General features: G+C 52.1%; 41 protein-coding genes and 1 tRNA gene. 16 read left to right on the top strand and 26 right to left on the bottom strand.

Annotation, left to right across the window (positions count from 1 at the left end; translation table 11 throughout):
* The first annotated feature begins 727 nt into the window (after positions 1 to 727).
* From BS639_RS18395 to BS639_RS18385, 3 genes are all read left to right on the top strand, one after another.
* Positions 728 to 2,644 (top strand): PTS mannitol transporter subunit IICBA, encoded by a 1,917-nt coding sequence (locus tag BS639_RS18395; RefSeq protein WP_055775598.1) that lies wholly within the window; start codon positions 728 to 730, stop codon positions 2,642 to 2,644.
* Between the two features lie 155 nt (positions 2,645 to 2,799).
* Positions 2,800 to 3,948 (top strand): mannitol-1-phosphate 5-dehydrogenase, encoded by a 1,149-nt coding sequence (gene mtlD / locus BS639_RS18390; RefSeq protein WP_055775602.1) that lies wholly within the window; start codon positions 2,800 to 2,802, stop codon positions 3,946 to 3,948.
* 197 nt (positions 3,949 to 4,145) lie between these two features.
* On the top strand, positions 4,146 to 4,694 hold the full coding sequence (locus BS639_RS18385) for an MltR family transcriptional regulator (RefSeq protein WP_055775605.1): 549 nt from the start codon (positions 4,146 to 4,148) through the stop codon (positions 4,692 to 4,694).
* Here the strand turns inward: BS639_RS18385 and BS639_RS18380 are convergent.
* The 3 genes from BS639_RS18380 to BS639_RS18365 all read right to left on the bottom strand — a co-directional run bounded on the left by BS639_RS18380 (position 4,684) and on the right by BS639_RS18365 (position 6,779).
* Positions 4,684 to 5,022 carry a DUF805 domain-containing protein gene (locus BS639_RS18380; RefSeq protein WP_084983967.1) on the bottom strand — a complete coding sequence of 113 codons (339 nt, stop codon included), beginning with the start codon at positions 5,020 to 5,022 and terminating at the stop codon, positions 4,684 to 4,686. The genes BS639_RS18385 and BS639_RS18380 overlap by 11 nt on opposite strands.
* Before the next feature lie 415 nt (positions 5,023 to 5,437).
* A complete protein-coding gene (locus tag BS639_RS18370) occupies positions 5,438 to 6,019 on the bottom strand; it encodes a hypothetical protein (RefSeq protein ID WP_084983965.1) in 582 nt (193 codons plus the stop codon).
* A 145-nt stretch (positions 6,020 to 6,164) separates the two neighbouring features.
* Positions 6,165 to 6,779, bottom strand: a complete 615-nt coding sequence (locus BS639_RS18365) for a LysE family translocator (RefSeq protein WP_084983963.1) — start codon at positions 6,777 to 6,779, stop codon at positions 6,165 to 6,167.
* 161 nt (positions 6,780 to 6,940) lie between these two features.
* Here BS639_RS18365 and BS639_RS18360 point away from each other — a divergent pair, with 161 nt between their 5' ends.
* Positions 6,941 to 8,452 (top strand): aminotransferase-like domain-containing protein, encoded by a 1,512-nt coding sequence (locus BS639_RS18360; protein ID WP_072156433.1) that lies wholly within the window; start codon positions 6,941 to 6,943, stop codon positions 8,450 to 8,452.
* A 90-nt stretch (positions 8,453 to 8,542) separates the two neighbouring features.
* Complete coding sequence (locus BS639_RS18355) at positions 8,543 to 8,902, top strand: YibL family ribosome-associated protein (protein WP_055775626.1); 360 nt, start codon at positions 8,543 to 8,545, stop codon at positions 8,900 to 8,902.
* Between the two features lie 99 nt (positions 8,903 to 9,001).
* On the opposite strand, the gene sodA is transcribed toward BS639_RS18355, so the two are convergent.
* The gene (gene sodA / locus BS639_RS18350) at positions 9,002 to 9,622 is read right to left on the bottom strand and encodes a superoxide dismutase [Mn] (RefSeq protein ID WP_055775629.1); all 621 of its coding nucleotides are present in this window, start codon (positions 9,620 to 9,622) and stop codon (positions 9,002 to 9,004) included.
* A 272-nt stretch (positions 9,623 to 9,894) separates the two neighbouring features.
* Positions 9,895 to 10,680 (bottom strand): formate dehydrogenase accessory sulfurtransferase FdhD, encoded by a 786-nt coding sequence (gene fdhD / locus BS639_RS18345; protein ID WP_233427707.1) that lies wholly within the window; start codon positions 10,678 to 10,680, stop codon positions 9,895 to 9,897.
* A gap of 220 nt (positions 10,681 to 10,900) precedes the next feature.
* Here fdhD and BS639_RS18340 point away from each other — a divergent pair, with 220 nt between their 5' ends.
* The gene (locus tag BS639_RS18340; protein ID WP_084983960.1) at positions 10,901 to 11,509 is read left to right on the top strand and encodes a glutathione S-transferase; all 609 of its coding nucleotides are present in this window, start codon (positions 10,901 to 10,903) and stop codon (positions 11,507 to 11,509) included.
* A 61-nt stretch (positions 11,510 to 11,570) separates the two neighbouring features.
* Here the strand turns inward: BS639_RS18340 and BS639_RS18335 are convergent, their stop codons facing one another.
* Positions 11,571 to 12,806, bottom strand: coding sequence for an MFS transporter (locus BS639_RS18335; RefSeq protein WP_055775638.1), 1,236 nt, complete (start codon positions 12,804 to 12,806; stop codon positions 11,571 to 11,573).
* 245 nt (positions 12,807 to 13,051) lie between these two features.
* Between BS639_RS18335 and BS639_RS18330 the strand changes: the two genes are divergently transcribed.
* Positions 13,052 to 14,047 (top strand): acyltransferase, encoded by a 996-nt coding sequence (locus BS639_RS18330; protein WP_084983958.1) that lies wholly within the window; start codon positions 13,052 to 13,054, stop codon positions 14,045 to 14,047.
* A gap of 2 nt (positions 14,048 to 14,049) precedes the next feature.
* Here BS639_RS18330 and BS639_RS18325 read toward each other — a convergent pair whose 3' ends face one another.
* The 4 genes from BS639_RS18325 to BS639_RS18310 all read right to left on the bottom strand — a co-directional run bounded on the left by BS639_RS18325 (position 14,050) and on the right by BS639_RS18310 (position 18,555).
* Positions 14,050 to 14,970, bottom strand: coding sequence for a GlxA family transcriptional regulator (locus tag BS639_RS18325; RefSeq protein ID WP_084983956.1), 921 nt, complete (start codon positions 14,968 to 14,970; stop codon positions 14,050 to 14,052).
* Position 14,971: 1 nt separating this feature from the next.
* On the bottom strand, positions 14,972 to 16,000 hold the full coding sequence (locus BS639_RS18320) for an isochorismatase family protein (protein WP_055775646.1): 1,029 nt from the start codon (positions 15,998 to 16,000) through the stop codon (positions 14,972 to 14,974).
* 166 nt (positions 16,001 to 16,166) lie between these two features.
* The gene (gene idnD / locus BS639_RS18315; protein ID WP_055775649.1) at positions 16,167 to 17,198 is read right to left on the bottom strand and encodes an L-idonate 5-dehydrogenase; all 1,032 of its coding nucleotides are present in this window, start codon (positions 17,196 to 17,198) and stop codon (positions 16,167 to 16,169) included.
* A gap of 163 nt (positions 17,199 to 17,361) precedes the next feature.
* Positions 17,362 to 18,555 (bottom strand): benzoate/H(+) symporter BenE family transporter, encoded by a 1,194-nt coding sequence (locus BS639_RS18310; protein WP_084983955.1) that lies wholly within the window; start codon positions 18,553 to 18,555, stop codon positions 17,362 to 17,364.
* A 157-nt stretch (positions 18,556 to 18,712) separates the two neighbouring features.
* Between BS639_RS18310 and BS639_RS18305 the strand changes: the two genes are divergently transcribed.
* Together BS639_RS18305 and BS639_RS18300 are read left to right on the top strand one after the other, a co-directional pair.
* Positions 18,713 to 19,306: a helix-turn-helix domain-containing protein gene (locus BS639_RS18305; RefSeq protein WP_055775655.1), complete on the top strand. Its 594-nt coding sequence runs from the start codon at positions 18,713 to 18,715 to the stop codon at positions 19,304 to 19,306.
* Positions 19,307 to 19,376: 70 nt separating this feature from the next.
* Complete coding sequence (locus BS639_RS18300) at positions 19,377 to 19,829, top strand: GNAT family N-acetyltransferase (RefSeq protein ID WP_084983953.1); 453 nt, start codon at positions 19,377 to 19,379, stop codon at positions 19,827 to 19,829.
* Here BS639_RS18300 and BS639_RS18295 read toward each other — a convergent pair.
* A complete protein-coding gene (locus BS639_RS18295) occupies positions 19,826 to 20,368 on the bottom strand; it encodes a hypothetical protein (protein WP_055775661.1) in 543 nt (180 codons plus the stop codon). The genes BS639_RS18300 and BS639_RS18295 overlap by 4 nt on opposite strands.
* A gap of 111 nt (positions 20,369 to 20,479) precedes the next feature.
* On the opposite strand from BS639_RS18295, the gene yfcF reads away from it, so the two are divergent.
* Complete coding sequence (gene yfcF / locus BS639_RS18290) at positions 20,480 to 21,109, top strand: glutathione transferase (protein ID WP_084983952.1); 630 nt, start codon at positions 20,480 to 20,482, stop codon at positions 21,107 to 21,109.
* A gap of 40 nt (positions 21,110 to 21,149) precedes the next feature.
* Here yfcF and BS639_RS18285 read toward each other — a convergent pair whose 3' ends face one another.
* From BS639_RS18285 to bhsA, 3 genes are all read right to left on the bottom strand, one after another.
* Complete coding sequence (locus BS639_RS18285) at positions 21,150 to 21,596, bottom strand: GNAT family N-acetyltransferase (protein WP_084983950.1); 447 nt, start codon at positions 21,594 to 21,596, stop codon at positions 21,150 to 21,152.
* A 48-nt stretch (positions 21,597 to 21,644) separates the two neighbouring features.
* On the bottom strand, positions 21,645 to 22,277 hold the full coding sequence (locus tag BS639_RS18280) for a LysE family translocator (RefSeq protein ID WP_084983948.1): 633 nt from the start codon (positions 22,275 to 22,277) through the stop codon (positions 21,645 to 21,647).
* A 180-nt stretch (positions 22,278 to 22,457) separates the two neighbouring features.
* Complete coding sequence (gene bhsA, locus BS639_RS18275) at positions 22,458 to 22,715, bottom strand: multiple stress resistance protein BhsA (RefSeq protein ID WP_084983947.1); 258 nt, start codon at positions 22,713 to 22,715, stop codon at positions 22,458 to 22,460.
* Between the two features lie 403 nt (positions 22,716 to 23,118).
* Between bhsA and BS639_RS18270 the strand changes: the two genes are divergently transcribed.
* Complete coding sequence (locus tag BS639_RS18270) at positions 23,119 to 23,367, top strand: GlsB/YeaQ/YmgE family stress response membrane protein (RefSeq protein ID WP_055775675.1); 249 nt, start codon at positions 23,119 to 23,121, stop codon at positions 23,365 to 23,367.
* 59 nt (positions 23,368 to 23,426) lie between these two features.
* Here BS639_RS18270 and urtE read toward each other — a convergent pair whose 3' ends face one another.
* From urtE to BS639_RS18225, 9 genes are all read right to left on the bottom strand, one after another.
* Positions 23,427 to 24,125, bottom strand: coding sequence for an urea ABC transporter ATP-binding subunit UrtE (gene urtE, locus BS639_RS18265; protein ID WP_084983945.1), 699 nt, complete (start codon positions 24,123 to 24,125; stop codon positions 23,427 to 23,429).
* Between the two features lie 22 nt (positions 24,126 to 24,147).
* The gene (gene urtD, locus BS639_RS18260) at positions 24,148 to 24,954 is read right to left on the bottom strand and encodes an urea ABC transporter ATP-binding protein UrtD (RefSeq protein ID WP_139804139.1); all 807 of its coding nucleotides are present in this window, start codon (positions 24,952 to 24,954) and stop codon (positions 24,148 to 24,150) included.
* Positions 24,951 to 26,027: an urea ABC transporter permease subunit UrtC gene (gene urtC, locus BS639_RS18255; RefSeq protein WP_084983943.1), complete on the bottom strand. Its 1,077-nt coding sequence runs from the start codon at positions 26,025 to 26,027 to the stop codon at positions 24,951 to 24,953. The genes urtD and urtC overlap by 4 nt, the downstream gene beginning before the upstream one ends.
* Positions 26,027 to 27,631: an urea ABC transporter permease subunit UrtB gene (gene urtB, locus BS639_RS18250; RefSeq protein ID WP_084983969.1), complete on the bottom strand. Its 1,605-nt coding sequence runs from the start codon at positions 27,629 to 27,631 to the stop codon at positions 26,027 to 26,029. Before urtB ends, urtC begins: the two co-directional genes overlap by 1 nt.
* Before the next feature lie 81 nt (positions 27,632 to 27,712).
* A complete protein-coding gene (gene urtA, locus BS639_RS18245) occupies positions 27,713 to 28,981 on the bottom strand; it encodes an urea ABC transporter substrate-binding protein (RefSeq protein WP_055775684.1) in 1,269 nt (422 codons plus the stop codon).
* A gap of 46 nt (positions 28,982 to 29,027) precedes the next feature.
* Positions 29,028 to 29,747: a GntR family transcriptional regulator gene (locus BS639_RS18240; protein ID WP_055775687.1), complete on the bottom strand. Its 720-nt coding sequence runs from the start codon at positions 29,745 to 29,747 to the stop codon at positions 29,028 to 29,030.
* A 20-nt stretch (positions 29,748 to 29,767) separates the two neighbouring features.
* On the bottom strand, positions 29,768 to 33,397 hold the full coding sequence (gene uca / locus BS639_RS18235) for an urea carboxylase (RefSeq protein ID WP_084983941.1): 3,630 nt from the start codon (positions 33,395 to 33,397) through the stop codon (positions 29,768 to 29,770).
* Positions 33,398 to 33,409: 12 nt separating this feature from the next.
* Positions 33,410 to 35,254, bottom strand: a complete 1,845-nt coding sequence (atzF, locus tag BS639_RS18230; RefSeq protein WP_084983939.1) for an allophanate hydrolase — start codon at positions 35,252 to 35,254, stop codon at positions 33,410 to 33,412.
* A gap of 157 nt (positions 35,255 to 35,411) precedes the next feature.
* A complete protein-coding gene (locus tag BS639_RS18225; RefSeq protein WP_084983937.1) occupies positions 35,412 to 36,002 on the bottom strand; it encodes an HD domain-containing protein in 591 nt (196 codons plus the stop codon).
* A gap of 129 nt (positions 36,003 to 36,131) precedes the next feature.
* On the opposite strand from BS639_RS18225, the gene BS639_RS18220 reads away from it, so the two are divergent.
* From BS639_RS18220 to BS639_RS18205, 4 genes are all read left to right on the top strand, one after another.
* Positions 36,132 to 36,596, top strand: coding sequence for a MarR family winged helix-turn-helix transcriptional regulator (locus BS639_RS18220; RefSeq protein WP_084983936.1), 465 nt, complete (start codon positions 36,132 to 36,134; stop codon positions 36,594 to 36,596).
* A 150-nt stretch (positions 36,597 to 36,746) separates the two neighbouring features.
* Entirely contained in the window at positions 36,747 to 37,172 is a 426-nt protein-coding gene (locus BS639_RS18215) for an organic hydroperoxide resistance protein (protein WP_055775700.1), read from the top strand.
* Positions 37,173 to 37,348: 176 nt separating this feature from the next.
* Complete coding sequence (eptB, locus tag BS639_RS18210) at positions 37,349 to 39,034, top strand: kdo(2)-lipid A phosphoethanolamine 7''-transferase (RefSeq protein WP_084983934.1); 1,686 nt, start codon at positions 37,349 to 37,351, stop codon at positions 39,032 to 39,034.
* A gap of 112 nt (positions 39,035 to 39,146) precedes the next feature.
* Positions 39,147 to 39,223 (top strand) — tRNA-Pro (locus BS639_RS18205).
* 105 nt (positions 39,224 to 39,328) lie between these two features.
* Here the strand turns inward: BS639_RS18205 and BS639_RS18200 are convergent.
* Positions 39,329 to 39,754, bottom strand: a complete 426-nt coding sequence (locus tag BS639_RS18200) for a VOC family protein (protein ID WP_055775705.1) — start codon at positions 39,752 to 39,754, stop codon at positions 39,329 to 39,331.
* A 118-nt stretch (positions 39,755 to 39,872) separates the two neighbouring features.
* On the opposite strand from BS639_RS18200, the gene BS639_RS18195 reads away from it, so the two are divergent.
* Entirely contained in the window at positions 39,873 to 40,769 is an 897-nt protein-coding gene (locus tag BS639_RS18195; protein ID WP_084983933.1) for a LysR family transcriptional regulator, read from the top strand.
* Positions 40,770 to 40,872: 103 nt separating this feature from the next.
* Here the strand turns inward: BS639_RS18195 and BS639_RS18190 are convergent, their stop codons facing one another.
* Positions 40,873 to 42,408 (bottom strand): FAD-dependent oxidoreductase, encoded by a 1,536-nt coding sequence (locus BS639_RS18190; protein ID WP_084983931.1) that lies wholly within the window; start codon positions 42,406 to 42,408, stop codon positions 40,873 to 40,875.
* Between the two features lie 196 nt (positions 42,409 to 42,604).
* Positions 42,605 to 43,426 (bottom strand): alpha/beta fold hydrolase, encoded by an 822-nt coding sequence (locus BS639_RS18185; protein WP_055775717.1) that lies wholly within the window; start codon positions 43,424 to 43,426, stop codon positions 42,605 to 42,607.
* Positions 43,427 to 43,682: the final 256 nt, after the last annotated feature.

Below are 43,682 nucleotides of genomic sequence, written 5' to 3'. Positions count from 1 at the left end.
ATTATCTCATTGATGGCCATATTGTTATAAACTGAGTTTGATAAAATACTCACGATGATTTCCATTGAAAACAGAAAAATGTAAGGCATTCTAATAGAGTTATTTTTATGATAACACCTATATTAGCTTTTTCAGATTAATTGATCTCTTGACTGTTATTCCATTGAGCGAATTACACTAAATGGCTCCGCCTATTCTCTCGAATCTTTTTCCCGCTTTTTATCCTTGGCCTCTTTTCTTACATTCACGAGGCCAATTTTTCCAGGAACGCCATCACTGACCCGTAATTTTATTTCACGTTCACCCCATCAATGCCTTCTCAAACTCCATCGTTACCCTAGCTGTTGTCTTTTTAAGCAAAATTTCAGTCACACGGCAAAAATAAATTGTGATCATCATCACGCTTTTGCGATAAACCTTAACCATTAAATAGTGATATTGATCACAAATATTTTACCTGAGTGATGATTTTTCGCTCTTTGTGCTTAAGTTACAAGGCTTTTATGTGATCTGGATCACCATAATGCGGGGTGGTTAGGGGGGTAGGCCGTGATCGCTATCACGGGCCGGGGCAGCTCTACGCGTGGTCATAATGGCGTGCTAGAGTTCGTCTTGCAGACAGCAATTCGACGGACTCCCATCATTTTAATGGGTAAATATACCGTCCCAATAATTACCACGTATAACGCGCTCTTATTGTTAGCGCGTATCAATAGGGGTGTGTTTTATGCTTTCACCAGACGTCAAGGTCGGAGTTCAAAACTTCGGCCGTTTCCTGAGTAACATGGTAATGCCTAATATTGGGGCATTTATCGCTTGGGGTATTATCACCGCGCTGTTTATTCCTACCGGTTGGATCCCTAACGCGACCCTGGCCAAGCTGGTCGGGCCGATGATTACCTATCTATTGCCGCTGCTTATCGGTTTTACCGGTGGGCGTCTGGTTGGCGGCGATCGCGGTGGCGTGGTTGGTGCAATCACCACCATGGGCGTCATCGTTGGTGCGGATATGCCGATGTTCCTCGGCGCAATGATTGCCGGTCCTTTAGGCGGCTGGTGTATTAAACGCTTCGACCGCTGGGTTGATGGCAAGATTAAAAGCGGCTTCGAGATGCTGGTTAACAACTTCTCGGCCGGTATTATCGGCATGCTGCTGGCCGTGCTCTCCTTCCTGGCGATTGGACCGTTAGTTGAAGCTCTGTCCAAGCTGCTGGCTGCTGGCGTGCATATTATGGTTATCCATAACCTGTTGCCGCTGGCCTCTATCTTTGTTGAACCGGCAAAAATCCTGTTCCTGAATAATGCGATTAACCACGGCATCTTCTCGCCGCTTGGGATCCAACAGGCAACCGAAGCCGGTAAATCTATCTTCTTCCTGATTGAAGCTAACCCAGGCCCAGGTATGGGCGTACTGATTGCTTACATGGTCTTCGGCCGCGGCAGCGCCAAACAGTCTGCGGGCGGTGCGGCAATCATCCACTTCTTGGGCGGTATTCACGAAATTTACTTCCCATACGTGTTGATGAATCCACGCCTGCTGTTGGCCGTTATTCTTGGCGGCATGACCGGCGTGTTTACGCTCACCGTGCTGAACGGCGGTCTGGTATCACCGGCTTCACCGGGTTCAATTATTGCCGTTCTGGCGATGACGCCCAAAGGTGCCTACTTCGCTAACATCTCAGCGATTGTTGCAGCGTTCCTGGTCTCCTTCGTGGTCTCGGCTATCTTGCTGAAAAGCTCGAAAGTGAAAGACGAAGATGAGCTGGAAGAAGCAACACGTCGCGTGCAAGACATGAAAGCGCAGTCTAAAGGCGGCAAACCAGGCGCTGCGACCGGCGTTGCGGGCGACCTGTCAACCGTGCGTAAAATCATCGTAGCCTGTGATGCGGGTATGGGCTCAAGCGCCATGGGTGCAGGTGTGCTGCGTAAAAAAGTGCAGGATGCTGGGCTGACCAATATTTCGGTCACCAATACGGCGATTAATAATCTGCCGGACGATGTGGACCTGGTGATCACTCACCGCGACCTCACCGAACGTGCGTTACGCCAAGTTCCACACGCGCAGCACATTTCGTTGACCAACTTCCTCGACAGCGGCCTTTATACCGACCTGGTTGCTCGTTTGGTTGAAGTTAATAAAACCAGCGAATACAAAGAGAAAGTAAACACTACGCTGAACGACAGCTTGGTCAGCGATGCGGACAACGCTAATCTGTTCCGCATGAGTCCAGAAAACATCTTCCTCGGCCTAACTGCCGCCAATAAAGAGCAGGCAATTCGCTTTGCCGGTGAGCAACTGGTGAAAGGCGGCTACGTCCAACCTGAATATGTAGAAGCAATGCTGGCGCGTGAACAGCTGACTTCTACTTATCTCGGCGAGTCGATTGCAGTGCCGCATGGCACTATTGAAGCTAAAGATCGCGTGCTGAAAACCGGTATCGTATTCTGCCAGTATCCGGCAGGTATTCGCTGGGGCGAAGATGAAGATGATTCTGCCCGTCTGGTTATCGGTATCGCCGCTCGCAATAATGAGCACATCAACGTGATCACTAAACTGACCACCGCGCTCGATGAAGATGGCGTTATTGACCGTCTGGCAAATACAAATAGTGTTGAAGAAGTGCTCCAGATCATTCGCGGATAAAATCGATTGATTGATAATCTTCGGGTTATCGATAGCCAAACATATTGAGAACGTCACTAACCGGGTCTGTCATATCCAACGTTTGGGTAGCAGACCCGGTTGTTGATTCGAAGCCCAGAGCTTCCTGGTTCTTATCACCGTTTTAGGGAGTTATCATGAAAGCTTTACACTTTGGGGCCGGCAATATTGGCCGTGGATTTATTGGCAAACTGCTTGCCGATGCAAAAATTGAATTAACCTTTGCCGATGTTAGCCCTGTTCTGCTGGATGCGCTTAACAGCCGTAAAGGCTATGACGTGCACGTGGTTGGAGAGCAGGCGACCGTTGAGCCTGTCAGCAATGTCAGTGCGGTAAACAGTGCCGGTCAGGACGCGATAAATCTTATCGCTCAGGTAGATCTGGTGACCACCGCCGTAGGCCCAACCGTGCTTGAAAAAATTGCGCCGAACGTGGCCAAAGGCCTCGTGCTGCGTCATCAGCAGGGCAATGAAAGCCCGCTGAATATCATCGCCTGTGAAAATATGGTGCGCGGTACCAGCCAGTTTAAACAACACGTGTTCAACGCGCTGCCGGAAGACGAAAAAGCCTGGGTTGAGGCTCACGTCGGTTTCGTTGACTCCGCAGTCGATCGCATTGTGCCACCCGCAGCGGCAGGCACCCGTGATCCTCTTGAAGTCACCGTTGAAACATTCAGCGAATGGATTGTTGATAAAACCCAATTCAAAGGTCCGCTGCCTGAAATTAAAGGCATGGAACTGACTGACAATCTTATGGCCTTCGTTGAGCGTAAACTCTTTACCCTCAATACTGGCCACGCCATCACCGCTTATCTGGGCCAGCAGGCGGGCCACGCGACGATCCGCGACGCGATTCTTGACCCGACAGTGCGCGACGTGGTGAAGGGTGCGATGGAAGAGAGCGGCGCGGTGCTCATTAAGCGCTACGGTTTTGACCCAGAAAAGCATGCCGCCTACATCAATAAAATTCTTTCTCGTTTTGAAAATCCTTACCTGCACGACGACGTGGAGCGCGTAGGCCGCCAGCCGCTGCGCAAGCTAAGCGCCGGTGACCGATTGATTAAACCGCTGCTGGGCACCGAAGAATACGCATTGCCTAATGCCAATCTGGTGATCGGTATTGCCGCCGCAATGCGTTATCGCAGCGAGCAGGACCCTCAGGCCCAAGAACTGGTAGAGCTGCTGAACACGCTTGGACCGAAAGCCGCGTTGGCACAGATTTCCGGCTTGCCTGCCGACGGTGAAGTGGTTGCTCAGGCGGTTAGCGCCTATGAGAAAATGCACTAACGGGCGCATCAACGTCGAACCCAAAGGCACTGAAGTGGCAAAGAACGGATAACGTAAATGCCGCTTATGGGCGTCGGGTTAACCCAACACCAGGTGAAGAAAGGAGAGTCGGACGCAATTTTTAGCGTCCGGCAAACCTCTATCAAGGATGACGCCGTGGGCGTTGAAAGACTCACTTAACATCGTGAATAGCGACCATGGAAAAAGCACAGGCGTTTGAGAACCGGGTTTTGGAAAAATTGAATGCGGGAAAAACCGTACGAAGTTTTCTCATGACCGCGGTGGAGCTGTTGGCGGAAGCGCTGGATATTTTGGTGGTTCAGGTTTTTCGTAAAGATGATTATGCGGTGAAATACGCCGTAGAACCGCTGTTAACCGGCAACGGACCGTTGGGCGACTTGTCCGTGCGACTAAAGCTGATTTATGCGCTTGGGGTGATTAGCCGCAATGAGTATGAAGACGCTGAACTGTTGATGGCTCTGAGAGAAGAGCTTAATTACGACGGTAACGAATACCGTTTTACCGATGATGAAATACTCGGGCCCTTTGGCGAGCTGCACTGTGTGGCTGTGCTGCCGCCTGCGCCGACCTTCCTCAAACCCGGCGAAGCCGATGAGTCATTAATCGCCATGCAGCGTCAGCGCTATCAGCAAATTGTGCGTTCGACGATGGTACTTTCCATCACCGGCCTGATTGCGCACATCAGCAATCAGCAGCCGTCACGACTTTCCCCCGTTAAGCGCTAGTTTGGTTTTTTTCTTTTATAGAAGACGGAAAAGCCATAAAAATCAGCATAATATAAGGTGCTACGCAAAGTAGTACTATGATTGCCTTAGAGTAGCCTGCGTCATTGATCCTTCTAACGGCGCAAGACAATGTCGGAAGAATGAGCAGTATCAGTGGAATAAAGCCTATTTCGGAGGTTTTTGAGGCATAGAAAAGCAAATAAAGAAAAAACCACAAAGCTTGAAAGACAACAAACACGATGTAGTTAGCCCTTCCTTCCTTATCCTGATAATTAAAGGTTTTCATAAATCCTTTTTTAACACTTTCCCAAGGGTTTATCGGGGCCATACTTTACGAACTCCCAATAAAATTATCAGTGAACTTATCATGGATGAAAGATAAATTTTCGTGGCTGGGAAATCATCAACACGTAATGCCACATCAGAGCCTATCGAATCTCTTATGCTGTGGCTAAATAGATTTACAAACAAAAATAAGAATAAGGCGTTAGCTATCAAAGACAATATATGAAAGTAAGTGTCTTTTTTAAATGACAGATTTTTGACTCTATCAAAAAGGTAATAAGACACCATAAAGTAGATGACATATTCCACCGCGAGTGTAATGGGCAAAATTATAAATGCCCTTAAATCGAAAATCGCACCTTTATGATCGCCAAGATATTGAGAGACTAAAATATCTAGCGAGAAGTATCCGAACAAAGCAAATACAAAGGCGAAGCCAACTAGAAAGTAAGCCTTAATCATTTGTGGCCTCGAGGTTTATTCAATTTATTCATTAGAGTAGACAGTTCATGTCCGGGTTTTACCATAATTAATTGCCCCGTTTTTTTATCGTATTTTGCGGCAGCTTCAGGTGTGCCTTTCCCACCATCATTCATCATAAAGTTCGCATCCGGCCTGCCATAGATATTAACATTAGGCAAAGGATCATGTCCAAATGCCAGGATTTCTGATGTTGGAAGGGAATATTCTTTTGTTAAAACAGAAGGGATTTTTTTAGAGTCAATTCCTGAGACTGGCGTTGCCATGAATCTTGATCCACTGTATTCCATAAAAAATTCAAGTTCCGCGCCTGCGCTATCACGTTGTAAAAGTTCTGCACCAGCCAAGATTCTAATATTTTGCCAAAGAGTGACATTCGCAGACGTGACCTTGGCCCCATCGAGATAGCTATCTTGCTTACGACTAAGCTGAAAGACCATTTTATGGATTTGTAGCATAGTGGCCCCTAAACCATGCCAGTTAGGGGCATCGCGACTGTAAATCCTTTCTGTGATGATGAATATGCCAGTCCCTTTAAACACGGGGATGTTATCGGCCATATCCTGATCCTCCATTATGAGCGATTAACAAAAGTACTAAAAAATCGTAGTGCCTTCAATGAATAGCATTTTTTTGCTCAAAAATGGTGGGTCAGGATCTTAATAAACCATTAATTTATAATATTATTTTAGACGCATAATCCAGTTAACTGATTATTAAGACATTCTTTAGCTCATCCACAATTAGCCACAGCGCGGTCAGTGCCATCAATCCTGCCATCACGGTATTAAAGGCCTTGAGCTTCCATTCTACCTGCAGCGCCTTGCGAAGGCGGTCGCCCATCATCGCCCAAATCAATACGCACGGAAAATTCAGCACGGCAAAACCGATACAGTTCGCCAGCGTGTGATGGAGCATATTGCCCGCTGGCGGCGTGAACAGAATGGCCACGTTAGTTGCCATCAGCCAGGCTTTTGGATTTATCACTTGGAACAGGGCGCCATTAATCAGTCGCATAGGGCGCTGTTCGGCCTTGTTCTGCGGCATTGAAGAACGGAATATCTTCCAGGATAGCCAAAACAGATAGCTACAGCCTAAAACCGCCATCGGCAGGCGAATAACGGTCATCCAGCTCAGTAAAACGGCTAATAAAGACGTAGTTAACGCGCATTGAATCGAACAGCCTAGGGTGATCCCCATTGTCATCGGCAGTGTTTTTCGCAGGCCAAAATTAACACCCGATGAGGCCAGCAGCAGGTTATTAGGACCCGGTGTAATTGACATCACGGTAACGTAACTCACAAATGCAGTATCTAACATCGGGTGTTCCTTATGAAAATGCGCTCTGCGCCGGCAGGGCTAGTGAGTGATTAGCATAAGGTGATAAACAGTTAGGTTACAGAGCCAGATATAAGCTATTGTTAGGGTTACAGTAGGTTAAAATATAAACTGTACCCATACCACTGGCGGGAACTGACACCATGACCGATTTACTCTCCGAAACTGTTGATCCTATCGTCCCGAGCGATGCCGATGCACCGGCTGAAACCCGCTATAACCAACTTGCAGATCAAATGGCCGAAGCCATTCGCCGTGGGACGCTGCTGCCCGGAAGTCGTCTCCCGTCCGTGAGGCGTAGCGCTGAGATGCATCAGGTCAGCATCAATACCGTGGTGGCAGCTTATCGCCGTCTGGAAGACCGAGGGCTGATTGACGCGCGGCCACAGTCTGGTTTTTACGTCAGCAGCGCGCTGCCTGTTCTGGTGAGCAGGGCCGAGGAACATTCGCCCGCCGCCGAGCCTGCCGATGAAGTGCTGGCGCTCATCGACAAGGTTTTTGCCGCACAGACCAATCCCGCCTACACCAATATTTCTCTGGCCTGCCCGCAGACCAACGATTTCTACCCTGGCGGCAAACTAGGGCGAATTATGTCTTCTCTGCTCCGTCGCCAGCCGCAGCTTATCGGGCAATACGCGTTGCCGCCGGGCAATTTGCACCTGCGTCAACAAATTGCCCGCCGTGCCATGGCGCTTGGCATGATCCTTGAACCGACGGATATCACCCTGACGCATGGCTGCATGGAGGCGCTGCAGCTTGCTCTGCGTGTGACCACAAAACCCGGCGACAGCGTGGGGTTGGAGACACCAACCTATTTTTATCTTCTGCCACTGCTTGCGAGTCTGGGATTAAAAGCGGTAGAAATTCCTACCGATCCTCAGGACGGCTTGTCACTCGATGCGCTTGAATTGATGCTGAGTGAAAAACGTCTCAACGCGGTCATTGCTATGCCAACGGCGCAGAATCCGATGGGGTTCACCATGCCGCTGGCGGCTAAAAAACGCCTCGCCCGCCTGATGAACGATCACCAGGTGCCGCTGATTGAAGACGGGCTGTACTCGGAGATTCAGTTCGGGCCAACGCTGTCTCCGGCGGTAAAATCTTTTGATAAAAAGGGCTGGGTGCTTTTTTGCACCAGCTTTACCAAGACGCTGGCGCCTGATTTTCGCATTGGCTGGATTGCCGGAGGGCGATTCGCTGAAAAACTGCGTCATCTGAAAGCCGTATCTTCAATGGCGGAGTCGGCGCTGTTGTCAGAGACACTGGCGGTGTTTTTAGAGTCTGGCGGATTTGATCATCATCTTCGTACGCTGAGAAGACGCTATGCTGCACAGGTTGATGAAGCAAAATCACTGATCGTCCGCTATTTTCCGCAGGGAACCCGCGCGACGCAGCCAAAAGGGGGCTTCGTTTTCTGGGTCGATTTCCCGGCTGAAGTCGATACGGTAAAATTGTTTGACCTGCTGCTTGAAGAAAAGATCTGCATGACGCCAGGCACGCTATACTCGCCTAGTGGCCGTTATCGCAATGCGTTGCGGCTTTCCTGCTGTTACCCGTTTAATGCGCGCTACACCGAAGCATTGGCGAGAGTGGGGCGAAGAGCCTGCGAGATGAGTGGATTACCGCCCGGTATCGTTACACAGGCTGCCGAATAGTCTACTTCCTGTTACACTACGGGCTGAATTTAATTTTTCGCCGTCCTGCCCCGCAATATCGCGGCGCCTGATGGCATATGGGTTAGCGAAATGATCGAAAAAGAAAAAGCAGAGATTAAGCGCCTGAGCGATATGCTCGACGCCCTGAATCACAAAGATGCTACCGTTATTCAGCAAGGCGTTACCGAACTGATTGACCAGCATATGAAAGAAAAAGAGAAATTAGCCGCTGAAATCGAGCGCCTGCGCGGCGTGCGTGAAGTGAAGCTGAGCGCAGAAGCGCAAAAGCTTTCGAAAATGTTCAGCCGTGAAATTACCAAGAAAGAGCAGGCCGATATGGGCACGCTGAAGAAAGTGGTTCGCGGTATTGTGGTGGTACACCCGATGACTGCGCTTGGCCGCGAAATGGGTCTTAAAGCGGTAACGGGTTTCTCGAAAAAAGAGTTCTGATCCAACCCTTAGACATTAAAAAACCGACGAAGTCAGCTTCGTCGGTTTTTTATTGGATCTTTTGCGGATTTTATCAGAGACAAAATCCGCAAACGGCCATTACTTCGCAGCTGCGAAGTTTGCTGCCGCCACGTCCCAGTCGATTACATCCCAGAATGCTTTGATGTAGTCAGGGCGTTTGTTCTGATATTTCAGGTAGTAAGCGTGTTCCCAAACGTCCAGGCCCGCGATTGGGGTGCCCGAAACGCCAGAAACAGCTTCGCCCATCAGTGGGCTGTCCTGGTTAGCAGTAGAAACTACTGCCAGTTTGCCGTCTTTTTTGACCAGCCACGCCCAGCCAGAACCAAAACGAGTGGTTGCCGCTTTTTCAAAGGCTTCTTTGAAAGCTTCAACGCTGCCGAAATCACTTTCGATAGCGGCTTTCAGTTCGCCCTGCAGGGTGGTGCCTTTTTTCAGGCCTTTCCAGAAGAAGCTGTGGTTAGCGTGGCCGCCGGCGTTGTTACGCAGGGCAACTTTCTTGTCAGCAGGCACTTTATCGAGGTTGGCAATCAGCTCTTCAACAGACAGTTTTGCCAGCTCTGGCAGGCTTTCCAGCGCCGCGTTGGCGTTGTTTACATAGGCCTGGTGGTGTTTGCTGTGATGGATTTCCATCGTTTCTTTGTCGAAGTGCGGCTCAAGTGCATCGTACGCGTAAGGCAGGGATGGTAGTGAATAACTCATGTTCATCAGCTCCATTATTGTTGGGCAGTGCAGAGTAATATGAGCACCGCGTAATCAGTCGGATCATTATAGTTAATAAATTGATATTGAAAATGATTATCTATGCTCCGCACTTTGTGTGGGTATTACACGGCCCGCGTCATCCGTGGCTTAGAGCAAGTTAAACTATTCAAAAGGGAAATTCGTCTAAGGGGCAATTGCCCCGTTGGTGATGAATCAGCCCTAAATTAACCATAAAGTTATTGCCATTGTGTGGCAGGGAAAGCTTTAATTTACTCAACTAATCGCTGAGGATGACTATAAACCGTGGCTCGTCCCATTTTACTGAAGCCCACCAGTGTTAAATTGCAGCGTTCGGCGACGTCAACGGCCAGTGAGGTCGCCGCCGAAACGGCGAACAGGATTTCGATGCCGCACATGGCGGTTTTTTGCACCATTTCATAGCTGGCACGACTGGAGACCAGCGCCGCACCGGCCTGCCAATGAGGTTGCCGTGCCTTGATGCCGAGCATTTTATCCAACGCCACGTGACGTCCTACGTCTTCACAGCCACCGAGTAACTCACCTTGCGTACTGATCCAGGCGGCGGCGTGAGTACAGCCAGTCAGTTGGCCAATAGGTTGCACCGAGTTCAACTGCGTCAGCGCACGGTCGAGATGATTGAGCGAAAAAGTCTGCGTAAAGGGCAGCGGAGCCAGCGGGCGGAACAAATCACCAAGCTGTTCTATGCCGCAAACGCCGCAGCCGGTTCTACCGGCCATCGCCCTGCGTCGTTCTTTTAAACCGGCAAAACGTCGGCTCGACAGCTCAATATTGACCTCAATACCGTTGCAGTTGGGCGCCGCGTCGAGGCCATAGATGTCGCTTACTGACTCGATAATACCCTCTGAGAGTGAAAAGCCCACCGCAAACGCCTCCAGGTCTTTCGGCGATGCCATCATAACAACGTGAGAAATTCCGTTATAAACCAAGGCTATTGGAACTTCTTCCGCCACCCAATCCGGCTGACTTTCGCCCAGGCGGCGGCGCTGAATCACTTGGCGCTGCTCGAGGCCAATCTGTTTTTCCTGCTCGGATAAAGGGGAATTAAGGGGGCTATTCAAGGCATTTTTCCGTTTACGTAATATTCAATTCTGACTGTTTACTAGCGTAGACCTAACCCTATTGAAATTGAATCTCAATCTGTGCCAATGGCTGGTAAAAGTTGTCCCGAGTGCTAATTTTAATGAGGGCGGACGGCTTTTTTCAGCTTTCCCGGACTTTAATAAGGAGGGTTTAATGAAGTTGATCGGCAGCTATACCAGTCCTTATGTGCGTAAAATTTCGGTGATGCTGATTGAGAAAGGTATTTCGTTTGAGTTCATCAACGACCCGCCGACCTCAGAGGGCAGTAAAGTCACGAGTTTTAATCCATTGGGAAAAGTGCCTGCGCTGGTTACCGACGAAGGCGAGGTGTTTTATGATTCACCAATTATCGTGCAATACGTTGAGTTAATGGGGGTTTCTCCGACGTTACTGCCGTGGGAGCCGCTGGATGCGCTGCGGGTGAAACAGGTAGAAGCGCTGGCCGACGGCGTGACAGATGCTGCCGTGGCACTGGTGTTGGAAAACCGGCGAGACGCGGTGCATAGAAACGAAGAGTGGATTATTCGCCAGCGAGGTAAGGTGCTGCGCGGTCTCGATCAATTAGAAATGTATGCCCGTGAGCGCAAATGGCTCAACGGTGAAAGCCTGAACGTCGCCGACATCAGCGTAGCCTGCACGTTGGGTTATCTTAACTTTAGGCGTATTGCGCCGGGGTGGTGCGTAGAGCGCCCGACACTAATAAAACTGGTAGAGCGACTTTTTCAGCGCGAAAGCTTCGCCCGAACTGCACCACCTCAATAGCTTTAGCCCCTTTCCCCACTTTTTAGTGGTGAAAGGGTGGGAGGGTGGAGCCATCGGCTCATTACGCCGCTGCACCTTCAACCGCAGGCTTACGATGGCGAATAAACACCGTGACCAGCGACAGCCAAAGCAGGCCGCTTATCAGATTAAACAGGTTAAACATCCCGCTTCCACCGCTGAGATAAGCCACCTTTGCCAGCTCGATGCCAAGGGTAAATACCAGCATGCTGATCATTCCCATCGCGGCCGAAACCGTGCCTTTACTCATGTCGCTTGAGAACAGCGTCAGGCGATATAAGCCGGCGTTGGCGATACCGATGCCAAAGGCATACAGGCTGAGACCTGCGGCCATCCACAGGTAGGCGTGTCCGGACAGGAAAGTCGCGACGGCGGCTACCAGCAGCCCTAACACCATCGGTGCTGCGCCAAGCTTAATCAGGCTTTCTACGCTGCGTTTACCGGTTAATTTTGCCAGCATCAGGTTACCGAGGATGAGTGCGCCAAATACCGGCACCTGCAACAGTCCGTAATCAAACGCTGAAAGGCCTTCACCGCTAATGAGTATCACCGGAGATTGTGCAATCCACGCCAGCAGTGGCAGGCTGGCAAAACCTATCGCCAGTGAACCACAGATAAACGGCCGGTTTTTCAGCACAATTTTGTAATCGTGAAGCAGGCTTTTTACTGAAAACTTCTCGCCAATGCGTGACGCCGTTTCCGGCATAGCTTTATTCAGGCCCCAAAAGGCAATGCTTGCCAGCAGCGCGAAAATCACAAACATCACCTGCCAAGGTGCAAATTGAATCATCGCCGCACCGGCCAAAGGGCCGAGCAGCGGGGCTGCCAGCGCCACGTTGGCCATCAGTGCGGTGATACGAATGCACACGGACTCTTCGAAAGACTCCTGTATGGTCGCGTAACCGACGGCGCCGATAAAGCACAGGCTGATCCCCTGAAAGAAGCGGATTGCCATAAATTGTTCTATTGTTTGGGCGAATAGAATAGCCAAACAGCTGACAACGAAAAATGCCACGCCGGCTAGCATCACTGGACGACGCCCACGGCGGTCTGACAGCGGGCCAAGCAGCCATTGCAGGAACATACCGCCAGCCAGATAGGCGGTCATTGAGGTTGGCACCCACTCTTCGCTGGCGTTAAAGTTGGCAACTACCGCCAACATGCCGGGTTGAATCATATCGTTAGCGATATAAGTTGCGAATTCAAACAGCACCAGACACAGAGGAAACAGAAGCGCCTGCCGACCCAAAAGGGACGCAGTATTCGGAGAATTATGCATAATCATTTCACATAAAAAGTGCTAATTTACTGATTATTAGCAAGAAAAAGAAACTATCCGGGCGGGTAACGCAAGCGGAGTCAGTAATAGCGCACATTCTGCCGATTTTATGAGCAAATGGCAACGATCTTTCTGTGGTTAAGCACATTATGAGAGTGATTGTTTAGCGGCATAGAAATTAAATAGTCGATTAAGCTGCCATAAGCAGCCATTAAATTAAAAAAAATTTGAGGAAAAAGGGCGAGATGAGCCAAAAAATAGGCTGGGTAGATAATCTGCGCGCCATCGCCTGTGTCATGGTGGTGATTATTCACGCCACCAGTTTTCAGGTGGTGAGTTTCAGCGCGATTGAAACCCCATCGTGGTGGATAGCCAATCTGCTCGATTCAGCCGCACGGCCATCTGTACCGCTATTTTTCATGATCTCCGGTTTTCTGTTCTGGGGAGAGAAAAGTGCACAAACCCGGCATTTTTTACGTATTGGTCTGTGCCTGGCGTTTTACAGCGTGGCGTCGTTACTTTACATCCTGATTATGACAAAAATAGGTTTTTGGCCGTCATTGCGCCATATTCTGCAAAAACCGGTGTTTTACCATCTTTGGTTTTTCTACGCCATTGGTTTGATTTATCTGCTTTCGCCGTTTATTCAGATTAAAAAATCTCCGCCGCAAAGCCTGCTGGTAGTGGCATTGGTTTTGGGAGTGTTAGCGAATCCGCAACTTCCTGCGCTGAACTGGCAAGGTTTTCATCTGCTGCCGGTTAATTTGTATATTAGCGGCGATGCTTTTTATTACCTGCTGTATGCGCTGTTTGGCCGCGCATTGGGGTCGTTGGAGATGGGCACGCGCTGGCACGGCTGGGCGGCCGCAGCGATATTTTTGGCCAGCAGCGTCATGATTGCAATGGGCACTCAGCACCAGTCTCTGATAAATCAAAACTTCGCAGAAACCTTTTACACCTACTGCGGGCCGCTGGTGTTTATCTCGGCTCTCTCACTGTTTTTATGGAGCAAGCAGGCGCTGGCGAGTTTCTCATCGCGCTTTTTAGCCCTGATTTCTCGACATTCTTTGGCAATTTATGGTTTTCATGCGCTGATCATCATTGCCCTGCGCGGCCGACATCTCGACTTCCCGCAATACCCGTTGCTGAACATCGCCTATCTGTTCACCTGCGGTCTGGGAGGTGGACTGTTGTTGGCGCTTGCGCTTAGCGGCGTTGACCGCCGACGCTGGGTGAGTTGAGTCTATTCCGGCTGCCAGCGCAGTAACGCTCTGCGCAACTGTCGGCCGGAAGAGAATCCGGCGGCGAGGGCGGCTTTCTCCTGACCTAATCCTTGCTGGATACGCTGTTTTGCTACCGCGAGGCGCAACTGCTCGTGATAGTCGCGCACACTGATGCCAAGGTGTTGGCGGAAGAGGCGTGTCAGGTGCCTGCCGCTGATGTGTGCTTTAGCGGCCACGTCGTCAACCTGCCAGTCTGATTCAGGGTCGGCAGAAATCACGTTTTGCGCGCGATGGACGGCAGGATGCAGATGATTACGATGCTGTAGCCACGGTGAAAGCTGAGGGTCTTCACCACCGCGCCGAAAATAGACCACCATTTCTCGCGCGACGTCCAGCGCCGCCTGCGGCCCAAGGTGTTGAGCAATTAAATACAGCGCCAAATCGATCCCCGCCGTAATGCCTGCGCTGGTTAAAATATGTCTGTCTTCCACAAAAATACGGTTGTCCTTCACCAGCGCGGCCGGCACTCGCGTACGCAGACGGGCGATAACGTCGTGGTGAGAGGTGCACTGATAGCCGTCGAGTAGCCCGGCCATTCCCGCCAGCAAACTGCCCGAGCAGATGCACACCAGTTGCAGGCGGCCCAGTTCAATAGACTCTTTTTGCGCGCTAAGCCATTCGCGGACCTCCTGCGCCGGTGGCGTATCAAACTGGGTTTGCGAATTGTTTACCCCAGGCACCACGACAATGCTGCCGTCGGGCAGTTGCCTGGGTAAAGGGGCAAGGCGGCTGACCACCAGTCCGGTCGTCAGCTCAACTTCAACCAGCGGGCTAATGTAATGCAGTCTGAACTGACCGCTCAGGCGCAGCGCCTCGGCCGGACCGGTAAGGTCCAGCGCAAGTGCGCCGGGCAGTGTCACAAAGAAAACATCGCGCTGCATATCACTCCAGATTGATAGTAAGGTGCTGTTTCATATAGGCTTCGATATCCGGTTTGGGCTGTAATAGGGTGGCGACAAACGCGTCGCGCTCGAAGGCCATCACCTGCATGTCCCAGACGCAGAAGGATTCAGTTAACGCCTCGCGCCACTCACCCTGATCGGTGACCCAGATTTTCATTCGCAGCTCGTTTTCATTGTCCCACCAACCGACGACCAGGTAGTCCATGGTTTTGCCGCGGTGCTCCAGCATCCAGCCTACGCCCGGTCGGTCGGCGGTGGTGGCCCGCGGTGGTAACCAACTGGCGACGCGAGAATAGGCGCGTTCGAAAATATCGGCCGGTGAAGTTGTCCCTGTAAACTCGATGCCGTAGCGCTTAAGCTGCCAGCCACTGAATTTCCAGGCGCTGAGTGGCTCAATTTTGCGTGCCAGATACGGTTTTGGCAGCCATGCTTTCGACGGGGCCGGTTCCTGCGGTTGTGCCGCAAGACTGTCCAATTTAGCCAGTGCGCCGTCAACGTCGGTAACAGTGGCGAAGCGTTCTGCCAACACGAGCTCAGTGCGAAGTTTTATCTCCTCGGCGCTGAGCGTTTGTCCTGAGGAATGGGTCATCGGAAACGTTAGCGTAGCCTCGGTGACGAAGGTGACGTCAAAGCCAAGGTCCGAGGCTACGCGGGTGGTGGTTTCACAGCACTGTTCGGTACGCATCCCGCTGATAATCAGATGGTTAATGTTACGCTCGCGCAGCCAAAGGTCGAGGCCTGATTCGGTTAGCGCATTGTGAACATGCTTATAGATGCGCACCTGCGGCTCGTGGCTCAGAAACGACATTGGGGTAACCAGGCCTGACTCGAGCGCAAATACCCCCTGACTGACGTGAAAAATATCGATCAGCGGCACGTTGCGGCTTTGGCAGCCGTCGATCAGTCGCGATATTGCCCTTTTGAAATCTGGGAAATGATCGTCCTGCCAGAAATCTTTTTGTTCAAAAGAACGCTGTACGTCAATTATCAATAATGCGCTATGAGACATTTTCAGACCTCCTCTATTTAATATACCGCCATATTGCGCGCTGTATAGCGAGAGAAGAAGGCCAAAAACGGACATGATGATGACAGAGGGGGACGACCTTGAGACGGTGAGCGGCGGCCGGATAAATCGGCCGCCGAGTATTCACAATATTGCGGCAGGAAACGGCTTAAAACACCAACTGCACCTTCGAGGCTTTAGACTTGTCCATCGCAAAATTCAGCGCGTCGGTTAAATCGGTTTGCGGGTATTCGGCCGACAGCAGTGGCATCGGGTCAATGACCTGATTGCCCAGCCATTCTACGGCGGTCACAAACTCTTCGGTAAAGCGGAAACTGCCGACCCATTTAATCTCTTTGGCTATCAGCATCATCATCGGGAAGTCAGGGATCGCACCCCCCATGCCGACCTGCACCAGCGTGCCCTTGGCGCGGGTAACTTCCAGGCAGCGACGGATAGAGGAGTGATGACCGGAGGCGTCGAAGGAGACGTCAAAATAGCCTTTTTGTTCCAGATAAGGCGCAAAATCGCCGTTGGCAGCGTGCAGCGTTTTGGTCGCACCCATTGCTTCAACAATTTGCAGGCACCGCTCGCTGAGGTCAGTACAGACAACCTCGGCCGCACCCTTGGCTTTAGCGGCAGCGGCAATCAGGCTGCCAATGGGACCGACGCCGGACACGAACACGGTTTTGCCTTTCACATCACCCGCCTGATTGACCGCGTGGATTGCGACCGCCAGCGGTTCTGCGAACACCATCAGGCGGTCGCTAACGGCGTTATCAAATGGGATGCACTGCGCGCTATCAACAATTTTGTACTGGGTAAAGGCGCCGTTGATATGTGGAAAATACATCGCGCTGCCGAAGAATTTCATGGTGGTGCACTGGTTTTCTTCGCCCGCCAGGCAATATTTGCAGGTATGACAAGGCTTGCTTGGGTTAAGCGCCACCTTTTGACCTGGCTTCAACGCGGCGTTGTCGGACTTCTCGACTACGCCAACCACTTCATGCCCCAGCACCATTGCTTCGCGAACTTTGAAATCGCCTACGGCGCCGTGCTCATAATAGTGCAGGTCTGAACCGCAGATACCGCCACGGGTGACTTTCACCAGCGTGCCCTGACCCTGATAGTCCACCTGCTGGTCTACCACGGCAACGTCTTTTTTCCCGGTCACTACGCAAGATTTGGTTTCAAGTTTCATTTCGTTTTTGCTCTTTGTCTGGCGATTTATTCCGTCAGTAAAGAGGCTTTAGCGGCATGAAAATGTGATCTGCGTCACTAATAGGCGTGTTACTGAATCTTGTTACCCATAACATGAAGGGCCTCAACATTTTGAGACCCAGATTACGTTTTAAGACCGGTGATTACTGATTATTTTCCTGAGTTTTGGCCCTAAAACTGAGAATGCAGTGGGTGATTATGCCGCCAATCAGTCCCCAAAACGCAGAGCCGACACCAAAAAGCTGAATACCCGAGGCGGTGATGAGAAAGGTGACCATCGCAGCGTCGCGCTGTTTTTCATCGCTCAGCGCCCGATGCAGACTTCCGGAAAGAGTGGCTAACAGCGCCAGTCCGGCAAGAGTATGAATAAGCGCCGGAGGTAATGCGGTAAACAGCGTGCCTATTGAGCCACCAAGCACGCCGGCCACTAGGTAAAACACGCCCGCGGCCACGGCGGCGGTGTAGCGTTTTTTGGGGTCTGGATGAACGTCTTTGCCCATACAAATAGCCGCAGTGATTGCCGCAATACCGATGGCATACACCCCAAACGGGGCCAGAATCATGGTGACCAGCGCAGTTGAGGCAATCAGCGGCGACACGGCAACCTTATAACCCGAAGCATTTAGCGTTGCGATACCTGGGGCGTTTTGCGACGCCATCGTTACCACGAAGAACGGCACGCCAATACCAATCAGCGTCGGCCATGAGAAGTGCGGAGGGGTAAATTCTGGCACGGAAAAGTGCAAATTCTGCCCGTGAAAGGCAATGCTCCCCTGCAATGACGCGATGATTAACCCAATGATAAGTGAAAGAATGACCGTGTAGCGGGGAACAAAGCGCCGCGCCAGTAGGTATACCAGACACATACTGCCCGCCAGCGAAAAATTGCTTTGAAAAGAGGTAAACGCGTCCAGCCCAAAGCGCAGTAAAATACCGCAAAGCATCGCCGCTGACAGCGCCTGCGGAATATAGCGCATCAGTCTGGCAAAAAGTCCGGTTATGCCCGACAGCACAATCAGCCCATTAGCGAAGATGAATATTCCGATAGCGTCATTAATCGAAATGCCAGGCAGGCTGGTGACCAACAGCGCCGCACCCGGCGTCGACCAAGCGGTGAGGATCGGCGTTCGGTAATAAAGTGATAATCCAATCGTGGTTATCCCCATGCCGAAACCGAGCATGGTAAACCAACTGCCCACTTGCTCCAGGCTGGCTCCCGCCGCCTGATAAGCTTGAAAAACAATGGCAGCGGCGCTGGTGTATCCCACCAAGACCGCGACAAAACCGGCGATAATCGCTGAAAATGACCAATCTTGTCGGCTATTCATGGATAACATGGCGTAGACCTTTTGTGTTTATCGCACTTTTCTTGGCAGCGTTGCGCCGATGGCGTATGCTTGTTTGTGCGCTATAGCGCACGCTTGTGATTGAGAGTATCACCGTGCGTTATAACGTACAATACCAGCGATGAGGCTGAGTTATCGGGAGTAAAGCATGCAGGAACTAACGCGTCACGTCGGCGAGCAACTTAAGCAGATAAGAGCGCAGCGGGGCTGGAGCCTGACTCAGGCGGCACAGGCGACGGGGGTCAGCAAGGCGATGCTTGGGCAAATTGAGCGCGGAGAATCCAGCCCTACAGTCGCGACACTGTGGAAAATTGCCAGCGGCTTTACCGTTTCATTCTCCCAGTTTTTGCAGGCGCCGCCGGTGGTTGGCCAGACTCTGCAGCCCTATACCCCGTCGGCGGCGTTTGACAGTAAAAGCTCGGGAATGAGCGTGGTGTCATTTTTCCCCTACGATGCCGAATTAAGAATGGACATGTTTGTGGTCGAGCTTAAGGCCGCGGGTTACAGTGAGTCTTCCGCACATGCTGTGGGCGTGATAGAGCATGTTATTGTTATTGAAGGTGAACTTGAGTTAACCGTTAACGGTGAAGTTCATATTTTAGGCCCTGGCGAGGGTTTACGCTTTCGGGCGGACTGCAAACATGTTTATCGAAACAATCTTCATAAAAACAGTCTTCACAACAGCAGTGTGGCAAGCGTGAAGTTTCACGATATTATCCATTATCCCCCCGAAGTTTCGTAAACACTATTGACTTAATATTCGATTTAAATGAATTTAAATTCACTATTTATCTATCATTAAGGATATCAAAATGAGCGAATCAAAAAAGCCGGTTATTCGTCCGTTAACGTCTGTAGACCAAGAACAATGGGCAGGATTATGGCGCGAATATCTTGGCTTCTACCAAAGCGAAGTCGGGGAGGACGTCTTTGCCCAAACGTTTGAAAAACTCTCACAGGAAAACTATGAGGCAATGTTCGGCTTCGTCGCCGAAATTGAGGGTCAGCTAGTGGGCATTGTGAACTGTATTAATCACGATCACGGCTGGAAACTTGAGCAAGTTGTGTATCTGCAAGATTTATACGTTTCAGCCAGTGCACGAAAGTTAGGGGTCGGCCAGGCGCTGATTGAGGCGGTTTACGACTATGCCGATCAACATAAAAAGGCCAACGTCTATTGGATGACGCGCACTTCAAACGAGACGGCGAGAAGCCTCTACGACCGCATAGGCATGCAGACAGACTTTATTAAATATCAGCGTTAATTACTGGTTTTTATCGGCGAAATATAGCAGGTGCTCAGTTCACTCACTTCGTCTTCCTGCTGGCTTATCTCATAGCCTTTATCGTTAAGAATCAGTGCACTATAAGGCACACTGTTAACCTGTTTTATCACTGATTCCTGATAGCTTTTGAGGATATTGCCTTTCGCCGCTGCCTGATTGGGTTGGTCCAGGCCGGTGACCTGAATAAAGGTGTCCTTAAACTCGTTGGTAAACGACTCTTTATTCAGCCTGCTCACAATCAGCGCATGAATATTCACTGTAACGTCATTGCCGAGAAGGTAAATCAGCACCGTTTGATAAACCAGCACATCTTTTGATTTCTGCACCAAAAATCCGTTCTCGATAACCTTCATCGCCTGCTCATTGGGATAAATAATATCGCTCAGGCACAGCGTCCGGTCGCCAATCTGCATCTTGTTAAATTTTTCTTTAATTTCTTTTGCCGACGCGGCACAAGCCGAGGCGCTAATAAACAGTGCGGGAAGCAGCACCAGCAATGACAGAGTAAATTTTTTCATCACGCCTCCTGAGGTAAATATTCAATCGACTCATAGTCATTGCTCACAGATTACGCTATGTTTCAACGTTCAGAACAGGGAATAAACGAGAATTCGTTTAGAGGAGGCATAATGAGTGAACCCACGTTAACGCTGTATTCCGATGCTAATTATTATAGTCCGTATGTGATGTCTGCATTTGTGGCATTGACGGAAAAGGGCATTCCTTTCGATATTGAAACCGTTGATTTGGCGCTGGCGGAAAATCTCAAAGACCATTACTCGGCAATATCCACCACTCGCCGCGTGCCTACGCTGTCAAACGGCAGTTTTCAGCTTTCCGAATCCTCGGCGATTGACGAGTATATTGAAGAACTTTTTCCTGCGCCGACCTTTGCCGCTATTTATCCGTCAAACCCAGAAGATCGCGCCAAGGCCCGAGAGATTCAGGCATGGTTGCGCAGTGATTTAATGCCGATTCGTGAAGAACGCTCAACCGAAATTGTGTTTGGCGGCCAGCATCGTCCCCCGCTTACGCCTGCCGGAGAAGCGGCGGCGGCGAAACTTTTCGATGCTGCCGAGCGGCTGCTGGGCGATCGCAATAATTTGTTCGGTGAATGGTGTATTGCTGATACCGATCTGGCGTTAATGCTTAATCGTCTGTATCTCAACGGCGATAAATTGCCTGAAAAGCTGGCCGAATACGTTGAGCGCCAGTGGCAGCGCGATTCAGTGAAAGAGTGGCTGGCCTTGTCTAGGTGATGGAAAATGGTAGCCCGAGTAGAACGGGCTACCTGCGTGATCAACCCAGTCTTTTGGTCAAAAAGTAGCGCTCATGCGAGGCTTCATTCCCCTCGGGGGCGCGGATATCATCGATAAAATCTTCCAGCGTCATTCTGCACTCATAGCCAAGGCGCTCGTAAAAAGGGCGTGCCTGAAAGCTGAAGGTATCGACCAGCGCATGGCGACAGCCGCGGGCAACAGCTTCTTCTTCTGCCTGGCGAATCAGTGATGTGCCAGAGTCCTGACCGCGCAGCGACTCATCCACCCAAAGAAACTTAATCATCAGATAGTTACCGACTGTTTCGGCAATCAATCCAGCGGTTTTATTGCCCGCATCGTCTTCAATAAAAACGCCCAGCTCTTTAAAGGAGTTCTGCGGAATAAAGTGTTTGTTATAGTCGCGCAGGCCATCTTTAACGGCTTCAATATCGTCGTGAGTCAGGGTTGCGGTAATACGAGTTTTCATGCTCAATCCCTTGTTTATAATAAAATAATTTTCTAAAAAATAAATCTTTTAGCGTTTGCTGGTCGCCAGACGTACGGCAAAGGCGACAAACACCAGTCCGGTCAGGCGGTCCATCGTGCGCACCACCGCCGGACGTTTTAACCAGCGTGAAAGCGGGCGGGTAGCGGCAATCATAGTCGATGACCACAGGGTGCCAATGAGTACGTGGATCATCGCCAAGCCAAAAGTGTAGGCCGCCACGGGATAACCGGCAGGAACAAACTGTGGCAGAAAGGTGACGTAAAATACGCCTACTTTTGGATTCAAAATGTTTCCTAACATGCCTTTAATAAACCAGTTGCTGCCTTTTCTGTGCGAGGAATTGGCCACCGTCGTCTCGGCGGCCATCTGGCTGCGCGGCTTGATCAACATTTGCAGTCCAAGCCAGCACAGATAGACTGCACCCACCCATTTCAGCACGTCAAATGCCAGTTCGGAGGCGGTGAGTAACGCACCCAGTCCCAGTGCCACCACGGCACCCCATACCATGCATCCTGCATTTACCCCCATCGCCGCTTGAAATGCTTTTTTGCTGCCTTCGCTGGTTGCGGTTCGTAAAACCAGCGCGGTATCAAGACCGGGGGTCAGGGTCAGCAGGGTAATGGCAAAAGTGAACGACATAAGGGAGTCGATGAGGGTCATGGCCTGTTCCTTTTTTGGAAAGAAATAGGATATAAATCCGCAGCGCTGTTGGCAACAATTGTCATTTTTAATTCTTAAGATACAAAGTCAAAAGGCCTGTGAAATCACCTTTGGCAGGGAGTTCACAGGCCTTTCTAGAGGGTAAAGCGTAGATATTGAAGCGTGACCTAAGGGTATAACTTATTTGTAGAGTACCGCGCTGGCGCTCATCAGGTTGTTACCTGTCACGGAAGTGATGCGGTAAGAAGAAGCACCGGCTTCTTTAGCCTGATTAGCCAGATTGTTTTCCAGCGAGTCCAACGTAGTGGCGCCATTGGCGGTAACAACGCCGATTTTCTGCTCACCGGCAACAGGTTGAGAAACTGCCTGCGCAGCGAAGGTAGCGAAAGAGGCCATTGAAAGGGTCGCAGCTATTGCAAAATATTTGATGCTTTTCATGATGTCATTCCTAATCAGTTGAGTGTTTTGAAAGGGGGGTTGCCTTTCGATGTAGCTATAATAGGCGTGTGGCTCAGTGATTAAAAACGGATTGATTTGAGAAACTCATTCAAAAAATTTGTTCAATATTTACGCGCTTTTACTTTTCACCGTGCAGATATTTACAACAGCAGAAGGCGGTTTACGTTTGCCTGTTAAATTATACAAAAGTTATGCTTGTGGCTGATTTTGAGCGATTTTGTAGAATTCTGCTACGCTATAAGCGAGTACCAGAAAAAAGGTCTGTAGCGCTGCGTAACAGGCTCGATGGTAATTAAGGGACTTGTTGGAAGGGATTTCTATTTTCGTTTAGTCTCATTGGCTGAACATATTTACGATAACAAACGTATTAGGAGACGTCAAAATGGGTATTTTATCCTGGATTATTTTTGGTCTGATTGCAGGTATTCTGGCTAAGTGGATCATGCCGGGTAAAGACGGTGGCGGCTTTATCCTGACCGTGGTTCTGGGGATTATCGGTGCAGTTGTGGGGGGTTACATCAGTACCTTCTTCGGCTTTGGTCGCGTAGACGGATTTAACTTCGGCAGCTTTGTTGTCGCAGTAATTGGTGCGATTGTCGTGCTGTTCATCTACCGCAAAATCCGCTCGTAGTAGACTGATAAGAATTGAACAAGCCGCGCAATGTCGCGGCTTTTTTTTTATCAGGTATTTTAAATCGCCACCAACCCTCTCACACCCTCTGCCTCCATCTCGCTGCCAGGGCCACGTTTGATAATGTTGCCACGTGACATCACCAGGTAGCTGTCGGCCAGCTCGGCGGCAAAATCATAAAACTGTTCAACCAGTAAAATTGCCATATCGCCACGTGCCGCAAGCTGGCGGATAACTGCGCCGATTTCTTTAATCACCGAGGGTTGAATACCTTCGGTGGGTTCGTCGAGGATTAGCAGGCTGGGCTTGCAGGCCAACGCGCGGCCAATTGCCAACTGCTGCTGCTGTCCGCCGGAAAGGTCACCGCCGCGACGATGCTTCATTTCCAGCAGCACCGGAAATAAATGATAAATTTCATCCGGCACCGCCTTTGACTGGCTGCCCGAAAAGCGAGACAGCCCCATCAGAAGATTTTCCTCCACCGTGAGACGCGGAAAAATTTCGCGGCCCTGCGGGACATAGGCAATGCCTGACTGCACCCGCTGGTGTGGCCTACGTCCATTAATGACCGCGCCGTTCCAGCAAATCGTGCCAGACTTGGCGGGTATAAGACCCATCAGACACTTTAGCAAGGTGGTTTTTCCTACACCATTGCGGCCCAACAGGCAGGTTACTTCGCCAATTTTTGCCTCAAAAGACAGGCCGCGTAAAATATGGCTGCCACCGTAAAATTGATTAAGTTCATTAACTTGCAACATAACACTCTCCCTGCGGCGCAGCTTAGCGACCGAGATAAACTTCAATAACCTGCTCATTGGCCTGCACTTCTTGCAGCGATCCCTCGGCCAAAACTTGCCCCTGATGCAACACCGTCACGCGATCGGCAATCGTCTCGACAAAGCCCATGTCGTGCTCAACCACCATCAAAGAGTGCTTACCGGCCAATGACTTGAACAGTTCGGCAGTGTATTCGGTTTCTGCATCGGTCATGCCCGCAGCCGGTTCGTCGAGCAGCAGCAGATGCGGTTCCTGAACCAGCAACATGCCGATTTCCAGAAACTGTTTTTGGCCGTGCGACAGCATGCCCGCCGTACGATGGCGTTCACCCTGCAAGCGCAGCGTCACCAGCATTTCGTCAATTCTGTCGCGCTGCTCGCTGTTCATTTTGGCGCGCAGGCAGGCCCAGACTGACTTGTTGGTTTTCTGCGCGATCTCAAGATTTTCAAATACAGTAAGGGCTTCAAACACGGTAGGTTTTTGAAATTTTCGGCCAATGCCAGACTGCGCAATACGCACCGAATCCAGACGAGTGAGGTCAATGTTTTGGTCGTAAATTACCTGCCCCGACTTTGGCCGCGTTTTGCCGGTTATTACGTCCATCAGCGTGGTTTTTCCTGCGCCGTTGGGGCCAATCACGCAGCGCAGCTCACCGACACCGATGCGCAGCGACAGGTCGGTCAGCGCCTTAAAACCGTCAAAGCTGACGTTAATTTTATCCAGCGATAAAATGGGATCAGTCTGTTCGCGGTGTTTGTCGGCGAGCTGAGGCTGAGTGAACAGGTCGCCGGTGGTGGTCATTGAATTCATTGCGCTTTCCTTTTCCGCAGCAGGCCAATCACCCCTTCAGGCAGGAACAGAGTGACGACAATAAACATGCCGCCGAGAATAAACTGCCAATATTCTGGGATAGCGACGGTGAACCAGCTTTTAGCGCCGTTAACGATGCCTGCACCCAAAATGGGGCCAATCAGCGTGCCGCGACCGCCAAGCGCCACCCAAATTGCCGCCTCAATGGAGTTGGTCGGTGACATTTCGCTGGGGTTAATAATGCCGACCTGCGGAACGTAAAGTGCACCGGCTAGGCCACAAATCATCGCCGAAATGGTCCAGACAAACAGCTTGAAACCCTTCGGATCATAACCGCAGAAGATCAGTCGGTTTTCTGCATCGCGCACCGCCGTCAGTACGCGGCCGTATTTGCTGCGTGCCAGCGCAAAGCCTAGCGCCAGACTGGCGGCCAGCAGCAGTACGGTAGTCATAAACAGCCCAACCCGCGTGGTGGTGGCGGTGACCTGAAAGCCGAGCAGGGTGGTGAAGCCGGTAAAACCGTTGTTGCCGCCGAAGCCGGTTTCATTGCGGAAAAACAGCAACATACCGGCGTAGGTTAGCGCCTGGGTCATAATCGAAAAATAGACCCCTTTGATTTTTGAGCGAAAAGCGAAATAACCGAAAATAAAGGCCAGCGCGCCGGGCACCAGTACAATCAGGCACAGCGCCCAGGCGAAATGCTGAGTGCCGACCCAAAACCACGGCAGCTCGGTCCATGAAAGAAACGACATAAAATCGGGCAGATTATTTCCCGATGCCTGGCGCATCAGATACATGCCCATTGCATACCCGCCGAGTGCAAAAAACAGGCCGTGTCCGAGTGAAAGCAAACCGGCATAGCCCCAAACCAGATCTAACGCGATCGCCACGATCGCATAACAAAGGATCTTGCCGACCAGCGTCAGGGTATAGGTTGAAATTGCCAGCGGATTACTCTGCGGCAGCAGCGCGAGAAAAGGCATCACCAGCAGCGCCACAAACACCACAACGCCGAGTGTCATCGCCAGACGCGGCGCCTTTTGTACGCCTGTTAGGGTTAAAGGTTGTGTCATCAGTCAATCACCCTGCCTTTGAAGGCGAACAGTCCCTGTGGACGTTTCTGAATGAACAGGATGATCAGCGCCAGTATCAGGATTTTACCCAATACGGCACCGATTTCCGGCTCAAGAATTTTGTTCATAATGCCCAGTCCGAAGGCGGCAACCACAGTCCCTGCCAGCTGGCCTACGCCGCCGAGCACCACCACCAGGAAAGAGTCGATGATATAACCCTGTCCCAGCTCCGGTCCGACGTTGCCAAGCTGCGACAACGCTACGCCGCCGAGTCCCGCAATGCCTGAACCCAAACCAAACGCCAGCATGTCGACACGCCCGGTTGGCACACCGCAGCAGGCGGCCATTGCACGATTTTGGGTGACGGCGCGCACGTTCATGCCGAGACGGGTTTTATTGAGCAGTAGCCAGGTTAATGCCAACACCAGCAGCACAAAAATGATCACCGCGATGCGGTTATACGGCAGCACCAGGTTTGGCAGCAGCTGAATACCGCCGGAGAGCCAGTTCGGGTTGGCGACCTCAACGTTTTGTGCGCCAAAAATCACCCTCACGCCCTGAATCAAAATCAGGCTAATACCCCAGGTGGCCAGCAGCGTTTCGAGCGGCCGCCCGTAAAGATGGCGGATCACTGAACGCTCAAGCAGCATGCCAATACCGGCGGTGATAAAGAACGCCGCCGGCAGCGCGACCAGCGGATAAATCGCCAGCAGGCTGGGTGCATAATGCTGAAATAGCGACTGCACCAGATAAGTCGAATAGGAGCCGATCATCAGCATCTCGCCGTGCGCCATGTTGATAACACCCAGCAGACCGTAGGTGATCGCCAGACCCAGCGCCGCCAGCAGCAGAATGGAGCCCAGTGAAAGACCGGTAAAAGCCTGACCGAGCCAGTCGCCTATCATCAGGCGATGCTGCACCGCCTTCAGGCTGGCAAGCGCGGCAGTGCGCACGGTGGCATCGGTTTCAATTTTTGGATCAGTCAACGGCTGCAAATGGCCCTGTGTGTCAGGATCGGCTGACTCTCCCAGCAGTTCTACGGCGCGCAGGCGTACCTGAGGATTCGGATCGGCAAGCTGTAAATTGGCTAACGCGATGCTTAATGCGGCGTGTACTACGCTGTCTTGCTCCAGCGCCAGACGCTGAGTCAGCAATGGCAGTTGGTCGGCCTGAGCTTCGCGTTGCAGGGATTTGGCAGCCTGTAAACGCACGCTACTGTCTTTGCTGACCAGACGATGGGTGGAGAGCGCATTGGCAATAAGATTACGCAGGCGATTGTTTAGCCAAACCTTTTTGACTTCACCCTGCGGGGCGGCGCTGCCTTCGAGCGGGGTCAGAGTCTCGCCTTGTTTGATAAACGCGTGGTGCGCCTCATCAATCACGACATTTTCCTGCTTGAGTGCTTCGAGCAGCGGCAAACGCTCGGGCTGCGGGTCGGTTGCCCACTGCTGAAGCAGCGTCGCCTGGTCTGAACGGCTGGCCGCGGCAAAATCATCAGCAGGACCGGCCTTGGCCAACAGCGGAAGACAGCAAAGCAGGAAAGTGAGAGTTTGCAAACTTAAGCCGAAGCGCGGTCGCAAACGGGGGAAGCGCAAGAGTTTCATCATAGTCATCATCGCTTTTAAACATCACTGATACGCTAGCTGTCCGCCACAGTGCAGGCTGTGGCGGACAGTCAGGTTATACTACTGAGTGGTTTTAACCGGATAGTCAGGCTTCTTGTCGTTGCCAGCGATATAAGGGCTCCACGGCTGAGCACGAATCGGTTTGTCGGTCTGCCACACTACGTTGAACTGACCATTGGACTGGATTTCACCAATCATCACCGGTTTGTGCAGGTGATGGTTGGTCGCGTCCATGGTCAGTGTATAACCGTCCGGTGCTTTGAAGGTCTGACCGGCCATGGCGGCACGAACTTTATCGACATCAGTGGTGCCCGCTTTCTCAACCGCCTGCGCCCACATATGAATGCCGACGTAGGTGGCTTCCATCGGGTCATTGGTGACGGCAGAATCGGCATTCGGCAGGTGGTGCGCCTTGGCGTAGGCTTTCCACTGGGCAACAAAGGCTTTGTTGGTTGGGTTATCCAGCGACTGGAAGTAGTTCCATGCCGCCAAATCGCCGACCAGTGGCTTAGTATCAATACCGCGCAGCTCTTCTTCACCGACCGAGAACGCCACCACCGGCACATCGGTCGCTTTCACGCCCTGATTGGCCAACTCTTTATAGAACGGCACGTTAGAGTCACCGTTAATCGTTGAAATAACGGCCGTTTTACCCCCGGCAGAGAATTTCTTGATATTGGAAACGATGGTCTGGTAATCGCTGTATCCAAACGGCGTATAGACTTCTTCGATGTCTTTATCCTGAACACCTTTGGCGTGCAGGAAGGCGCGCAGAATTTTGTTGGTGGTGCGTGGATAGACATAGTCGGTACCCAGCAGGAAGAAGCGCTTGGCACTGCCGCCGTCTTCGCTCATCAGGTATTCCACCGCCGGGATCGCCTGCTGGTTTGGCGCGGCACCGGTGTAAAATACGTTAGGCGACATCTCTTCACCCTCGTACTGCACTGGATAGAACAGCAGGCCGTTTAGCTCTTCAAACACCGGCAGCACGGATTTACGCGACACCGACGTCCAGCAGCCGAAGACTACGGCCACCTTGTCCTGCGTCAGCAGCTGGCGGGCTTTTTCTGCAAACAGCGGCCAGTTTGACGCAGGGTCAACCACCACCGGTTCCAGCTTTTTACCCAGCACGCCACCGTGCGCATTGATATCGTCAATGGTCATCAGCGCGACGTCTTTTAACGGCGTCTCAGAGATAGCCATCGTGCCGGAAAGGGAGTGCATAATACCGACCTTGATGGTGTCGGCGGCCTGCGCACTGAATGCCAGACCCATACTGACCACGGTTGCCGAGAGGGCAAAGGCTTTAATAAAGCGACGACGTTGCATAAGTACTCCTGTTCTGTGTGAAATGTCGAAAAGCGTTTTAAAAAAGTCAAAATGACGGGCTGTCCGCCTCATTTTCTGGTCTCGCCTGATGCAGCATATGCAGAGTAATTTTGCGCACCTCGGCTTTACTGACGGCAATATGGTCCTGTAGTTGGCGTTGGGCCTCCTGGGTTTGGCGCTGCGTGATGGCGAGCAAAATGCTCGCGTGTTCGTTATAGGTCGCGTTAACGCGCGCGTCCTTGGTAAAGTCCAGCCGGCGGATGATGCGGATCTTTTCGGTCAGGTCGCGATGGATTTTTGCCATCTCGGCGTTGCCCGCAGCCGCCACCAGCGTCATATGAAACTCTTCGTCAAAGCGGGAAACGGTTTGGCCGTCCTCCAGCCTCGGCTCGTCTATCCAGAACTGTTTGAGTACCCACAGCGCGTCGGGCGTTTCTGCCACAGCGCAGAGGCGTTTTACCGCCTCAAGCTCCAGCACGATACGCAGGTCGTACAGCTGCTCGAAATACTCAAAATCAAAGGGTCGAACCTGCCAGCCGCTGCGGAAAAACACTTCCACGTAGCCTTCGCGCTCAAGCCAAAACAGCGCCTGTCGCACCGGCGTTCGGCTGACCGCCATGCGCTCGGCCACCTCGTTTTCACTGAACCTGTCACCGGGCAGCAGACGAAAACAGAAAATGTCGTCCTTCAGCTGAAGATAAATCCGTTCGGCCAGGCCCTCGGGCCGGGTTTTACTGCGTCCATTACGTGCGCCGGTAAGCTGCATAACTGTTCCTTTTGCCCTTATTACTCAGTCTCAATCCAAAGCAGTGCATCGCCAGGCCCAACGGGACGGCCCTGCTGACAGCCAATTTTGAGCACCTTGCCCGCGCAAGGGGCATTCACCGACAGCTCCATCTTCATGGCTTCTACCACGACAAGCGGCTGACCTTCCTCAACGTACTGGCCCGGTTCGACCAGAATTTTCCAGATGTTGCCGTTGAGATCCGCGCTCACCAACTGACCCGGCTGATGGGTAAAGTCTTCAATCGGCTGTAGGATATTAACGGCGGCATCAACGGCGGCACTCTCTTGCGCCTGCCAGTGGGCAACTTCATTGATAAACGCGGATTGCTGTCTGTCGCGGAAATCGGCGATATCTTGCGCATTGTCGGCCAGAAATTGGGTATATTCGGCGAAATCAAACTCCGTGTGCTCAATGCGCACCTGCGCACGGCCTTCACGGAAGGCGTCGCGCTGCGCGTCCAGCTCAGCCTCAGTGACCTGATAGAAACGCACCTGGTCAAAGAAGTGCAGCAGCCACGGTTCTCCTTGCGTAAACTGCTCGTTCTTAAGGAATTTATTCCAGATTGGCAGCGTGCGGCCCACCAACTGATAGCCGCCCGGCGAATCCATGCCATAGATGCACATATACATGCCGCCAATACCTACGGTGCCTTCGGCGGTGTAGGTACGTGCCGGATTGTATTTGGAGCTTAAAAGGCGGTGGCGCGGGTCAAGCGGTACGGCACAAGGCGCGCCGAGATAGACATCCCCCAGACCGAGGATCAGATAGCTGGCGTTGAAGAGGATATCTTTGACTTCTTCACGGGTCGCCAACCCATTGGTACGCTGGATGAAATCGACATTATTCGGCAGCCACGGCGCGTCGGCGCGTACGGTTTGCTGATAACGTTCGACCGCGCCCAGCGTGGCGGTATCTTCAAAGGCCATCGGCATGTGCACGATGCGGGTCGGGATTGTTAACTGGCTGACGTCGGCCAGTTGCTGCTCGAGGGTGAGCAAGTGTTGTAACAATGCCGACTGATGAATCACGCGGCTGTCGTAGCGCACCTGCAGCGAACGCACACCCGGTGAAAGCTCTTCAATACCTGCCTGACGGGCTTCGCGAATAGCCTTCATCAGCAGATAAAGACGCAGGCGCAGCGCCAAATCCAGCACGTTATCGCCGTATTCAATCAGCACATAGCCGTCACCGGCCTGACGATAAACCACGCTTGGACGTTGCTCGGTAGACGGCAGTTCGGCCAAAATGGTGGCCGAGGCGGTGGTGGTCGGCAGCAGAGACGGCACCTGCATCTCCATCGCTTCAATCGGCATTAAGGAATCGATGGTCCCCTGCTGTGCCATCTCCAGCGCCTGCGCTTGTTCAAAGCTGATAGGGTGGAAGCGAATGCGGTCGCCCGGCTTCACCTGTCCCACTTTCCACAGCTCGGCTTTGGCGATAGTTACCGGGCAAACGAAGCCGCCGAGGCTCGGTCCGTCACGGGTCAAGATAACCGGGAAATCGCCAGTAAAGTTGATCGCGCCGATGGCGTATTCACAGTCGTGAACGTTGGACGGATGCAGCCCGGCTTCGCCGCCGTCGAGACGCGCCCACTGCGGTTTAGGACCGGTGAGACGCACGCCGAGGCGGTTGGAGTTGTAATGCACCTGCCATTGTGCGGCAAAGAAGGCGTCTATGGACTCTTTAGTGAAGAAATCCGGTGCGCCGTGCGGGCCGTAAAGTACGCCAATGTTCCACGCGTCACCGTAGGCAGGAACAATGTGCGCGGCGGCGGCCTGCGGTAAATCAACCGGCGGCGGCGTGGTGCAGGCCGGCAGTTCAGGCTGTGAAACGGTAAGCATATCGGCGACGCGTAAAGTACGACCGGCGTGGCCACCAAACTGGCCGAGTGCGAAGGTCGAGCGGCTGCCTAAATAGACTGGCACGTCGAACCCGTTGCGCACGGCGAGATAAGTACGGCAGCCAGCGGTTGCACGACCCAGTGTCAGAACCTGTCCGGCTTTCACGGTAACTGGCTGCCAGTAGGCAATCTCGTTGCCGTCCAAATCGGCTGGGCAGGCTGCACCGGTCAGTGCAATGATGGCATCGCAGTGAAAGCGCAGCGTCGGACCCTGCAGCGTAAACTCCAAACCGGCGGCATCGAGGTGATTACCCACGATGCGATTGGCCAGGCGGAAAGCAAAATCGTCCATCGGACCTGAAGGCGGTACGCCAATGTCCCAGTAGCCGAGGCGGCCGGGATAATCCTGAATGCTGCTATACGTGCCGGGAGAGAGCACTTCAACGGCCTGCGGTGCGTACTCGAAGCTGTCGAGCATGCGGGTCCACATTTCACCCTGATGGAACAGCGGTGTCGCCACCACCTGACGCAGATAGTCGATATTGCTGGCGATGCCGTGCAAACGCGTGGCGGCCAGCGCCTGCGACATTTTTTCCAACGCCTGTTCGCGGTTATCGCCGTACACAATCAGTTTGGCAATCATCGGGTCATAAAACGCCGAGACTTCACTGCCGGTAGAGACCCAGCCATCAACGCGCACGTCCTGCGGGAAGAAGACTTCGGTCAGCACGCCCGGACTTGGCTGGAAGTTTTTAAGCGGGTCTTCGGCATAAATACGTACTTCAATGGAGGCACCTTTTGGCGCCTGCTTCATGCGCGGCCAGTCGAGCGGCTGGTCTGCGGCGACCCGCAGCATGCATTCGATCAGGTCTAGACCGGTGACCATTTCAGTTACCGGGTGCTCGACTTGCAGGCGGGTGTTCACTTCGAGAAAGTAAAATTCGTCGCGCGCGGCATCGTAAATAAATTCAACGGTACCGGCGCTGCGGTAGTTAACCGACTCACCGAGTTTGACCGCGGCCCGGTGCAGCGCTTCGCGGGTGGCCTGCGGCAAATTCGGCGCGGGTGTTTCTTCGACGACTTTCTGGTTACGGCGCTGTAACGAACAGTCACGCTCGCCCAAAGCCACCACGTTGCCTTTGCCATCGCCAAAAATCTGCACTTCGACGTGACGGGCGCGGTCAACGAAGCGCTCAAGAAACACGCCCGCGTCGCGGAAAAACTGTTCGCCGAGACGTTTTACGCTGTCCCAGGCGCTGCGCAGAGCGGCTTCGTCATCGCAGCGCGTTAAGCCAATTCCGCCGCCACCTGCGGTGCTTTTAAGCATGATCGGATAGCCGATACACACAGCGGCGGCGGCGGCGTCGTCAATACTGTCGAGCAACGCGGTGCCCGGCGTCATCGGCACATCAGCTTCTGCCGCCAATTCACGGGCGCGGTGCTTGAGGCCAAATTCACGAATTTGCTCGGCGGTCGGGCCAATAAAGGCAATTCCCGCAGCCTCACAGGCGTCGGCAAATTCGGCGCTTTCGGATAAAAATCCGTAGCCCGGATAAATTGCCTGTGCGCCGGTCTCTTTGGCGGCGGCCAAAATTTTGTCGATCAGTAGATAGCTTTCACCGGCTTTTTCACCCCCGAGCGCCACGGCAATATCGGCATCGGTGACGTGCGGCGCATTGCGGTCTGTGTCGGAATAAACCGCCACGCTGGTCACGCCGAGGCGTTTAAGGGTGCGAATGGCGCGGCAGGCAATTTCACCGCGGTTAGCTATCAGGACGGTATTGAACATGTGCGTGGCTCCTCAGGCGTTTTTCGCGGCGGTTGATTTCAAATGTTCGACGTAGCTTCTCCAGCCGCCGAACGCGGTCACGTCGGTGGCGCTGGCAACCGCCCAAGGCTCGCAGATAAAGCCTTTTACGCTGCGCCCGTCGGCCAGTTGCAGCGTGCCGATGCCCAACGGAGCAGGGATTTCGGCCACGAACTCACCGAAGCGCGCCAGTGGAATGTCCCACAGTTCAACAATGATGCTGCTGCCGCCCTCTGCTTTCACCAGACCCGGCTTAGGGGGTTGGGTGTTGGCGAGGGCATAGAGTTTGTAGTCGTTGGCGGTGCGAGTTTGTTCGACGCGCACGGCGTTACGGGTGGTGAGCTGGAAGTTAAGCGGCATGCCGGTCAGGTGTGCGCCAACGACCGCGACGCGAACGTGGTCGACGCTGACCGCGATCGGTCCTGTCATGGCGCTGTCGGCGTTGAGCGATTTTCCGGTAGCGCCCAGCGGTAAAGAGAGACTGCGCTGCCACTGGCGGCCAAATGCGGCCAATGCGCCGTCGTGCCAGGCGGGGGCAATCAGGGTAATGCCCGCGGGCAGGCCGTCTTCGCGAATGCTGGCGGGCAGCGCCAGCGCACTCAGGTCGGCAAGGTTGGTGAAGTTGGTGTAGGTACCAAACTGTGAGTTGAACAACACCGGCTCCTGTTCCATCTCTTTCAGAGTTCGGATGGTCGGCGAGGTTGGCACCACCAGCGCGTCAAACCCTTCTAACGCCAGATTAATTTTGCGCGACAGTTCAGCGCGCAGATATTCGGCTTTCCAGGCGTCGACGGCGGAGTAATTCAGCCCATTCGCGACGATACCGCGCACTACCGGGTCCATCACGTCAGGCGTTTCTTCAAATATTTTGCCTACCGCCACGGTGCGCTCTGCCACCCAGGCGCCGTAGTAAAGCTGCTCGGCCAAAGCTTTAAACGGCGTGAAGTCGATTTTTACCAGGCTGACGCCGTTACTCACCAGCTTATCCAGCGCCTGATTGAAGGCTTTTTCAGACTCAACGCCGCCAAAAAATTCCAGCGTGTCAGGTATCGCAAAGCGCGGTTGCCCGGACATGGCGGCGGGAGCGGTATGAGGATTTGCACGCGAATAGGCGTCCTGCGGGTCATATCCACCGGCCAGTGACGCAACCAGATAGGCATCGGCCACCGTGAGGGCAAAAATAGACACCGCATCGTTTAGGCGGCAGGCGGGCACCACGCCGCGGTTAGACAGCCAGCCTTTGGTGGGCTTGAGTCCAACGATATTATTGAAACCGGCGGGCACGCGGCCAGATCCGGCGGTGTCGGTGCCGAGTGAGAAGGCCACCAGTCCGCGCGCCAGTACTGAGGCAGAGCCCGAGCTTGAGCCACCGCTAACATAATCAGGATTAAAGGTATTTTTTACCGCACCGTGAGGGGAGCGTGTGCCGACCAGACCGGTCGCAAACTGGTCGAGGTTAGTTTTACCGACCACGACCGCGCCTTTGGCCTTGAGATTAGCCACCACGGCAGCATCTTCTTTCGCGACATACTCGAAAGCGGGGCAGGCGGCGGTGGTTGGCCAACCGGCAACGTCGATATTGTCTTTTACCGCAAAAGGGATGCCAAACAGCGGCAATGCGGCCATTGACCCACCCGCCTGCTCACGCAGATTTTCAAGCTGAGCAATCTGCTCTTCGAGCTGTGCGGGCGTTGCGCGGTATAGCCAGGCGTTGTCGGCGGCGCTAAGGCTGCTGAGTACAATGCCCAACGAGCTGCGAAGGCTTCCCGGTGCGCTTTGATAATGGTGCTGCCAGTCACGTAACTGAAAGCCGGTATAAGGGGTTGATACAGATGCCATGAGTTGAATTCCATCTAGTACACAAGATTGAATTCATCTAAGCAAGCGCTGTGCCAATTATTATGGTATTGATTTATATTGTTTTATTTGCAACCTCGATTCGAGTCGTCGCCAAGGTGCACCACCATTACGGAGCAATTGTACAAAATAGGGGCAATTAGTCCCCCGCCAGATACATCTGTTCTGTTCCGTGAAACCAGCTGCCAGGCACGTTGTAAGGCGGTTGGTGCAGGCGCTGCAGGCTGTCGTTGATGATATATTCTGCCTGCTGCCACAGGGTGGCGTCGCCCTCTTTGAGCACCGCCAGCAGCAGTCGTTTCTCGACCAGGTAAGTTTTGGCAAAATCGGGGTCGTGGGTCACCAGCGAGCGTAAATTGTCGATAAGGTCAGCAAGTTTGATGGTTTTCGCCGAGGCACAGGCCTTGGCGGTGTGTTGACGATCGAGGTTTTTTCTTTGGATTCGGTTACCCTGCACATTTCCGCTTACGTTGGTCAGCATCGCCACCAACTCGGCCACTTCATTGCCAAAATGGCGGGCAATGTCATCGAGGGTGCTTTGAGTGTCTTCCACCGTATCGTGCAGCCAGGCAGCCGCCAGCATCACTTGCGTATGCGGCACGCTGGCCACAATATTCGCCACCGCTTCAGGATGAACAATGTAGGGGTCATTGGTGTATTTACGCCGCTGATTGATACTGGCATGGGCTTTACTGGCATAACGTCTGGCTTTGTCGACTAAGCTGGTCATGAGCGTTCCCCGAAAATTGTGCTTTTTGATGTTATAGCACGAGCTGGGTAAAAACGGCCAATTGTAAATGTGCTTGCTATAATATCGTGCGCTATTTATATTGTTTGCATGAACAAAGAGATGGTTTCTATGAACGATAAAAATGGCAGTCGCGACGCGACATCGCAAATGCTGCATCTTGATCAGCAAATGTGCTTTGCGCTGTATTCCGCCAATCTGGCATTAAATAAAGTTTATCGTAAGCTGCTTAGCCAGTTGGAACTGACTTATCCGCAGTATCTGGTGATGTTAGTGCTGTGGCAGCAGGACGAAGTGATGGTGTCCGAGATTGGCGAAAAGCTGTTTCTCGATTCCGCGACGCTGACGCCGTTGCTTAAACGTCTCGAGAGTGCTGATTTACTGGTTCGTCGTCGTGCGCAGGCCGATGAGCGTCAGGTGATTATTACGCTTACCGACGCCGGACGTGCGCTACAGCAGAAGGCTGTGGGTATTCCAGAATCTATTGGCTGCGCCGCCGAATGTACTATGGAAGATGCAACGGCGCTCAAACTTCAACTGGAGACCCTGAGAGGGAATCTACAGAAGAACGTCTGAGCAGCGGGTAAAGATTTTAGCATTACATGAGGTGCAAAATTCTGCACCTTTGCTACACGAAAAAACATCGCGCGCGATTAAGTAGTGTTTATAGTTGATCGAATAACCGACCCTAATTAATTAACTCTGAAAGCCAAAAAGGAACAGATTATGTCTATCGAAAAAGTTGTTTACCGCGCTCATGCAACAGCAACCGGCGGTCGTGACGGTCGTGCTACTTCATCAGACGGCGTCCTTGACGTTAAGCTGGGCCTGCCAAAAGAGATGGGCGGTGCAGGCGGAGAAGTAAGCAACCCTGAACAACTGTTTGCTGCGGGTTACTCCGCTTGTTTCCTTGGTGCCCTCAAGCACGTGGCCTCGCTGGAAAAAGTACGCATTCCTGCCGAAGCGAAAATTGAAGGTGCCGTCGGTATCGGTGCAATCCCGGGTGGATTTGGTATCGAAGTTCAGCTCGACATTACCCTGCCGGGTATCGAGCGTGCCGTTGCTGAAGACTTGGTTGCCAAAGCACACCAGGTTTGTCCGTACTCTAACGCCACGCGTGGCAACATCGACGTGACGTTGAACGTTAAGTAATAGCCAGGCGAACTGTTTTATTTGAATCAGCGGGAGGCCAATGGCCTCCCGCTTTTCTTTTTAAGGTTTTTTAAGGGTTTTTAAAATTTTCGTTGGCAGATTATGTAAACCATTTCTTATTTTACATGTCACAATGATTCCAAATATTTCAAAAGTGATCTGGGAAAAAACCCTACATGAATAGAGTGAAGACTCTATCGCAGCAAAAAATCTGTTTATTGTTAGCGATTTATATCGGAATTTTTTTAAACCTGTCAGTTTTCATTCGCCGCTTTTCCCCTCTCGCCGAATCATTGCTGACCTCACAATGGGTGGCCGCCGCGGTTGAGGTGATGACAACGGTATTATTCACCTTCTTTATATTGCGTATTTTCTCTTTTGGCGGCAGGATTTTCTTCCGCATCGTCGCCAGCCTGATAGTCCTCATCTCCGTTGCCGCCAGCTATTACATGACCTATTTCAACGTGGTGATCGGCTACGGCATTATCGCCTCGGTAATGACTACGGACATTGATCTCAGTAAAGAGGTTATCGGGGTCAAGTTCGCACTGTGGATGGTGCTGATAAGCGCTTTGCCGCTGTGGCTGATTGCCTATAACGGTATGCGCAGTACGCTGCTTGAACAGATGAAAACACCGGGACAGCGCATAAAACCGCTGCTGGTGCTGATTATTGCCGGTCTGCTGGTTTGGTTGCCGATACGTCTTATGGACGAAGAGCAAAAAGACAATGAGCGGTTGAACAATGTAGATATGCCGAGCTATGGCGGCGTGGTCGCCCACTCCTATCTGCCGTCTAACTGGCTGGCCGCGCTAGGTTTATTTGCCTATACACAGGTCGATGAAAGTCGTGGTGCCGATGATTTCTTCGATCCGGCCAAAGCTTTCAGCTATCAGGCACCTGCGGATATTGACGATACCTATGTGGTGTTTATTATCGGGGAGACCACCCGCTGGGACCATATGGGACTGCTCGGCTATAGCCGTGATACCACGCCGCTGATGGCGAAGGAAAAAAACCTCGTCGCCTTCAAAGGCACGTCATGCGATACCGCAACCAAGCTTTCGCTGCGCTGTATGTTTGTTCGCGAAGGGGGAGCAGAAAACAACGCCCAGCGAACGCTGAAAGAGCAGAACATTTTTTCGGTAATGCGCTCTCTGGGCTTCAGCTCCGAGCTGTTTGCGATGCAGAGTGAAGTCTGGTTCTATAACAATGCCAACACTAATAACTACTCCTTCCGTGAGCTGATTGCTTCTGAAAAGCGTAACGATGGTAAGACGGTGGACGACATGCTGCTGGTGGGCGAGTTGCAGGACTCACTCCAGCGCTATCCCAAAGGCAAGCATTTGGTGGTGTTGCACACCAAGGGATCGCACTATCTTTATTCGCAGCGTTATCCGCGCAGCTTTGCGCGCTTTACTCCCGAGTGTATGGGCGTAGATGAGTCGTGCAGCGAGGCTCAACTGGTGAATGCTTTTGATAATAGCGTGCTCTATACCGACGCCTTTATCACGCAGGTTATCGACCAAGTGCGGGATAAAAAGGCGCTGGTGTTTTATGCCGCTGACCACGGCGAGTCGATAGGCGAAAACTCGCATTTGCACGGCACTCCGCGTGAAATGGCGCCACCGGAGCAGTTCCGGGTGCCGATGATCGTTTGGGCGTCGGACTCATTCCTCACTCAGCCTGAACATCAGCAGGCCTTCGAGCGACTGCGTGCCCAACAGGGCAGCGACAAACCGCATCGTCACGTGGAGTTGTTTGACACTATTTTAGGCTGTCTCGGTTATCAGTCGGCCAACGGCGGTATTAATCAGGCGAATAATTGGTGTGCCGACCCTGCGGTAGAAAAGGCACTTTAGCGGTTTAAATCACCGTTTTAGCCGAGGTTCGTGTGTTTTATAAGCAGTCGGTGACTTGGGTGAAAAAAGGGATTGACGCTTAGAACCAGCGGCAGTAAGATGCGGCCCAATTCGGCGAGTAGCGCAGCTTGGTAGCGCAACTGGTTTGGGACCAGTGGGTCGGAGGTTCGAATCCTCTCTCGCCGACCACATTTAGAAAAACCCGCAGGCTTTTGGCTCGCGGGTTTTTTGCTTTTTGGTCGCCCAGTAAAACTTGGCGGCGAACGTTCTCCCCGCCTTGCCTATCGCCAGAAATCACTTGGCAAACAGCTGACTCATGTCTTTGAACGCCTTGAATTCCAACGCATTGCCGCACGGGTCCAGCAGGAACATGGTTGCCTGTTCGCCGACTTGGCCTTTAAAGCGGATGTAAGGTTCAATCACGAACTTGGTGTCGAACGATTTCAAACGCTCTGCCAGCGCCTCCCACTCTTCCCAGCTTAGTACGATACCAAAATGCGGCACCGGCACGTCATGGCCGTCAACGGGGTTGGTGTGTGCAGACTCCTGCGTCACAGTCTTTGGATGCTCGTGGATAACCAACTGATGGCCATAAAAGTCGAAATCGACCCACTGGTCGCTTGAGCGTCCTTCCGAAAGCCCAAAGGTTTCACCGTAAAATGCACGGCAGGTGGCGAGATTATAAACGGGGATGGCAAGGTGGAACGGGCTGAGGGCCATAGGTTGTCCTGTAGATGTTAGGGTTAGTTGAATTTCTCCATTCTTATCGATAATATTTTTAATTAAAAACAAATATTATTACTGTGATTCATCAAAAAAACAGATGAGTGGGGCGGCGATGCTACGTGAGTTGAAAACTTTTATCGCGGTAACGCAGGACGGCACCTTTGCCGCGGCCGGTCAGCGTATTGGACTGACTCAGTCGGCGGTCAGTGCACAAATCCGCGGGCTTGAGGACCATCTCGGCATGCCGCTTTTTGACCGAACAGGGCGCGCAGCGGTGCTCAATGCCGCTGGCAGTCGAATCTTACCGATGGCAGAACAGATCTTGGATATTTTCGCCAACATGTCTCAGCCCGAAAGCCTGAATGACTTTCGTGGTGTGATTAAAATCGGGGCCATCTCGACGTTTCAAACCGGCATGCTGCCCAAAGTATTGCTCCGATTGCATCAAAACGCCCCCGCGTTGGAAACGAAACTGGTGCCGGGTGTGTCGTTTCATTTGTTAACGCAGGTCGATGCCGGAAATATTGACCTAGCGATCGTTATCAAACCCGGCTTTCCACTGCCGAAAGATTTGCACAGTGAAACACTGTTAAACGAACCCTTCGTATTGATTGTGCCAAAAAATCTTGACGGCGAAGACCCGTTAACCCTGCTGCGAGAAAACCCTTTTATAAGATACGACCGCACTTCTTTCGGCGGTCGCATGGTGAGCCATTTCCTGCGTCGCCACCGGCTAGAGCCAAAAGTGGTGCTGGAAATTGATGAAATAGACGCGATTGTTAAAATGGTTGAATGCGGATTAGGGGTTGCCTTGGTCCCGCTGGCGGGATTATGGCTAGAACGTCAGGCTAGTGTGCGGGTTATCCCCTTGGCAGAGATGGTATTTAATCGCGAGCTAGTATTAGTTATGCGCCACGCCAACAGACAGTCTCCGCTGCATATTCTTATCGGACGATGCCTGCACGACGTGGTTCAAGATAGCCTTGCCCTCGTTAAGTCAGAGGGGTAGCCGTGCTAAAAATCCCCTTATCCACGTTAAGTCAGAGGGGTAGCCATGCTAAGAAAATCCCCTCCCCCACGTGTGGGGGAGGGTTAGGGTGGGGGAGCATCGATCACCCTTCTTTAGTTTCATTCACCAGTCTTCTAGCCTGCTTGAGAGACATATCATGCTGCATCTCAAGCAACAACCTGCCGGTAGTCCGTTCACGACCCGTCGCTACCACGCCGACTAGATGGTTTTTTAGACCAAACAACGCCACAAAGTCCTGTTCTTCAAGTGAGCCGATAATGTCTACGTTGTCCCATTTGTCGGGATGTCCCAAGTGCTCGTAGCGCGTACCAAAATGTTGGGTCCAGAAGAACGGAACACGGTCAAACGCCTCTCGCTCACCGAGCATATTTCTCGCAGCAGTCCGACCCTGCTGCTGGGCGACGCGCCAGTGTTCAATGCGCGTTGGTTTGCCGTCCATCGGGAAGCTGGCAATATCTCCAACGGCGTAGATGTCCTCTGCCGCCTGAAGATATTGATCCACCTTGAGACTTCCGTCTTCGTTCATCGGCAGGTTGTGCACGAAAGAGGTCACCGGCTGAACGCCGGTTGCCAGCAGGACTACGTCCGTTTTCACCTCTGACCCGTCTTTCAATTGAACGGACTCAACGCGACGATCCCCCTTAAAGCCTGTGACTTCAGCATCAATAAATTCAACGCCGTTGTGCTCGTGCAGCGCGCGGAAATACTGAGCAATTTTCTCACCAAACTGCGCCTCAAAGGGGAGGGGATGAGGTGCTATCACTTTGATGGCAATATCGCGTTTGCGCAGCGCTGCTGCCATTTCCATGCCGATAAAACTGTTGCCGATAATGACCAGCTGTTTGAGTTGGTCAACGGCGCAGAGCAGAGTTTTTTCCTGCTGCACATTACGTAATACGTGAATGCCGCTCAGCTCGCCGCCCGGCAGGTCTGGGCGCACCGGTGAACCGCCGGTAGCAATGAGCAATTTTTTGAATGAGACCTGCTGTTGGTTAGCGAGACGAAGTTTTTTCTGTCTGCTGTCAATATGAGTCACGGTACTGACGATCCGCTGCACATTTTTTCTGGCAAAGGCGCTCTCTTCAAGCAGTGGCGGCACGTCGCCGACTTCCATGCTGCCGTCCGGCACAAATTTCGTCAGCGCGGTACGGTCATAAGGCGCAGATTTTTCCCGATCGATGACCACGATTCTGCCGTGAAATCCGCTCTCTTCAAGCGCGCTGAGTGCCGCACTGCCCGCGGCTCCTGAGCCGATAATAACCATTTGCTCGGCTTCGTCTCCTGCGTCCAACTGGGTGTGCTGGCTCGCATTTTCAGGGTCAACCATCACTGTACCCCGCTCAACCTTGGCGGCATATTGCTTCAGTCCGGCGAGCGCCGGTGGCTGGTCCAGGCTGCCGTCATGCAGGTTAAATACGGCCTTATGCCAAGGGCAAACAAGCTTGCCTTCGCAGACCGCACCTTCTGCCAAGGGCGCACCTGCATGCGGGCAGTTCGCCTGATACGCATGCACGCTGTCGCCCTGACGAATAAGCATAATTTGGGTACCAGCTATTTCTATTTGCTTCGGCTGGTCCGTTTCGAGTTCCGAGAGTTTGACCGTTTTTTTAAAAGTCACGACATGCTCCTTTCTTTTGTGCGTGGTTGTTTATTCAACAAAGACCCTACAAAAAGCAGGACTCTGTTAAGCCTAGCAGCCATAGATTCGTGTGCCACGAGAGGAGTGAGGATTAGGATGATTCGGAACGGGGTGAAAATAAAAAGGGGAGCCAAACGGCTCCCAACTGGGGTTTACAGCTTTAAAACGGGGTCAGTTAAGCGGCAAAATGATTACTTAAGATCCCATAGAGGTGTTGAGAGGCAGAACGGTTTTCCATATCGAGGAAATGCCCTGCCTGAGGCACAGTGGCAAACTCACAATTTTCAATGTGGTTGGCAATGTGTCTGATATCTTCAGCTGTTGTGTATTCGTCTAAGTCGCCGTTAATGAAAACCAAGGGGGTTTTTATTGAATGGAAGATATCAATGTAATCTTCTTCTTTCAGTCGGCTGATTTGATCAATGTGGAAACTGGCTTGGCGGTAGGTGTCTTGGTCAAGGCTGCTGATGTGATGATGATTGGCGCGCTTGAGTATCGACGGTAGGAATTTACCGACCTCGTTGTTAAGCAAGGTGGCCACTTCATCGTTTTTACCTTCATCAAGCAGCTGTTTGGCACGTTGAATGTAAGTTTCCATTGCCGGCGTGACGCGGGTGGAAAATGAAGTCACGATAGCTTTAGTCACGGAGGCCGGTTGGGATGCCAGTGCCATTAACGTCGCTAAACCGCCCCAAGATACCGACAACAGATACTCTGGTTTATAGATGTCTATTAGCTGCTTGAGGATTTCAACTTCTTCGGCTTTAGGAATAGGCCGCGTCAACGTATTGTGTTCTCGCGATCCGCCGATAAAAGGTAAATCAAAGAGAATGATATTCACTTTATCCTTAAGGTTGCGTACACAGTTGCGAAAAGCCAACGTGGTAGACAGCGCACCGTTAACGCAGATAACAGTTTCTTTTGCATCAGGATAAATATACTTCTCAATGTACACGCGCCAGTCACCGACGTGCACTACTTCTGATTCTGGTTTCATAAACCCCCTCCTCTGTTAAGTCAATACCGTCAATGCAACGGCCAATAAAGTTTCCCTGAATATAGGTTTCTCAAATGAGGTTAATATGAATTTTAAAATATTATTTATGACAATAATAATTACGCAGCGTCACTTTTAAGCAAAGCCAATAACACCGCTTGACCTTGTGGCGCACTGAGCATTCCCTAAAGGCCTTATAAATTATAATGTTATAGTTGCGCCAAGGGCGCGATTCGACATTTGGTATTATTATAGG

The organism is Rouxiella silvae (genome assembly GCF_002093625.1).
GTDB lineage: Bacteria > Pseudomonadota > Gammaproteobacteria > Enterobacterales > Enterobacteriaceae > Rouxiella > Rouxiella silvae.
This window is presented reverse-complemented; position numbering and strand designations above follow the sequence as displayed.

Coding starts and splice junctions, on each gene's coding strand:
- BS639_RS18395 (WP_055775598.1), top strand. CDS start 728: ATGCTTTCACCAGACGTCAAGGTCGGAGTTCAAAACTTCGGCCGTTTC.
- mtlD (WP_055775602.1), top strand. CDS start 2,800: ATGAAAGCTTTACACTTTGGGGCCGGCAATATTGGCCGTGGATTTATT.
- BS639_RS18385 (WP_055775605.1), top strand. CDS start 4,146: ATGGAAAAAGCACAGGCGTTTGAGAACCGGGTTTTGGAAAAATTGAAT.
- BS639_RS18380 (WP_084983967.1), bottom strand. CDS start 5,022: ATGGCCCCGATAAACCCTTGGGAAAGTGTTAAAAAAGGATTTATGAAA.
- BS639_RS18370 (WP_084983965.1), bottom strand. CDS start 6,019: ATGGCCGATAACATCCCCGTGTTTAAAGGGACTGGCATATTCATCATC.
- BS639_RS18365 (WP_084983963.1), bottom strand. CDS start 6,779: ATGTTAGATACTGCATTTGTGAGTTACGTTACCGTGATGTCAATTACA.
- BS639_RS18360 (WP_072156433.1), top strand. CDS start 6,941: ATGACCGATTTACTCTCCGAAACTGTTGATCCTATCGTCCCGAGCGAT.
- BS639_RS18355 (WP_055775626.1), top strand. CDS start 8,543: ATGATCGAAAAAGAAAAAGCAGAGATTAAGCGCCTGAGCGATATGCTC.
- sodA (WP_055775629.1), bottom strand. CDS start 9,622: ATGAGTTATTCACTACCATCCCTGCCTTACGCGTACGATGCACTTGAG.
- BS639_RS18340 (WP_084983960.1), top strand. CDS start 10,901: ATGAAGTTGATCGGCAGCTATACCAGTCCTTATGTGCGTAAAATTTCG.
- BS639_RS18335 (WP_055775638.1), bottom strand. CDS start 12,806: ATGCATAATTCTCCGAATACTGCGTCCCTTTTGGGTCGGCAGGCGCTT.
- BS639_RS18330 (WP_084983958.1), top strand. CDS start 13,052: ATGAGCCAAAAAATAGGCTGGGTAGATAATCTGCGCGCCATCGCCTGT.
- BS639_RS18325 (WP_084983956.1), bottom strand. CDS start 14,970: ATGCAGCGCGATGTTTTCTTTGTGACACTGCCCGGCGCACTTGCGCTG.
- BS639_RS18320 (WP_055775646.1), bottom strand. CDS start 16,000: ATGTCTCATAGCGCATTATTGATAATTGACGTACAGCGTTCTTTTGAA.
- idnD (WP_055775649.1), bottom strand. CDS start 17,198: ATGAAACTTGAAACCAAATCTTGCGTAGTGACCGGGAAAAAAGACGTT.
- BS639_RS18310 (WP_084983955.1), bottom strand. CDS start 18,555: ATGTTATCCATGAATAGCCGACAAGATTGGTCATTTTCAGCGATTATC.
- BS639_RS18305 (WP_055775655.1), top strand. CDS start 18,713: ATGCAGGAACTAACGCGTCACGTCGGCGAGCAACTTAAGCAGATAAGA.
- BS639_RS18300 (WP_084983953.1), top strand. CDS start 19,377: ATGAGCGAATCAAAAAAGCCGGTTATTCGTCCGTTAACGTCTGTAGAC.
- BS639_RS18295 (WP_055775661.1), bottom strand. CDS start 20,368: ATGAAAAAATTTACTCTGTCATTGCTGGTGCTGCTTCCCGCACTGTTT.
- yfcF (WP_084983952.1), top strand. CDS start 20,480: ATGAGTGAACCCACGTTAACGCTGTATTCCGATGCTAATTATTATAGT.
- BS639_RS18285 (WP_084983950.1), bottom strand. CDS start 21,596: ATGAAAACTCGTATTACCGCAACCCTGACTCACGACGATATTGAAGCC.
- BS639_RS18280 (WP_084983948.1), bottom strand. CDS start 22,277: ATGACCCTCATCGACTCCCTTATGTCGTTCACTTTTGCCATTACCCTG.
- bhsA (WP_084983947.1), bottom strand. CDS start 22,715: ATGAAAAGCATCAAATATTTTGCAATAGCTGCGACCCTTTCAATGGCC.
- BS639_RS18270 (WP_055775675.1), top strand. CDS start 23,119: ATGGGTATTTTATCCTGGATTATTTTTGGTCTGATTGCAGGTATTCTG.
- urtE (WP_084983945.1), bottom strand. CDS start 24,125: ATGTTGCAAGTTAATGAACTTAATCAATTTTACGGTGGCAGCCATATT.
- urtD (WP_139804139.1), bottom strand. CDS start 24,954: ATGAATTCAATGACCACCACCGGCGACCTGTTCACTCAGCCTCAGCTC.
- urtC (WP_084983943.1), bottom strand. CDS start 26,027: ATGACACAACCTTTAACCCTAACAGGCGTACAAAAGGCGCCGCGTCTG.
- urtB (WP_084983969.1), bottom strand. CDS start 27,631: ATGAAACTCTTGCGCTTCCCCCGTTTGCGACCGCGCTTCGGCTTAAGT.
- urtA (WP_055775684.1), bottom strand. CDS start 28,981: ATGCAACGTCGTCGCTTTATTAAAGCCTTTGCCCTCTCGGCAACCGTG.
- BS639_RS18240 (WP_055775687.1), bottom strand. CDS start 29,747: ATGCAGCTTACCGGCGCACGTAATGGACGCAGTAAAACCCGGCCCGAG.
- uca (WP_084983941.1), bottom strand. CDS start 33,397: ATGTTCAATACCGTCCTGATAGCTAACCGCGGTGAAATTGCCTGCCGC.
- atzF (WP_084983939.1), bottom strand. CDS start 35,254: ATGGCATCTGTATCAACCCCTTATACCGGCTTTCAGTTACGTGACTGG.
- BS639_RS18225 (WP_084983937.1), bottom strand. CDS start 36,002: ATGACCAGCTTAGTCGACAAAGCCAGACGTTATGCCAGTAAAGCCCAT.
- BS639_RS18220 (WP_084983936.1), top strand. CDS start 36,132: ATGAACGATAAAAATGGCAGTCGCGACGCGACATCGCAAATGCTGCAT.
- BS639_RS18215 (WP_055775700.1), top strand. CDS start 36,747: ATGTCTATCGAAAAAGTTGTTTACCGCGCTCATGCAACAGCAACCGGC.
- eptB (WP_084983934.1), top strand. CDS start 37,349: ATGAATAGAGTGAAGACTCTATCGCAGCAAAAAATCTGTTTATTGTTA.
- BS639_RS18200 (WP_055775705.1), bottom strand. CDS start 39,754: ATGGCCCTCAGCCCGTTCCACCTTGCCATCCCCGTTTATAATCTCGCC.
- BS639_RS18195 (WP_084983933.1), top strand. CDS start 39,873: ATGCTACGTGAGTTGAAAACTTTTATCGCGGTAACGCAGGACGGCACC.
- BS639_RS18185 (WP_055775717.1), bottom strand. CDS start 43,426: ATGAAACCAGAATCAGAAGTAGTGCACGTCGGTGACTGGCGCGTGTAC.